At 50.4% G+C, this 57671-nt stretch carries 51 protein-coding genes (2 of these 51 running past the window's edge); 23 read left to right on the plus strand and 28 right to left on the minus strand.

Annotated elements, in window-relative coordinates:
* Positions 1–336: the 5' portion of a pyridoxamine 5'-phosphate oxidase family protein gene (locus ACZ52Z_RS05455; RefSeq protein WP_464269740.1), read on the minus strand. 138 nt of this gene lie to the left of the window's left edge; only the first 336 of its 474 coding nucleotides appear in the window; its start codon is at positions 334–336; the stop codon falls past the left edge of the window.
* Positions 337–547: 211 nt separating this feature from the next.
* On the opposite strand from ACZ52Z_RS05455, the gene ACZ52Z_RS05460 reads away from it, so the two are divergent.
* The 10 genes from ACZ52Z_RS05460 to ACZ52Z_RS05505 all read left to right on the plus strand — a co-directional run bounded on the left by ACZ52Z_RS05460 (position 548) and on the right by ACZ52Z_RS05505 (position 11135).
* Positions 548–1081: a DUF3833 domain-containing protein gene (locus tag ACZ52Z_RS05460; protein WP_464269741.1), complete on the plus strand. Its 534-nt coding sequence runs from the start codon at positions 548–550 to the stop codon at positions 1079–1081.
* A gap of 13 nt (positions 1082–1094) precedes the next feature.
* Entirely contained in the window at positions 1095–1619 is a 525-nt protein-coding gene (locus ACZ52Z_RS05465) for a chalcone isomerase family protein (RefSeq protein WP_464269742.1), read from the plus strand.
* Positions 1620–1632: 13 nt separating this feature from the next.
* Positions 1633–2049 carry a nuclear transport factor 2 family protein gene (locus ACZ52Z_RS05470; protein WP_464269743.1) on the plus strand — a complete coding sequence of 139 codons (417 nt, stop codon included), beginning with the start codon at positions 1633–1635 and terminating at the stop codon, positions 2047–2049.
* Complete coding sequence (locus tag ACZ52Z_RS05475; protein ID WP_464269744.1) at positions 2046–2765, plus strand: SDR family NAD(P)-dependent oxidoreductase; 720 nt, start codon at positions 2046–2048, stop codon at positions 2763–2765. Before ACZ52Z_RS05470 ends, ACZ52Z_RS05475 begins: the two co-directional genes overlap by 4 nt.
* Before the next feature lie 4 nt (positions 2766–2769).
* Complete coding sequence (locus ACZ52Z_RS05480; RefSeq protein WP_464269745.1) at positions 2770–4002, plus strand: NAD(P)/FAD-dependent oxidoreductase; 1233 nt, start codon at positions 2770–2772, stop codon at positions 4000–4002.
* Complete coding sequence (locus ACZ52Z_RS05485; protein WP_464269746.1) at positions 3999–4736, plus strand: DUF1365 domain-containing protein; 738 nt, start codon at positions 3999–4001, stop codon at positions 4734–4736. Before ACZ52Z_RS05480 ends, ACZ52Z_RS05485 begins: the two co-directional genes overlap by 4 nt.
* On the plus strand, positions 4733–6001 hold the full coding sequence (locus tag ACZ52Z_RS05490) for a class I SAM-dependent methyltransferase (RefSeq protein WP_464269747.1): 1269 nt from the start codon (positions 4733–4735) through the stop codon (positions 5999–6001). Before ACZ52Z_RS05485 ends, ACZ52Z_RS05490 begins: the two co-directional genes overlap by 4 nt.
* Before the next feature lie 429 nt (positions 6002–6430).
* On the plus strand, positions 6431–7816 hold the full coding sequence (locus ACZ52Z_RS05495; protein ID WP_464269748.1) for an NfeD family protein: 1386 nt from the start codon (positions 6431–6433) through the stop codon (positions 7814–7816).
* Positions 7809–8627: a slipin family protein gene (locus tag ACZ52Z_RS05500; protein WP_464269749.1), complete on the plus strand. Its 819-nt coding sequence runs from the start codon at positions 7809–7811 to the stop codon at positions 8625–8627. Before ACZ52Z_RS05495 ends, ACZ52Z_RS05500 begins: the two co-directional genes overlap by 8 nt.
* Positions 8628–8696: 69 nt before the next feature.
* Positions 8697–11135 (plus strand): Lon protease family protein, encoded by a 2439-nt coding sequence (locus ACZ52Z_RS05505; protein WP_464269750.1) that lies wholly within the window; start codon positions 8697–8699, stop codon positions 11133–11135.
* A gap of 163 nt (positions 11136–11298) precedes the next feature.
* Here the strand turns inward: ACZ52Z_RS05505 and ACZ52Z_RS05510 are convergent, their stop codons facing one another.
* Both ACZ52Z_RS05510 and ACZ52Z_RS05515 read right to left on the minus strand, forming a co-directional pair.
* The gene (locus ACZ52Z_RS05510) at positions 11299–12138 is read right to left on the minus strand and encodes an HDOD domain-containing protein (protein ID WP_464269751.1); all 840 of its coding nucleotides are present in this window, start codon (positions 12136–12138) and stop codon (positions 11299–11301) included.
* Positions 12139–14010, minus strand: a complete 1872-nt coding sequence (locus ACZ52Z_RS05515) for a GspE/PulE family protein (RefSeq protein WP_464269752.1) — start codon at positions 14008–14010, stop codon at positions 12139–12141.
* A gap of 284 nt (positions 14011–14294) precedes the next feature.
* Here ACZ52Z_RS05515 and ACZ52Z_RS05520 point away from each other — a divergent pair, with 284 nt between their 5' ends.
* Positions 14295–14963, plus strand: a complete 669-nt coding sequence (locus ACZ52Z_RS05520) for a nitroreductase (RefSeq protein WP_464269753.1) — start codon at positions 14295–14297, stop codon at positions 14961–14963.
* Positions 14964–15013: 50 nt separating this feature from the next.
* Here ACZ52Z_RS05520 and ACZ52Z_RS05525 read toward each other — a convergent pair whose 3' ends face one another.
* A complete protein-coding gene (locus tag ACZ52Z_RS05525; protein WP_464269754.1) occupies positions 15014–15187 on the minus strand; it encodes a hypothetical protein in 174 nt (57 codons plus the stop codon).
* Positions 15188–15366: 179 nt separating this feature from the next.
* Here ACZ52Z_RS05525 and ACZ52Z_RS05530 point away from each other — a divergent pair, with 179 nt between their 5' ends.
* Positions 15367–15711 carry a TraR/DksA family transcriptional regulator gene (locus tag ACZ52Z_RS05530; protein WP_464269755.1) on the plus strand — a complete coding sequence of 115 codons (345 nt, stop codon included), beginning with the start codon at positions 15367–15369 and terminating at the stop codon, positions 15709–15711.
* Positions 15712–15784: 73 nt separating this feature from the next.
* Here ACZ52Z_RS05530 and ACZ52Z_RS05535 read toward each other — a convergent pair whose 3' ends face one another.
* The 7 genes from ACZ52Z_RS05535 to ACZ52Z_RS05565 form a co-directional block, all read right to left on the minus strand.
* A complete protein-coding gene (locus ACZ52Z_RS05535) occupies positions 15785–17191 on the minus strand; it encodes a cobyrinate a,c-diamide synthase (RefSeq protein WP_464269756.1) in 1407 nt (468 codons plus the stop codon).
* Positions 17192–17274: 83 nt separating this feature from the next.
* A complete protein-coding gene (locus ACZ52Z_RS05540) occupies positions 17275–17949 on the minus strand; it encodes a lysophospholipid acyltransferase family protein (protein ID WP_464269757.1) in 675 nt (224 codons plus the stop codon).
* On the minus strand, positions 17942–19990 hold the full coding sequence (gene uvrB / locus ACZ52Z_RS05545; protein ID WP_464269758.1) for an excinuclease ABC subunit UvrB: 2049 nt from the start codon (positions 19988–19990) through the stop codon (positions 17942–17944). The genes ACZ52Z_RS05540 and uvrB overlap by 8 nt, the downstream gene beginning before the upstream one ends.
* 111 nt (positions 19991–20101) lie before the next feature.
* Positions 20102–21979 (minus strand): GNAT family N-acetyltransferase, encoded by a 1878-nt coding sequence (locus ACZ52Z_RS05550; protein WP_464269759.1) that lies wholly within the window; start codon positions 21977–21979, stop codon positions 20102–20104.
* A 41-nt stretch (positions 21980–22020) separates the two neighbouring features.
* Positions 22021–24138 (minus strand): acetate--CoA ligase family protein, encoded by a 2118-nt coding sequence (locus ACZ52Z_RS05555; protein ID WP_464269760.1) that lies wholly within the window; start codon positions 24136–24138, stop codon positions 22021–22023.
* An 11-nt stretch (positions 24139–24149) separates the two neighbouring features.
* Positions 24150–24800 carry a CBS domain-containing protein gene (locus ACZ52Z_RS05560; protein ID WP_464269761.1) on the minus strand — a complete coding sequence of 217 codons (651 nt, stop codon included), beginning with the start codon at positions 24798–24800 and terminating at the stop codon, positions 24150–24152.
* Between the two features lie 2 nt (positions 24801–24802).
* Positions 24803–25804 carry a histone deacetylase family protein gene (locus tag ACZ52Z_RS05565; protein ID WP_464269762.1) on the minus strand — a complete coding sequence of 334 codons (1002 nt, stop codon included), beginning with the start codon at positions 25802–25804 and terminating at the stop codon, positions 24803–24805.
* Between the two features lie 124 nt (positions 25805–25928).
* Between ACZ52Z_RS05565 and ACZ52Z_RS05570 the strand changes: the two genes are divergently transcribed.
* Positions 25929–26189, plus strand: coding sequence for a thioredoxin family protein (locus tag ACZ52Z_RS05570; protein ID WP_464269763.1), 261 nt, complete (start codon positions 25929–25931; stop codon positions 26187–26189).
* Between the two features lie 42 nt (positions 26190–26231).
* On the opposite strand, the gene ACZ52Z_RS05575 is transcribed toward ACZ52Z_RS05570, so the two are convergent.
* The 5 genes from ACZ52Z_RS05575 to ACZ52Z_RS05595 all read right to left on the minus strand — a co-directional run bounded on the left by ACZ52Z_RS05575 (position 26232) and on the right by ACZ52Z_RS05595 (position 31363).
* Positions 26232–27029, minus strand: coding sequence for a hypothetical protein (locus ACZ52Z_RS05575; RefSeq protein WP_464269764.1), 798 nt, complete (start codon positions 27027–27029; stop codon positions 26232–26234).
* Positions 27030–27096: 67 nt separating this feature from the next.
* Positions 27097–28782, minus strand: coding sequence for a VC_2705 family sodium/solute symporter (locus tag ACZ52Z_RS05580; RefSeq protein WP_464269765.1), 1686 nt, complete (start codon positions 28780–28782; stop codon positions 27097–27099).
* A gap of 13 nt (positions 28783–28795) precedes the next feature.
* The gene (locus ACZ52Z_RS05585; protein WP_464269766.1) at positions 28796–29503 is read right to left on the minus strand and encodes a hypothetical protein; all 708 of its coding nucleotides are present in this window, start codon (positions 29501–29503) and stop codon (positions 28796–28798) included.
* 625 nt (positions 29504–30128) lie between these two features.
* Positions 30129–30794, minus strand: coding sequence for an FAD-binding oxidoreductase (locus tag ACZ52Z_RS05590; protein WP_464269767.1), 666 nt, complete (start codon positions 30792–30794; stop codon positions 30129–30131).
* On the minus strand, positions 30791–31363 hold the full coding sequence (locus ACZ52Z_RS05595) for a cob(I)yrinic acid a,c-diamide adenosyltransferase (RefSeq protein WP_464269768.1): 573 nt from the start codon (positions 31361–31363) through the stop codon (positions 30791–30793). The genes ACZ52Z_RS05590 and ACZ52Z_RS05595 overlap by 4 nt, the downstream gene beginning before the upstream one ends.
* 1090 nt (positions 31364–32453) lie before the next feature.
* Between ACZ52Z_RS05595 and ACZ52Z_RS05600 the strand changes: the two genes are divergently transcribed.
* The 3 genes from ACZ52Z_RS05600 (at position 32454) to ACZ52Z_RS05610 (ending at position 35095) form a co-directional block, all read left to right on the plus strand.
* Positions 32454–33533: a CoA transferase subunit A gene (locus tag ACZ52Z_RS05600; protein WP_464269769.1), complete on the plus strand. Its 1080-nt coding sequence runs from the start codon at positions 32454–32456 to the stop codon at positions 33531–33533.
* A gap of 63 nt (positions 33534–33596) precedes the next feature.
* A complete protein-coding gene (locus tag ACZ52Z_RS05605; protein ID WP_464269770.1) occupies positions 33597–34382 on the plus strand; it encodes a CoA-transferase subunit beta in 786 nt (261 codons plus the stop codon).
* 185 nt (positions 34383–34567) lie between these two features.
* A complete protein-coding gene (locus ACZ52Z_RS05610) occupies positions 34568–35095 on the plus strand; it encodes an NUDIX hydrolase (RefSeq protein ID WP_464269771.1) in 528 nt (175 codons plus the stop codon).
* Here ACZ52Z_RS05610 and ACZ52Z_RS05615 read toward each other — a convergent pair.
* Genes ACZ52Z_RS05615 through ACZ52Z_RS05625 form a run of 3 tightly spaced genes read right to left on the minus strand, consistent with a single transcriptional unit; the run spans position 35070 to position 39522 of the window.
* Entirely contained in the window at positions 35070–35963 is an 894-nt protein-coding gene (locus tag ACZ52Z_RS05615; protein WP_464269772.1) for a carbon-nitrogen hydrolase family protein, read from the minus strand. The genes ACZ52Z_RS05610 and ACZ52Z_RS05615 overlap by 26 nt on opposite strands.
* Position 35964: 1 nt before the next feature.
* Entirely contained in the window at positions 35965–39285 is a 3321-nt protein-coding gene (locus ACZ52Z_RS05620; RefSeq protein WP_464269773.1) for a hypothetical protein, read from the minus strand.
* A 48-nt stretch (positions 39286–39333) separates the two neighbouring features.
* Positions 39334–39522 (minus strand): hypothetical protein, encoded by a 189-nt coding sequence (locus ACZ52Z_RS05625; protein WP_464269774.1) that lies wholly within the window; start codon positions 39520–39522, stop codon positions 39334–39336.
* An 814-nt stretch (positions 39523–40336) separates the two neighbouring features.
* Here ACZ52Z_RS05625 and ACZ52Z_RS05630 point away from each other — a divergent pair.
* From ACZ52Z_RS05630 to ACZ52Z_RS05660, 7 genes are all read left to right on the plus strand, one after another.
* Positions 40337–41353 carry a CoA transferase subunit A gene (locus ACZ52Z_RS05630; RefSeq protein WP_464269775.1) on the plus strand — a complete coding sequence of 339 codons (1017 nt, stop codon included), beginning with the start codon at positions 40337–40339 and terminating at the stop codon, positions 41351–41353.
* A gap of 52 nt (positions 41354–41405) precedes the next feature.
* Positions 41406–42203: a CoA-transferase subunit beta gene (locus tag ACZ52Z_RS05635; protein ID WP_464269776.1), complete on the plus strand. Its 798-nt coding sequence runs from the start codon at positions 41406–41408 to the stop codon at positions 42201–42203.
* Positions 42204–42499: 296 nt separating this feature from the next.
* The gene (gene mce, locus ACZ52Z_RS05640; RefSeq protein ID WP_464269777.1) at positions 42500–42904 is read left to right on the plus strand and encodes a methylmalonyl-CoA epimerase; all 405 of its coding nucleotides are present in this window, start codon (positions 42500–42502) and stop codon (positions 42902–42904) included.
* Between the two features lie 175 nt (positions 42905–43079).
* On the plus strand, positions 43080–45233 hold the full coding sequence (scpA, locus tag ACZ52Z_RS05645; RefSeq protein ID WP_464269778.1) for a methylmalonyl-CoA mutase: 2154 nt from the start codon (positions 43080–43082) through the stop codon (positions 45231–45233).
* 87 nt (positions 45234–45320) lie between these two features.
* The gene (meaB, locus tag ACZ52Z_RS05650) at positions 45321–46310 is read left to right on the plus strand and encodes a methylmalonyl Co-A mutase-associated GTPase MeaB (RefSeq protein WP_464269779.1); all 990 of its coding nucleotides are present in this window, start codon (positions 45321–45323) and stop codon (positions 46308–46310) included.
* Between the two features lie 290 nt (positions 46311–46600).
* Positions 46601–48919, plus strand: coding sequence for a penicillin-binding protein 1B (mrcB, locus tag ACZ52Z_RS05655; protein WP_464269780.1), 2319 nt, complete (start codon positions 46601–46603; stop codon positions 48917–48919).
* Positions 48920–48941: 22 nt separating this feature from the next.
* Positions 48942–49355, plus strand: a complete 414-nt coding sequence (locus tag ACZ52Z_RS05660) for a tetratricopeptide repeat protein (RefSeq protein ID WP_464269781.1) — start codon at positions 48942–48944, stop codon at positions 49353–49355.
* Between the two features lie 127 nt (positions 49356–49482).
* Here the strand turns inward: ACZ52Z_RS05660 and ACZ52Z_RS05665 are convergent, their stop codons facing one another.
* The 9 genes from ACZ52Z_RS05665 to ACZ52Z_RS05705 form a co-directional block, all read right to left on the minus strand.
* Complete coding sequence (locus tag ACZ52Z_RS05665; RefSeq protein WP_464269782.1) at positions 49483–49929, minus strand: CBS domain-containing protein; 447 nt, start codon at positions 49927–49929, stop codon at positions 49483–49485.
* A gap of 82 nt (positions 49930–50011) precedes the next feature.
* Positions 50012–51430 carry an NADH-quinone oxidoreductase subunit N gene (locus ACZ52Z_RS05670; protein ID WP_464269783.1) on the minus strand — a complete coding sequence of 473 codons (1419 nt, stop codon included), beginning with the start codon at positions 51428–51430 and terminating at the stop codon, positions 50012–50014.
* Positions 51431–51443: 13 nt separating this feature from the next.
* On the minus strand, positions 51444–52976 hold the full coding sequence (locus ACZ52Z_RS05675; protein WP_464269784.1) for a complex I subunit 4 family protein: 1533 nt from the start codon (positions 52974–52976) through the stop codon (positions 51444–51446).
* 12 nt (positions 52977–52988) lie between these two features.
* Positions 52989–54902: an NADH-quinone oxidoreductase subunit L gene (gene nuoL / locus ACZ52Z_RS05680; protein ID WP_464269785.1), complete on the minus strand. Its 1914-nt coding sequence runs from the start codon at positions 54900–54902 to the stop codon at positions 52989–52991.
* A 4-nt stretch (positions 54903–54906) separates the two neighbouring features.
* Positions 54907–55203, minus strand: a complete 297-nt coding sequence (gene nuoK, locus ACZ52Z_RS05685) for an NADH-quinone oxidoreductase subunit NuoK (RefSeq protein ID WP_464269786.1) — start codon at positions 55201–55203, stop codon at positions 54907–54909.
* Positions 55203–55709: an NADH-quinone oxidoreductase subunit J family protein gene (locus tag ACZ52Z_RS05690; RefSeq protein ID WP_464269787.1), complete on the minus strand. Its 507-nt coding sequence runs from the start codon at positions 55707–55709 to the stop codon at positions 55203–55205. Before ACZ52Z_RS05690 ends, nuoK begins: the two co-directional genes overlap by 1 nt.
* Positions 55710–55713: 4 nt before the next feature.
* Positions 55714–56238 (minus strand): NuoI/complex I 23 kDa subunit family protein, encoded by a 525-nt coding sequence (locus tag ACZ52Z_RS05695; protein WP_464269788.1) that lies wholly within the window; start codon positions 56236–56238, stop codon positions 55714–55716.
* An 11-nt stretch (positions 56239–56249) separates the two neighbouring features.
* Positions 56250–57536, minus strand: coding sequence for a complex I subunit 1/NuoH family protein (locus ACZ52Z_RS05700; protein WP_464269789.1), 1287 nt, complete (start codon positions 57534–57536; stop codon positions 56250–56252).
* A gap of 11 nt (positions 57537–57547) precedes the next feature.
* Positions 57548–57671, minus strand: partial view of an NADH-quinone oxidoreductase subunit G gene (locus ACZ52Z_RS05705; RefSeq protein ID WP_464269790.1) — the final stretch only. Its footprint extends 1415 nt past the window's final position; the window shows 124 of its 1539 coding nt (coding positions 1416–1539); the start codon falls outside the window, past its right edge; its stop codon occupies positions 57548–57550.

Consider the following 57671-nt stretch of genomic DNA (forward strand, 5'->3'; position numbering starts at 1 on the left):
ACGCTCCAGATAAAGGTTGCGGAAAAAACCCTGTTGCCCTGCCGGTATCCGGGTAGCAGTACCGACAATGGTCAAGGCTTCAGCGGCGTGAAAGTCTGCCTCGCAATTGCTCCGGGTATCAACCAGCAACGACACGCGCGACTCATGGGAAAGGTTGACAAATTTTCGGGATGCGGTACCGGTAGCGATTACCACTGTTTCCAGATCCGGAGTGTGGGCAAAGGCCATCAAACTCGCATAGGGTTGACCGTCTCTGACCGTCGACAAGACGGCAAGCCTTTGCGATGACAGCACCTTGACGATGGCTGTCTGCACCGAGATGTCATAAGATCCCATAGCGTCCTCTTCGCCCTCCTCCCCTGCAGAAGTACCGTAATTTGTCACTAGATAATGGTAGTAATGACTATCATAAATACCAAATTTTACTCTTGTTGCTTCCTTCGCTTTCCGAATTATTGTTTCACTTATACTGGAGGCATGAAAATGATTTTTCGTCTTTTTTCGAAAATTGCTCCTTACCAGAATAATTAATGCATAAACAGGAATCATGAAATATATTTTTATCGTTTTCATCATGTTAACCCTGCTAGCAGGGTGCGGCTCGGTTGATGTAGGGGAGTACGCCAACAACACCCCTCGCCTGGACCTGTTTAACTACTTTCAGGGCAACACCAAAGGCTGGGGCATTGTTCAGGATAGAAACGGCAAATTGCTGCGGCAGTTTGTGGTTGACATCAACGGCACCATCAATCAGCAGGGCGAGCTGGTACTTGATGAGGCTTTTCACTGGAACGACGGTGAAAAGTCACAGCGCATCTGGACCATCGCCCGCTCAGGCGACGACCGTTTCTCAGGCCGAGCGGCAGATGTCGTCGGCGAGGCCGTCGGCGTAACCGCAGGCAATGCCCTGCACTGGCAATATCACCTTGACCTGGTTGTTGACGGGCGCACCTGGAAGGTGCACTTCAACGATTGGATGTTTCTCCAGCCCAACCAGGTACTGATTAACCGTGCTGCCATGAGCAAATTCGGTTTCGGGCTTGGTGAAGTAACCATCATGTTCCGCAAGGCTGACAGCTGAGGAGGACTGCGTGATGCACAAATTGAGAATCCTTTTCCTTACCTTTCTGGTTGCAGTCCCCACTCCTGCACAGGCCATCATCTCCACTCTTGATCTGCAAAGCCGAGCGACCCTCACCTATCTCGGCTTTATCAAGGTATACGAAGCTTCTCTGTATGCTGAGCATCCGGTTACCGAACGTACTGTGCTCCAGACTGACACCAGTAAATGTTTGCGGCTGGAGTATGCGGTTTCTCTGGACACTGATGATTTTATCGAAGGTGCGGAAACCGTACTCAACAGACAGCATTCTCCCCAACAGCTGGCACAGGTTCGCCACCACATCGATCAACTTCACCGCCAGTACCGCGACGTACAATCCGGGGACAACTACACCCTCTGCTACGATGCGACCTCCGGTAGAACTACCCTTTCCCTCAATGATCAAGAACTGGTAGAGATTGAGTCTCCGCTCTTTGCCGCCATCTATTTCGGTATCTGGCTCGGTCCCGAAGACCCGCTGGATGATTCGGTCAGAGACCGGTTGCTTTCCCCTTAATCGGAGCAAACCCATGCAGAAACTCCTCGAAACCTACAACAAGCTCAACAGCACCAATCTGGACCTGCTGGATGCTGTCTACAGCCCACAGATACAGTTTATCGACCCGGTGCATGAACTGCATGGGCTCGATGACCTGAAGCGTTATTTCCGAGCACTCTACCAAAATGTCCAGGAAGTCAGCTTCACCTATCACCATCAGGTTCGCACAGCCGATGAGGGGTATGTGCAGTGGGAAATGCGGTTTAGCCATCCCCGTATCAAGCATGGAAAGCAGGTATCTCTGCCTGGCGTCAGCTTTCTCTGCTTCAATGAACAGGAAAAAATCTTCCTGCATCGTGATTATTATGACCTTGGCGCCATGCTCTACGAGCACCTTCCTCTGCTCGGAGGAATAATCAGTACCCTGAAAAGGAGGCTCCGCACATGAAGGTTCTTGTCACGGGAGCAACCTCCGGCATAGGCAGGCAGCTTGCCAAGGATTATGCGTCAGCCGGACATACCGTTTGGGCAGTAGGCCGCAACGAGCAGGCGCTGGCAGAACTCCATGCCATGGGGCTACAGACCGGTCAAGTCGATCTGACTGACCGACTGGCAAGCCTTGCCTGGTTCGAGCAGCTTGAAGAGCTGGACCTGGCCATTCTCAATGCAGGAACCTGTGAATACATTGACCTGCCTGACTTTGACAGTGAATTAGTTGCCAGGGTGATGCGGTCCAACGTGGAATCTTTCGCGATTTCGCTTGAGGGGGTGTTACCGCTGCTGCGAAATAGTTCTACCCCCCATCTGGTGGGTATCGGTTCCTCGGCGGCTTATCTACCATTACCGCGTGCTGAGGCCTATGGTGCCTCCAAGGCGGCTGTGGCCTACATGCTGGAGAGCCTGCGGGTGGACCTCTGCCGCGAGAACATTGCGGTCAGCCTGGTTTGTCCGGGGTTTGTGCGCACACCGCTTACCGACCGCAACGATTTTCCCATGCCTTTCAGGATAGAAGTGGAGGAGGCCAGCAAGATTATCCGCCGGGGCATAGCGCGTCGAAAAGCGGAGATTCATTTCCCTCAACGATTCACCCTGCTGCTCAAGGCCCTTTCCCTGCTGCCTCGACCGCTCTGGCATGCACTGGCCCGTCACATGGTAAAAGGATAACAGAATGAAAAAAATTGCCATAATAGGTTCAGGGATAGCGGGACTCACCTGCGCATACCACCTTTCACGCTATTATGAGATCACGGTGTACGAGGCTGCTGACTACATCGGCGGCCATACACACACGGTGCAAGTGGAAAAAAATGGAGAGCAGGCCGCCATAGATACCGGGTTTATTGTGTTCAATGATCGCACCTACCCGCATTTTATGCGACTGCTGGATGAACTGCAGGTAGCCTATCAGCCGACCGAGATGAGTTTTTCGGTGCGCAATGACGATCTGGGCCTTGAGTACAACGGCAACAACCTTAACAGTCTGTTTGCCCAACGCAGGAACCTGGTCAGCCCGCGCTTTCTGCGAATGCTCAGGGAAATCCTACGCTTCAATCGGGAAGTGCGAAAAGTAAAAACCACCTCCGGAGCAACCACCCTGGGAGAATATCTCTCCAAGGAGGGCTATTCCGACCTTTTCCGGAACAACTACATCCTGCCCATGGTTTCGGCGATCTGGTCCATGGGAATGCAGCAGGTCAATGAATTTCCACTGCAGTTTTTCACCGCCTTTTTTGACAATCACGGCCTGCTTGATGTCACCAACCGCCCTCAATGGTACACTATTATCGGCGGATCGAGCAGTTATATCAAACCATTGACCCATAACTTTCACAACCGGATCAGATGCAATGCTCCGGTAACCAGCGTGGAGCGGGAAGATAATGGGGTAACCCTGACGGTAAATGGCTCCCAGGTCCACTTCGATGAAGTTGTATTCGCCTGCCACGGTGACCAGGCCCTGCGGCTGCTCGCTGCTCCCACTGAAGCAGAGCAGAAAATCCTCTCCGCCTTTGTCTGCTCGGAAAACAGGGTGGTGCTTCATACCGATACCAGCCTCCTCCCGCGGAAAAGACTGGCCTGGGCAAGCTGGAACTATTTACTGGCTGACGAAGCGCAGTCGACAACCACCCTGACGTATAATATGAATATTCTGCAAAGGCTGCAGACTCGCCACACCTATCTGGTGACCCTCAATCAACGGATCGCCCCCGAACACACGCTCCGGGAATTCATTTATCACCACCCGGTTTACTCGCTGGAGGTCATTGATGCCCAACAAAAATGGCACACTCTCTCCGGTGTACATCATACCCATTTCTGCGGAGCATACTGGTTCAATGGCTTCCATGAGGACGGAGTCCGCAGTGCGCTGCGTGTCTGCGATACGCTGGAGGCTCTATGAAATCAGCACTCTATATCGGCGCTATAGCTCACCAGCGATTTACTCCGAAAGTACATAGGTTTCGATACCCTTTCTTCATGTGGTTGCTCAACCTGGAAGAAGTAGACCAGCTTCCGTCACTCGGCCGTTGGTTTTCCACCACCCGCTGGGCGATGAGCCGATTCTGCCGCTCAGATTACCTCGGGGATCCGCGACAACCGCTCCACCAGACAATCAAGGCTCGCATGGAGGAGCTGACCGGTCATCCGGTCGCCGGTCAGGTATGCGGCCTGCTGAATCTCCGAACCCTTGGAATCTACTTCAGCCCAGTGAATTTCTACTATGGGTTTACCGAGGAAGGTCACTGCTCTCATTTCCTGGCTGAAGTTTCCAATATTCCATGGAACGAACGACACCAGTATGCCCACTATCTCCTTCACGGCGATCTCGCTCCCAGTCATCCGAAAAGTTTTCATGTTTCCCCGTTCAATCCCATGAATCAGTCTTATCAGTGGCAGATCTCCCCCCCAGGAGAGCACATCGGGGTGCAGTTGGCAGTTAAGGACCATCGGGGGCGTGTGTTCGAAGCTTCCCTGCAGCTGGATCGCCGGCCGCTAACGATTCAATCGGTGAGAAAACAGCTGCTGCGTAATCCGGCAATGACGGCTTATATTGTCAGCGGCATCTACTGGCAGGCGCTTAAGCTCTACCTGAAAGGTGTTCCCTATATTGCCTATGAAAAGGAGGCGTCATGAGGAGGACTATTGTTTCTGATCAGCTTGATTCACTGCAGGTGACTCCCCTGGCGAGTGACCGCTGGGCAAGAAAACTGGTACACATGCTGCTGGCTAAAATCCGGCGTGGCAAGATAGTGATCAAGGATGGGCTTGGTGAACAGAGCTTCGGCAACGACCAGGATCTCTGTGCCCGTGTGCAAATACTGGATCACGGCGTGTACAAACGTGTGCTCTTCGGCGGTTCCATCGGCGCAGGAGAAGCCTACATCGACAACCAGTGGGAGGCAGACGATCTGAGTCAGCTGCTGCGCATCATGGCCCTGAACATTTCCTTGGTCGACCGCATGGAACAGGGATTTGCCTGGCTGCTGCGCCCACTGCACCTGGTGCGCCACCTGCTGCGTAACAACAGTAAAGGCCAGGCCAAGGCAAATATCCTTTCCCATTATGACCTGGGCAACGAGATGTACCAAACCTTTCTCGATCCGACCATGATGTACTCATCTGCCATGTATCCCCATGAAGCGGCCGTGCTGGAAGAGGCCGCCACCCATAAGCTTGAAATCATCTGCCGCAAGCTTGCCCTGCAGCCTACTGATCACGTGGTGGAGATCGGTTCCGGCTGGGGCGGTTTCGCTATTTACGCAGCCCAGCAGTATGGTTGTCAGGTGACCACCACCACCATCTCTGATGCCCAGTACCGTGAAGCAACCCGGCGGGTCAAAGCGGCAGGTCTGGAGGATAAGGTAACTGTACTTCAAAAGGATTATCGGGAGCTCACCGGACAATACGATAAGCTGGTAAGCATCGAAATGATTGAAGCGGTAGGTCACCGATACCTGCCCACTTTTTTTCGACAGTGTGAACGGCTGTTAAAGGAAAGCGGGGTGATGCTTCTCCAGGCAATCACCATTGCCGATCAGAAATACTTCCAGTATGCCCGGTCCGTGGACTTTATCCAGCGGCATATTTTTCCAGGGGGCTGCCTGCCTTCTTTGCAGCGTATGCAGGATATTCTGGCCAGAAAAACGGATATGGTGGTGCGGCACCTGGAGGATTTCGGTTTTGATTATGCACGGACCCTGCAGGATTGGCATAAACGCTTTCTTGCCGCTTCTCCCAAACTCAAGGAATTGGGATACGATGAACGTTTTCGTCGGCTGTGGCAGTTTTACCTTTGCTATTGTGAAGCGGGATTCTGGGAAAGGACCATCAGTGTGGTCCACCTGATGGCGACCCGGCCGCAAAACCGGCTTTCTCTGAAACTGGAATACACCCCCTGATACCTATCGACCCTTGCCGGAAAGGTCGCTTGCCGTTTTTCGGCCAAATAGAGGTGGTCGGTCGTTGCACAGCCGGTTGGCCTCATCCACACTCTAGCCTACCACTGAGGCCGATCGGCGAGAGTTGGGGGCCGCCTGCCTCTTCGGGCTTCATTCGCCACCAGGCTTGAACCAGCCTGCAGCCGCCCCACAGGCGTTCAGGCATGTCTGCGCAGGCTGCTCAACATCCAATTTTCTGCTCATCCTGCCTTACCCGACGGAGGACACTTCCTCCTTTCTCCGGATCCCTTCCCACCCTTTCCCGTGGCTGAGCTCGCCTTGACTTCAGTAGAACAACTTCAAGAGGTTAAGTGGTGTACAGCGAGTGAAAAATGCTTACAGTTTTACTTGGTGAGACCTCTATCCAGGTTCAGACCAGGTAACATACCCATGCGCCGACAGCTACTTTTCATACCCCTATTGATCAGCAGCATACTGGTTATCTGTGCGGACACCGGCAAAAGCCGCACCGCTGCCGACAGCTCTTCCTCTCAACCCGTAGCCCTGGTCCTTGAAGCGAAAGGGGTGGTCGGACCGGCATTTGCCGAGTACGTCATCAAAGGGCTGGTCCAGGCCCGCCAGCAGCAGGCGGAAATTATGATCCTGCAGCTGGATACACCCGGTGGTCTTGACAGTTCCATGCGTGACATCATCAAAGCCATCCTGGCCTCACCGGTGGCAGTAGCCACCTATGTCTCCCCCGAAGGATCCCGGGCAGCCAGCGCCGGAACTTATATTCTCTATGCCAGTCACGTGGCGGCAATGGCCCCCGCTACCAACCTCGGTGCCGCCACCCCGGTAAGCCTGACGCCTCTGCCTAAACCAGACACACCCACTGCCAAAGAAAAAGAAGAGGAGCATCCGGAACGTCCACCGACCGATACCTTGCAGCAAAAAATCATCAACGACGCCGAAGCCTACATTAAGGCCTTGGCTAAAAAACGGGGGCGCAACAGCGAATGGGCTGCCAAGGCTGTCACTCATGCAGAAAGTCTGACTGCTGATGAAGCCCTGCGCCTCAATGTCATTGATATTGTCGCCGTCGATCTGACCGATCTGCTCAGACAGATGGACGGCAGAACCGTGGAAACCGTCAGCGGCAGCCGGCAACTGCGCACAGCTGAGGCCACTCCGCTGTCTTTTGCTCCGGACTGGCGCACCCGGATCCTGATGATACTGACAGATCCGAATATCGCCTACATACTGCTCCTGCTCGGTGTGTATGGTCTGTTCTTTGAAATGACCAATCCAGGCTACATCTTCCCTGGAGTTATGGGCGCCATATCCATTGTGATAGCCCTGTTTACCTTTCAGGTTCTGCCTATTAACTACGCCGGACTGGCACTGCTGGCACTCGGAATGATCTTCATGGTTGCCGAGGCAGTAACCCCAACGTTCGGAGCGTTGGGTTCCGGTGGCCTTATTGCTTTTGTGATCGGCTCCATCATCCTCATGGATGAACCCTATCTGAGAATATCTTTACCCATCATCGGCGCCACCGCCGCAACCTCGGCTCTTCTTCTGATCATGGTCATCGGTAGACTGCTTTCCATACGACGCAGGCAGATACGGACCGGCAGCGAAGAGCTACTCAACAGCGTCGGCGAGACCCTGGAAGATATTTCCCCTGAGACAGAAGGAAGGATATGGATTCACGGCGAATCATGGAAAGGTCGCAGTTCCGAACCGTTACGTAAGGGACAAGCGGTCAGAGTGGTTGGCCAAAACGGGCTGGTTCTTTACCTGGAATCGGCCGAGGAGAAAACCAATGTTTGAAGCTGCCTCTTCCCTCACCTTCATTTTTCCCGCACTGCTCCTGATCGGTTTATTCGCCCTGTCCGTGCGCGTGGTCCGCGAGTATCAACGGCTGGTGGTCTTTTTTCTCGGGCGTTTTCAAACCGTCAAAAAACCAGGCCTGCGCTTGATCATTCCAGGCATACAGCAGGCCGTACGGGTTGATTTACGCGTCATCACCATGGATGTTCCGAGCCAGGATGTCATTTCCCGGGACAACGTAACCGTTCGAGTCAATGCCGTCCTCTACTTCAGAGTCGTTGATCCGGAAAAAGCCATCATCCAGGTAGAGGATTATTACAACGCCACCAGCCAGCTTGCCCAGACGACTCTTCGGTCTGTGCTTGGCCAGCACGAACTTGACGAGATGCTGTCTGAACGGGAAAAAATGAACGCCGATTTACAGGAAATTATCGACAAACAGTCCGATGCCTGGGGCATCAAGGTAACCAACGTCGAAATCAAGCATGTCGACCTCAATGATTCCATGATCCGTGCCATTGCCAAGCAGGCTGAAGCGGAGCGGGAAAGAAGGGCAAAAGTCATCCATGCCGAAGGCGAGCTGCAGGCATCAAAAGCTCTGCTGGAGGCAGCCGATGTGATCTCAAAAAACCCACAGGCCCTGCAGCTGCGCTATCTGCAGACATTAAACGACATTTCCAATGAAAACGCATCGACCATTATCTTTCCTCTGCCGATCGAAACTATCCAGTCCATCTTTTCCAGGGGAAACAATGGCAACGTTGGAGACAAGACCACCCCATCCGGCCCGCATCAGGCCAACACAGCATGACAAATGGAGGTAAAAACCCGGAAGACCCAATAATGGCACACCACTCCAATCCTTGCCCAGGGAGAGCCAATGAACATACGCACCGTTACCAAACAGGAAGCCTACCAACGCTGCAATCTTGACGATTTTGATTTTGAAACCACTGCCGAGGTGGAAGAATTCGCCCGATACATCGGACAAGAAAGGGCACTTGAAGCCGTTGAATTTGCTATCTCCATGGCCCAGGAAGGCTTCAACCTGTTCGTTGTCGGTCCTGAGGGTTCAGGCCGTCATAGCGTGGTGCAGTCCTTTATCGACAAACAGGCAAAAACCAAACCAACACCCAACGATTGGTGCTATGTCCATAATTTCGAAAATCCGCATCAGCCGCTGAGCCTTGAGTTCCCCCCTCAGCAAGGACTCACCTTCAAAAAAGAGATGGATCAGCTGATCGAAGCGGCCAAAACCACCCTGCCTGCAATCTTCGAAGGGGATGACTACCGGGCCAGAAAACGCTCTTTGGGAGAACAGCTCCAGCAGAAAGTCGACAAGCTCTATGAGCAACTGATCGCGGAAGGAAAGGAGCGCTCCATTGCGGTTATCAGAAACGAAAAAGGGATTGTTTTCTCGCCCATGGACGGCAAAGGCAATCCCATGGATATTGAATCGTTTCAGAAGCTCCCTGAGCAAACCCAGAAAAAAATCGAAAAAACCATTGAATCGCTCCACCAATCACTCCATAAAACCGTCCATGAAATCAACCGCCTGAATCGTGAGGCAAAAGAACAGCAAAAACAACTCCAGGAAGAAACCGCCCGCGTCAGCATCGGTCACCTGATCGATACCCTGCTGGTCAAATATGCCGAACATCCACAGGTAACCGCCTACCTGCACAGCATTAACAACGAAATGATTGCCCATGTGGATGATTTTATCGAATCACCGGGCATACAACAGAACCCCTTCTTCCAACTGCAGTCCGGGCAACCCTCTTTTCATCGCTATGAGGTCAACGTTTTCCTGAGCCATACCGAAGAAGGCGCACCGGTTATTTATGAGGACATGCCGACCTACCAGAATCTTCACGGCCGAATTGAGCATCAGGCACAGATGGGCATGCTGACCACTGACTTTTCCCTGATCAGGGCTGGGGCACTTCACCGGGCCAACGGTGGATATATTATCATCGATGCACGAAGGCTGCTTATGCAACCCTTTGCCTACGAGGGGCTGAAGCGAACCCTCCGCTCCCGTCAAATTCGGATGGAACCCGTGGAACGGCTGCTAGGGCTGGTCAGTACGGTTACCCTTGAACCGGAACCGATCCCTTTGGAGATAAAGGTGGTGCTCATCGGCGAACCCATGATCTACTACCTTCTGCAGGCCCATGATCCGGAATTCAAGACCCTGTTTAAAATACAGGCTGATTTTGAATATGACATGGAACGTACACCTTCCAGCCAGCAGCAGTATGCAGCACTCATCGCCGGACTGGCCGGAGATAAAAAACTGCTTCCGCTGCATAAGCGAGCAGTGGCACGGATCACCGAAGAGGCGGCACGTCATGCGGGAGACTCGGGCAAGCTGTCGCTGCATATTCGCAAAATCGCCGACCTGATCAAAGAAGCGGATTACCTGGCACGGAAAGAAGGACACCCCCACATCGACATCAGTAACATCGAGGCTGCCCTGGCGGCCTCCAAACGCCGCGGCGGCAGAATCAGTGACCGCATTTTTACCTCCATACAAGAAAATATCCGCCATATAGATACCAGTGGGGCCAAAATCGGGCAGGTAAACGGGCTTTCAGTGGTGGCCATCGGCGACGATACCTTTGGTTTTCCCACCCGTATTACCGCTGTCACCCGACCGGGGAAGGGGGATATTGTTGATATTGAGCGAGAAGTGGAATTGGCCGGCCCGATCCACTCCAAAGGCGTAATGATACTCGGAGCCTTCCTCAACTCCCGATATGCACGCAACATCCCCCTGGGACTGCAGGCCAGCCTGGTTTTTGAACAATCGTATGGCGGGGTTGAGGGAGACAGCGCCTCGTGTGCCGAACTCTGCGCCCTACTCTCATCCCTCGCCCAGGTCCCGATCAAGCAAAATATTGCGGTCACCGGCTCGGTAAGCCAAATGGGCGAGGTACAACCGGTAGGAGGAGTAAATGAGAAAATAGAAGGTTTTTTTGAAGTATGCAGCACCAGGGGATTGACCGGAGATCAGGGCGTGATCATCCCAGCTGACAACCTGCGCCACCTGATGCTCAACAGCCAGGTGGTAGAGGCTGTTGATAGCGGCCAGTTCACCATTTACCTTGTTTCAAGTGTGGATGAAGCCATTTCCCTGCTCACTGGGATGGAGGCAGGGGAACCGGGTGCAGAGGGTTACCCTGAGGGGACAATCAACAACCGGGTTGAAGCCGCTCTCTATCGTTTTGCCCGAGATCTGCACGACTTTGACCGAGAGGATAAAACCGACGAACGAGACAAGCCGCACAAGGTTTCCAGCCCAGATTGCTCATGAGTATTGGTTTACCGCAATGGTCAGCAAATGACTGGCCCGGACTTCTCATCAAGTGGAACTTATTGATTGAAAACAAAAAACAGACTGGTCATGGTGCGATTACTCTTTATACAATAATATCAGTTAATTGAGTTTAAAATCAAAAGTTCATGAGAAGTTCGGGCTAAGCGGAGAAGGCAGGCACGTCTTCCAGGGCGATCTCCAGCTGTGCCAGTTCGACTTCCGTGAGGTTCAGCAGGGTGACTTCAGGAGCAGCGGAAATGACCACGTCGCTTTCACTAACCAAACCGATCCCCAGCTTATGGCAGACCATATTGGCCATGCGTACCAGCGCCAGCAGGGTATTGGCCTGGTCATATTCTGCTGCATGATGGTCCCGCACAACCTCGGCGAAAAGGGTCGGCATATTCCAGCGGCACATGAGCCTGTACCCCTGCTCGCAGTGCAGTTTTTCCATGGCCTCCTGAATGAGGGGTACACTGACTTGCACCTGCTTGTTTTTGCGCTTCAGATACTCAATGACCAGAAGAATAAACAATTTACCCACGTCGTGCAGCAGACCGGAGAAAAAAGCCTGGCTCTGGGTCACGCCATAGTCATGCCGCTTGGCCAGCCATGCCGCCCCATACGCACAGCCTGCTGAGTGCTGCCATAATCGACGCATAATAAGGTTGATATGCTTGTCGCGGCTGGAGAATCGATTTTTGGTCGTAGCCACCAGGACAAGCTTGCCGATTTCCTCCACCCCGAGACGAACAATGGCTGCCCGTACGGTGGTCACCTCCGACAGCCCCCGATAGAAGGCGGAATTGGCAATTTTAAGCACTTCAGACGCCAGCGACTGATCGGTGGTAATCAATTTTTCAATTCGCCCTATATCCTGCTCTTGGCGGGCAAGTTCTTCCTGGATGCGCACAGCCGTCGCACTGAATACCGGCAACGGCACCTTGCCGGATTCGATGCAATGGGTAACCAAATCGATAAACGATGTTTTCTCTGTCATTTATTCTCCACAAAGTCGGCGAAGCAGGTTTATCGGTCGTGGTTTTGCCAAACGCGGCAGACAGCGGAAAAGTTCATCCAGCGTTGTCTGGCCAGCAGCGGCTTTTACCAGCCCGTCCTCAAACAGGGTGATCAACTCGCTCTGCTCTATACTCAATTGACGGATCTCATGACTGGTCTTCTGTTCCAGGATTGCATTACGTACCGGCTCATCGAGCACCAGCAGCTCAAAGACCCCCACGCGCCCGCGATAGCCCGTGTAACTGCACTCGGCACAGCCTCTTCCCTGCACAAAGTGAACACCTGCCAAGTCGTTTGGCGCACATCCCAGCTGTTGGAGCGCATGGGTACTTGGCTGGGCAGGGACCTTGCACGCCGGGCAGACGCGGCGGACCAGTCTCTGGGCGAGCACGGAGATGACCGTGGAAGAGATGAGAAAAGGTGCAATATCCATGTTGAGCAGCCGTATGAGCCCGCCTATACTGTCTTCTGTATGAAAGGTGGTGAGTACCTTATGCCCGGTGAGCGCAGCCTGAACAGCCACATCAGCAGAATAGACATCACGGATTTCCCCAATGACGATCACGTCAGGATCCTGGCGGACAATATGACGCAGGGTCTCATCAAAGGTCAGATTGATCTCCGGGTTGATCGAGCACTGGGCAATGCCGTCTAAAACGTATTCAACCGGTTCTTCAGCCGTGATAATACTGACCTGGGGGTTTTTTATGTGATTGATGCAGCTGTACACTGTCGATGTTTTTCCGGAACCGGTTGGACCGGTAACCAGCAGGACCCCGCTGGGACGGTTTACAGCTTCATCGAGAAACCGGGAGAGCATCCGTGGGGCCATGCCCAGGGAATGCATATCAAGCACCTGATCCATTCGGTTGAGCAGGCGCATAACCACCTTCTCTCCATGGACCGTGACATAAATAGACACCCGAATATCCAGCTCGCCGCCGCTATATTCAAACAGCATCCGACCGCCCTGGTGACGCCGTCGTTCTGCAATGTCGGCTTTACTCATCACTTTGATCCGGCTGACCAACGACGACGCCGTTTCCAACGGGAAATCCTTGTATACCTGCAGGACGCCGTCTTCGCGGAAACGTACCTGCAACCGATCACTAAACGGTTCAATATGGATATCGCTCGCCCTTTTTTCCACGGCTGCCAGGATGATACTGTTCACCGTTCCTACAACCGAAGAATCGGTGACCGTTCGTTGCGCACCGCTTGAATAGCGTACCAGAGCCATCTCCAGAGCCTTTTTCAGTACCGTCGCACCGGAAAGGGCAAGCTCCAGCTTTGACCCCAGAAACCGCCGTAGATCACGGAGACCGTCAGGATCAAGGGGGTCAGCAGTGGCTATCAAGGGTTTGCCATCCTGCTTTATCGGCAGCAGACAGTGCTTTTCCAGAATCTTTGCAGGAACCTTGGTCATGGCCTCCTGATCGATCATGGTCAGGTTCGGTTCAACCACCGGCAGGCCAAGCTGCAGGCTCAATACCTGGAGCAGGCGCTGTTCATCAATGAAATTATGTTTGACCAGGATCTGGCCCAACTTCTCTTTGCCTGCTTTTTGCTGCAGCAGTGCAAGTGCGGAATCAAGGTCGCCAGAGCTGATATAGCCCAGTTCAGCGAGCAATTCACCGAGGCGAACAGAGGTCCCGTCCTGTTTGAGGACCTTACGCAATGCTTCATCGCTGACCATATCCAGCTCACGGAGAATGGTGTACAGTGCGCGGGGTACTGTCAATTTCTCCTGAATACGAACGGCGTGCTGTATCTGATGGTCCGTGATCACCCCATGCTGTTTCAGCAAGGTGATGAGTTTGCCATGCGGTTGCTCTTTTCTGTCTGTTTTCATGCTCCTCTGAGTTTACTCCTCCTGCTCGCTCTTTGCCGGGACGTGCTGTTGAGAACAGGTCTCGACAGGGCACGAGACGATCTTCAACAAGGAAAACGTCTTGTTAGCGACGACGACAAAGGAAGTGTACCTGTTCTTTTTCAGGATGAAACCGCAAAAAGAGTGTGGCTTTGCGGCCCAACGATGGTTAGGGTTGCGCTATTATTGTTGTGTCTCTTTTCTGGTCTTGAGCAGAAAAGAGGCCTGATTGCCAATTCATTGTACATTATCTATTCCATTTCCTTATGAATGTATACCAAGCACTCCTCGCCCGTAAATCCACCCGTGCCTTTCTTGACAAGCCTGTCAGTAAAGAGCAGATAATCCGTATCCTTGAGGGGGCCAGACACGCGCCGTCCGGAACCAATGCCCAGCCGTGGCAGGTTGCCGTGGTCACGGGTAAAAAAAAAGATACCCTTACTGCGGCCATAACCAAAGCTTTTACAGAAAAGGGCAGCGGTACCATGGATTACCAGTACTATCCGGTTGAATGGCGCGACCCCTACAAAAGACGCCGTGTCGCCTGCGGCGCCCAACTCTACGATGCCCTGAACATCGAACGACATGATAAAGCAGCACGATTGACCCAGTGGGCAGCAAACTACCGTGCTTTTGACGCACCGGCGATCCTTTTTTTCTTTCTTGATCCGATTATGAAAAAAGGTTCATTTCTTGATTACGGCATGTTCCTTCAATCGGTCATGCTCGCCGCCGTAGAAGAGGGGCTCGCGACCTGCGCCCAGGCAGCACTCGGTCAATTCCCGGAGTTAGTCAAGCATCAACTTGGCTACGATCAGGAGACCATCCTCATCTGCGGCATGGCCCTAGGGTATGAGGATACGGAAGCGCCGGTCAACCAGTATCGAACTCCGCGCGAAGAAATAGAGGTTTTTACGCGCTTTATTGATGCGTAGAGGTGCTGATACCCGAGACAGATGCTGCTTCCAACCACCAGGGCGACACGCTACCCGTCTTCGTTTTTCGCTGCCGTTATAACCACCCCGTACGTTCGCTCCTCGCGCTTGCTGATCACTCCGCCGGCTTTCGGAATAAGGGTATCCATGCTTTGCGCCATAAGCGGCACGCACAGAAAGGTGAACTCCTGTCCGGATCGCATGCTGCCCAGACGTGCACGCACGTCTTCAAATCCCCATCAGCAGTCTTTTCTGTAATCGATATCTATGCGTATGCGCTTTCTCATGCAGGCTTCCACAGTAGAGGATCAGACGGAATATAAACCATCGATCTTTCCCATCGTACGGTACAGGTCAATGGTGCAAAGCAGACCAGGTGTTTTCAACTCAATCACCAGATATTATGAACGATATTGATCGACAACGCTACAAACAAATCCTGTGCGCACGACGCGAGGAGCTGCGCGCGGTGCAGCAGGCAGCCCATGACCAGACCAGGCCGGTTGATCTCGATCAATCGAGCGTCGGCAGACTGTCGAGAATGGATGCCATGCAGTCCCAGGCCATGGCCCAAGAAAACAGGCGACGCCGCGATGTGGAGCTGATACGGATTGAGGCGGCTCTGGAACGGCTGGACGCAGGGGAATACGGCTACTGTGCTGCCTGTGATGAGGAGATCGACAAGCGTCGTCTGAACGTTGATCCGGCCAATCCGTTCTGCGTGAGGTGCGCCCGACAAGTGGGGTGACGATTGGCAATCGTCACCTTCATCAGCCTCGAAGTATCCTGAATGCCGGTTCAGAGACCTCAGGGGGGCACAATTATGCTCTGCGAGCCCGGGCAAAGGTCTGGGCGGCTTGGATCAATCCGGTTGCCCAGCAGGGGGTGCCAGGGGCAAGCACATGGGTATACATGGCGAGCACATTGTTCTTGCGTAATCCGTCGCGCCCGTTGACAAATCCGGTTCCCCGCTCCATCTTCAACACCAATTCATCATCCATGCCATCCCATTGTTCGATGGTGGAATATCGAAATTCGTGCCCTTTTACCTGGGTGCCTATCGGATAAAAACTGTTCTTCTTTTCCACGGTAAAAGCGGAGTAGCCATGGGCCTGTGGTTTGTTCGACAGACCGAAATCAACCGGAAAAACGTCGGTCAACGGGTACTGTCGTCCGTCAATTCGAATGGAACGTCCCAGGTAGATTAAACCGCCGCACTCAGCATATACAGGGAGGCCTGCATCAACGGCCTCACGTATGGAACGACGAAATGAGGCATTGGCCGCCAGTTCTCGGGCACTGGTCTCGGGGAACCCGCCACCTATATACAGACCGTCGAGTCCCGGTGGAAGCTGCTGCGCAGAGAGGGCATCGATCATGTGCAGCTCAGCACCCTGCCGACAAAGTATTTCAAGATTTTCTTCATAATAAAACTGGAAAGCAACATCCCGCAACACCCCGATAACCACCCGTTGAGCAGGCTTCCCGTTGACCGGCTGAACCGGATGCACGGTTATCGGCGCCATCGCATCAACGATGGCCGGCAGATCAAACTGGGCACGGACAGTATCAGCCAATCCGGCAACAGCCCCCTCAGCATTTTCGTATTCCTGCAGGGGTGTGACTCCGAGGTGGCGCATGGGAAAAACATCTTTTCTCAGGCGAGGCATGATGCCTCTGACCGATAGCGGAGTGTACCTTTCGATGGTCTGACGGATAATCGTTTCATGACGTGGAGTGGCAATCTGATTGAGGATAACCCCGGCAAAACGGACTTCCGGGTCAAAACTGCAGCATCCGAGAACCAGCGCTCCGATGGTTCGGGTTGCCTTGGAGCAATTGACCACCAACAGCACCGGTTGATCCAGCTGCTTGGCCAGCGTGGCAGTGGAATAGCGTCCTTCGGCATCCACCCCATCGTAGAGTCCTCGATTACCCTCAATCACGGCAACATCGCAATGCTGTATATGACTCTCAAAGCTGAACCGAATCGCCTCCGGCGTCATAAGGTATGGATCCAGGTTGTAACAGGGCGATTGTGCGGCGGCAGAAAGCCAGCCGGCGTCGATGTAGTCCGGCCCTTTTTTAAAGGCAACAACTTTGGAACCACTCTCCATGAGAGCCCTGGTTAAGCCGACACTGACCATTGATTTTCCGGAACCGCCGCTCAGCCCAGCAACGACGAGGCTCTTGACTGTGGATAATTGCTGCTCTGAAGGAGATGTCATAGAGTGCACGAGTGAATACATAAAAGTTGTCCACAGCCTGAGCCGTCAATAACCGGCCGGAGTGGAGAGAAGGACTAAGGAAATCAGGTTGCGTCGTGAGGACTCCGGCCGACCTCTTGCCAGGCCTTGGTATAGAGGTTGTTGAGCTGTTGTTCCAGCTGCTGTCTGTACTCTTCCAGCTTTTGCCCATTGATTTTTTCAGGAATGGTCAAGGGATGGCCGTAATGTACGGCAATGGTGGAAAAAGGAAGAGGAATGGCTGTCCGGTCCCAGCTGCGAAAAGCAATATAGCGGTTGGCGGCCCATACAAGGGGAATAATGGGAGATCCGGTCTTTGCCGCCAACAGGATGCAGCCCCCCTGTGCCTTTCTTGCTGGTCCCTGGGAACCATCGGCAACAATGCCGGCATTATGCCCCTGCCCCACCGCCTTGATCATAGCCCGCAGGGCCTTGGTACCGAACCTGTTGGATGACCCCCGCAACGGAACATGCCCTATGCAGCGGGCGACTTCGGCTATGTACTCGCCATCACGACTGGCACTCACCATGACTGCCGACTTGTACTTGCGCAGATGATACAAGAGGTAGGCAAAGGAGTAATGCCAGAACACGGCAATTGCCGGTCCACCGGCCAGCACTGCCGCTCGATGCTCCTTCCCGGTAACCCGCACGCGGCAGGTACCAAACCATATCCTGGTCAGGCCGACAAACAGACGGGGAACCAGTTTAAGTGACACCCTGTACCAGAAATCAGCCAACTTCCAACTCCAGCATTTTCAGGGCATTGATCTGGTCACGATAGGCAGCGGCTTCCTCAAAGGCGAGGTTCTCTGCTGCGGCAAGCATTTTTTTCTCCAACATTTTGATCTCAGCCTGAAGATCATCCACCGTCTGATAGACGATCTCAGGCTCTGCTGTCAAGAGTCCGTCTGCGGTAACGGTTCCTGACTCGGGTTCCCAGCCCGATGCCTTAAGGTGCTCGATAATCGAATCCTTCACCTCCGAGACGATGGTCTGCGGCTCGATGCCGTGCTCCTGATTGAAGCGATCCTGCACCGCGCGGCGCCTGGTGGTTTCATCAATGGTATATTGCATCGAGCGGGTCACTTGGTCGGCATAGAGAATGACCGCACCGTTGGCATTGCGTGCAGCCCTTCCGCAGGTTTGCACCAACGATCGCTCTGAACGGAGAAACCCCTCCTTATCCGCATCGAGAACCGCCACCAGCGAGACCTCAGGGATATCGAGGCCCTCTCGCAGGAGGTTGATCCCGACAAGCACATCATATTCCCGCTGACGCAGACCTTTTATCAACTCCACCCGCTCCAATGTTTTAATATCCGAGTGAAGATACCGAACCCGGATGCCGAGTTCTTCGTAATACTCAGTCAGGTCTTCAGCCATCTTTTTGGTCAGGGTTGTAACCAGCACCGCCTCGTTACGGCTGCTCCGCAGGCGAATTTCTTCCAACAAATCATCAACCTGGGTCGATGCCGGCCGCACCTCGATAAACGGATCCAGCAGACCAGTGGGTCTGATGAGCTGCTCCACGATTACCCCTCCGCTCTGCTCAAGTTCATAGTCTCCGGGCGTTGCGGAAACATAAACGACCTGGTTTATGCGTTGTTCAAATTCGTCAAAGCGCAGGGGGCGGTTATCGAGCGCCGACGGCAGGCGAAAGCCGAAATTAACCAGGGTTTGTTTCCGTGACCGGTCGCCGTTATACATGCCGCGTATTTGCGGTACCGCAATGTGCGACTCATCAATAATCAGCAGGTAATCATCAGGAAAGTAATCGAGCAGGTTGGGAGGTGGTGCGCCAGGTGTTTTTCCGGTCAGGTGGCGACTGTAGTTTTCAATGCCATTGCAATATCCCAATTCGGCGATCATCTCCAGGTCGAACATGGTTCGTTGTTCGAGCCGCTGTGCTTCCACCAACTGGTTATGCTGATATAGTTCCTCAAGGCGGTCGCTCAGCTCCTCCTTGATAGTGCGCATGGCGGTTTGCAGGTTCTGCTGGCTGGTCACAAAATGGCTTCCTGGGAATACGGTGACTTCCCCAACGTCCTCAATCACCACTCCGCGCAGGGGATCAATAAACGAGATGGTCTCTACGGTATCGCCGAAAAACTCCACCCGCACCGCGAGCTTCTCTTCATGCACCGGAAAAATATCAATAACATCGCCACGTACCCGAAAGGTGCCGCGATGAAAGGAAATATCGTTGCGCTCGTAGAGCATGAAGACCAGCCGCCGCTGCACCTCTTCCATGGGGTAATCCACACCGACCTCAAGAAAAAGATGCATGTTGCGATATTCTTCCGGCGATCCCAGACCATATATACAGGAGACAGAAGCAACTATCAGAACATCCCTCCTGGTAATCAAGGAGCGAGTCGCGGAATGGCGCATCTTATCAATGGCATCATTAATGGACGAGTCTTTTTCTATGTAGGTGTCTGAGGCGGGTATATAGGCTTCCGGTTGATAGTAATCGTAATAGGAAACAAAATATTCCACCGCATTATGGGGAAAGAGTTCACGGAACTCTGCAAACAGCTGGGCCGCAAGGGTCTTATTGGGGGCAATTACCAGGGCTGGCCGCTGAATCTCAGCCACCACCTGGGCCATGGTAAAGGTTTTGCCGGAACCGGTTACCCCCAGGAGGACCTGGTCGCGAACACCAGTATTAATTCCATCAACCAGTTGGGCAATAGCTGCTGGCTGATCACCTGAGGGTGTAAATTCGGTTACAAGCTGAAAGGGCGTATCGGTTTGGTACTGCTGGTTATTGCTCACTGACTCTGTTCCATTGATCTATAACTGCAAGTCCGGGAAGATCCATGGTACATGGTATTGCCATGAAAAACAACAGGCGGCCATCCATTCCTGCTCCGGTATACGCCTGATTCAAAACTCCATGTCAAAACTGTACACACCCTCTTCTATGGTGCTGCTCACCTTCAGGCCGGAGTTATTAAACACGCTCTGCATACGCTTGTTCTCCCGCAGCACCTCGGCGGTGAAACCCGAGATGCCGTTTCGCTTGGCGATCTTGATCAAATGTTGAAAAAGAAAGGTCCCCAGCCCTTTATTCTGCCAGTTATCGCGAACGATAAATGCCACCTCAGCCATATTACTTTTTTCGTTCAGGTAATATCTTCCGACCGCAATAATCTGGTCTCCGCTCGCCTCAGGAACTGTTGCCACAATACACACATCGCGACGGTGATCAATGTAGACAAAGTCTTGAATGTGACGGTGCGTAAAGCGCTGATTGCTCATGAAGCGGTAGTAGATGGTTTCCTGCGAGAGGTTGTATACCAGGTCCCGCATATGTGGCTCATCAGTCGGTCGAATGGAACGTATGGACACATTGGTACCATCCGGCATGAGGTAGGTCGCAATCATGGCCTCTTCTCCCGGCACAAAAAAACGGCTGCCGAAACGGGCCAGATCGGGGCGGAGATACTTGGCCGCAACCGCCTCCTTGAACAGTTGCTCCCTGAAGTCCGGATGGGCGATGGAGATCAATGCCATCACCCTTTCCTGGATCGATTTGCCATGCAGGTAGGCGACCCCGTACTCGGTCACAACGTAGTGTACCGTCCCACGGGTAATGACCACTCCTGAACCGGGCCGCAGGGTGGTGACAATCCGCGACTGCTCTCCGCTTTCATCCAACGACGGTAAACAGACAATAGCCCTGCCGCGCTCGGATTTTGACGCACCTCGATTAAAATCAATCTGCCCGCCGATGCCTGAATAGAAACGGCCGCCTACGGAATCGGAGCAAATCTGACCGGTCAGATCCACCTCCAGGGCCATATTCACCGCCACCATCCGCTTCTGCTTGTTGATTACATTGGGATCATTGATATATTCGGTGGGACGAAAGCTAAACAGGGGATTGTCATCCACAAAATCGTAGAGTTTCTTGGTCCCCATGCAGAAGCTGGCAGTAATTTTTCCTTTGTCAATGGTCTTTCTCGCCCCGGTCACGGCTCCGGACTCAATCAGCGGTATGATGGTATCGGAGATCATTTCAGTATGAAAACCGATATCCCTTCGCTCATGAAGAAACTCCATCACCACCTGGGGTATTCGTCCATACCCGGGAACCCTGCCCAGTCCGAGTTCAATGGTCGACCCATTTGGTATGAGGGCGGCAACTTCCTTGGCAATGGTTCGACTGACATCATTGGGCGGATCTATCTCTCGCTCCAGTATGGGATGATCCACCGGAACCAGGATATCCAAATCATAGACGTCAACCAGGGTGTCGCCGTGTGTCCAGGGCATGTTGGGATTAACCTCGGCAATGACCAGCGAGGCGTTATCTGCGGCACTGCGGACAATATCCACCGATATCCCCAGGCTTACCTTGCCGGTTTTATCAGGAGGCGTCACCTGGATAAGGGCCACGTCAATCGGCATGATCCCGGAATTGAGCAGGTCGGGAATATCTGAAAGCAAAATGGGGGTATAATCACCCAGCCCCTCCTGAACGATTTCACGGACATTGGAACTGATAAAAAACGCATTGATGGCAAAGCACTCGCTCAACTTCTTTTCTGCATACGGGGCTGCCCCCTTGGTGATGAGCTGAATGATCTCCACATTACTCAGCTGCCCTGCCCGCCTGGTCATGGCAGCAATAAGCATCTGTGGAGCTCCGCAACCGGTGCCGATAAAAACCCGTTGCCCTGCCCGTAGATGCGAAAGCGCCTTGGTGGGAGTGGCGATCATATCGCTGTATTTTTCCTGCCAGTCGTTATCGTATTCCATGGTATACCTGAGTTAGAGAAAGAGCGTTAACTAAGTGAAGATTACCGATGAGTAACGGGCCGCAATGGCACAGAGGTCGCAAAGGTCATACGCGCGTCGGCAACAACCGGTTCATTGCCCAATTCCCCTACGATAAGGGGGTTGATGTCGATTTCATTGATCTGGGGAAAATCCGTGGCGAGCTGACTGAGGCGCTGCAGCGCCACAGCTATAGCATTGATGTCCACCTCTTTGGTACCTCGCTTCCCCCGCAGCAACTCGTAGGATCGGGTGGCCATGAGCATCTGCACCGCCTCTTCTTCGGTGATGGGAGCCAGGTGAAAGGCGACATCCTTCATCATTTCCACGAAAATACCGCCCAACCCGAACATCAGCATGGGGCCGAACTGGGGATCACGGGTCATACCGATGATGACCTCCATGCCGCTCTCTGCCATCTTTTCTACATAAATACCTTCAATGTGGGCATCAGGTGCATGCTTTCTGATTCTGAGCATCATCAACTCAAAAGCGTCCGCTACTTCCTGACTGGACCCGATATTCAGACGCACCCCGCCCATATCGCTCTTGTGGACGATGTTGGGCGAGACGATCTTCATGGCAACCGGAAAACCGATAAACCTGGCTATTTCAACCGCCTGCTCCGGACTCACGGTCAATCGTCCTTCCAGGGTATGGAATCCGTAGGCCTTGAGGATATCTTTGGACTTCACCTCACCCAAGCGCAGCCTGCCTGTCCGCTGACGTCTGGTAATAATCCGCTCCACCCGCCGCCGATTGACCGGAAACCGCACCACATGGCGAGCCGGCCTATTTTTCCAGGCACCGTAGCTATACATGGTCCGTAAAGCGGCCACCGCGCGTTCAGGCGTATCGTAAAAGGGCAGCCTGCCAGCTGCCAGTTCTTTCCTGCTCGGCATAATCGTATCCCCGCCAAGGAAACAGGCAAGGACTGGTTTAGTGAAACTCTGCGTAGCAGCGATGATACGGGCGGTATCCTTGGGGTGGTTGAGGTACTGAGGAGCAAGAATAAAAAGTATGGCATCCACATCGCTGTCCTCCTGAATCGCCTCTAACAGCGCGGCATAATTCTCAGGTGCAGCGTTGGCCGACACGTCAAGAGGATTGTTCACCTTGACCGCTGATGGAAGGATATGCTGAATGGAGGTCTTCAGGGCACTGCTGATACTGGCGACCACCAGTCCTTCTTTCTCCACCGCATCAGCGGCTATGGTGCCCGGGCCGCCTGCATTGGTAGCAATAAAGACACGATTTCCGGTCGGGCAAGGCTGCATGGCTAGGGCTGTGGAATAGTCAAACAAGGCTTCAAACGATTCGGCTCGACAGATGCCGCCCCGCTTGAACGCCGCACCGTAGGCGGTATCCTTTCCACTCACCACTCCGGTATGAATGGCGGCAGCCTTTTTACCGGCCGCAGTGATTCCTGCCTTGAGAATTACCACCGGTTTGGCCATGCTGGTCTTCTCTGCCGCTTTGACAAATCCATCACCGTCGCTGATATCCTCGAGATACCCGACGATAACTTTGGTCTGTTTATCCTCAGCAAGGGCCTCCAGGACTTCCACCTCGGTAATATCCGCCTTATTGCCGATGGAAATGGATTTTGACACGCCCAGCTCACGACTTTCCGCCAGGTCCATCATGGCCGTGCACAGGGCGCCGGATTGAGAAAAAAGCGCCATGCTTCCCGGTTTGGGCTCCCGTTTGGAAAAAGAGGCGTTAAGACCGATCTCCGTATTGATCAACCCGAGACAGTTGGGACCGAGCAAACGAACCTTTCCGCGCTGGCAAATCTGCAGCAGCTCCTGTTCCAACTCCCTGCCTTGTGCACCGCTCTCCTTGAATCCTGAAGCCACCACCACAATAGACTTTACCTTCTTATACACTGCCGACCTGGCCGAGTCGGGCACCTGTTCTGCCGGCACGGCGATCACTGCCATATCGATGTCTTCAGGATAGTCGTTGATCTCTTGGTAAACCTGGAGCCCCATCAGTTCGCCGCCAGCCTGATTGATGGGAATCACAGGACCACTAAAGCCACTATTCACCAGATTATTAAGCACCTCATATCCGACTTTACCGGCAGTTTTCGATGCACCAATGACAGCTATTGATTGAGGATAAAATAGTCTTTCCACCGTATACCTCTTTAGAGTCTTGGGATATGAATAGTGAACCCGGCCGCTTCCATTGCCTTGTGTACGGCCCGAATGTTGTAGGTATTAATGCGCAGGTAGATCATGGGCGGCTCCTCCTCTGTTCCCCGGGCCCTGATGAGACGGGTGAATTCCACCTGGGTATCCTCCATCACCTGGGCAATTTTACTCAGGGCCTGTTTGTCGCCATTATCTTCGATGGAAACCAGGGCTGACCCCTTCTCGCCAAGACCAAAGAGAAAGCGATAGGCCTTCATCAGGTCCATGACGGAAAAAACGCCGATAACCTGTTGGGATTCATTGATAACCGGAAGCGCCCCGATATTCTCCGCCTGGAGCAACAGCAACGCCCGGTCAAGGGTTGAAAGCCGGGTAAGGGTCAGACAGTCTTCGCTCATGACCAGGGATACAGGTGTACTGTTGACCTGATTCTCCACATTCTGCCGCTCCTTGCTTCTCGCTACGGTGGAGGGGGTTGCAGAACGCAGGTCTCTGTCAGTCAACATCCCAAGCAACATCCCCTTGTCATCCACCACCGGCAGATGCCTAAATTTATGCGTGTTGAGGATCTCGATAGCCTCGGACACTGTCTGCTCCGGTCCTATGGTAATCGGGGACCGGGTCATGTAATAATGGACAAACATGGTTAGGCTCCTGTTTCCCGTTTTTGCCAGGGTTGATATTGTTTATACATATGAACGATACCCTCAAGATAGGCCGCTGCGCAGCTGCCGAGCCGTTCAAGATTGTAGCCCCCCTCTAAAAGGGAAAGCAACCTGCCCTCGGTGAACGTGTGTGCAATCTCGGCAACAAAAGATCCGAGTTCCCGGTAGATTTCCGTAGAAAAGGCAAGACCGGACATGTCGTCATCCCGGTGTGCATCAAATCCGGCACCGACAACCAGTGCCTGCGGTTGAAAATGTTCAAGAAAAGCGATAATCGAGGCAAAGGTTTCCCGAACCTGTGCATCTCCCGCTCCCGGGAGCAGCGGGAGGTTGAGCAGCGTTCCCTTACCCTGTTTCAGCCCCCTTTCTTCCGGCCAACCGGTACCTGGATAACTGAAGCTCGGATGCTCGTGGATAGAGATATAGGCGGCATCCGGATCTTCTTCAAAAGCGGTCTGAATCCCATTGCCATGGTGGGCATCAAAATCAAAAATACATATTCTTTTTCTGCCGTATTGCTGCTGCCAATAACGGGCTGCTATAACACAGTTGTTGAAAAAACAGAAGCCAAACGGCATATTGGGTTCAGCATGATGCCCTGGAGGACGAGTTGAACCGAAGACCACGGTGTACGGAGCTTCCTCCACCCTGTCCACCCCAACGATGCCAGCACCGGCTGAGAGCATGGCGATATCATAGCTTTCGAAACCAACCTGATTATCCGGATGATCGATGTAGGTCTTGCCGCTGAGTACAGCTTCTTCGAAGCGAAACAGCCAGTCTTCGGTGTGAAAGGCTAACAACTGGGGGCGCTCAGCAGGCCGAGGAGGAAGGTATTGGAGGAGCGGATGAAGCGAGCTGGCCTGGAGGGCCTTTGCTACCACCTGCAGCCGCTCTGGTACTTCCGGGTGCTCCCCACCGCCGGTATCGTGACGCAGGTAAGCCGAATCACTGATAATGGTGACAGAGATATTATTTCCCATAAAGAATATACGTAGGTTAATAGCTCAAAGCAGGGGTTTGCGGAGCAACCCCGTAAACCGTTTTTTCCAGTCACACATTAACCCAACTGCTGCAAAGTACAATGCATTCTTCTCCTGACTCCTAATGAATTCACCAAGCATCCATATTCAGTTCTTTGGTTCCGCCCTCTGTCCACGCTGCAGGCATGCCCGTCGTCTCCTTTCCCGGCTTGGACAGCAACGACCCCATCTTAAGGTCACCATGGTGGATGTATTGCGGCACCCGCGTACGGCCTGGCTAAACAAGGTCCGCATGATTCCGACCCTGATCAGTGATGACGGACGGAGACTTTCCGGCATCGTACTCACCGAAAAATCGATTACAGCCTTTATCGATGCCCCCTGAAATCTTTCAGGGGGTTCCGGTCACCGGTAGCCGACAATCAAGTTATTGGTGGAGCTCTGCGGCCCGCTCAGGGGGAAACAACCGATCAATGATTGATCGTTTCTCCATCGGTCTGTTCATCAGAACATTGAGGTTGTCCCTGGCCGTGTAGTTACGTTCCCAGAGGGCAATAGCCCGCTCATAGCAGATTTTTGCTGTCTCGGGATTGCCTTTGTAGCGCTCAATAACCCCCAGATTGGCATAGCTCACCGAAAGCCTTCGCGGTGTCTCCACCTGAGCAAGAACAAGATCATCAACACGCTTTTGAATAACACGCTCGAGGTTAACATCCTGCAAGAGCGGATCATTCGGAGCAAAGGTGGGAACAACCTGCTGCTCAATTTCCTGGCGGGAGAGCTGTCCCCTCTCCGCTATCCATTGCTCATAGATGGCGATAGCCTCCCGGGTATACTCCTCGGCAGTCTCCAGGGTTTGCAACATTTCCTGCCTGTCGACTTCACCGCCGCCAAGGAGTTCTGTCTCCAACTTTACCAGATAGACCGATGCCTTATTGTTGAGGATTACCCCCAATTCAAAGGATCGTTCGTAGCCGGCAGTGTTTGCATATATGCGTTCCATGGCGCGCAGAATGCTCAAAGCAGAACCATACTGGTCACTTTCCAGCCCCTTTTCGTAGAGCCGAAGCAGTTCCCTGGCCTCCAACACTCTGGGATCTTCAGCCCGGTTGACACGTCCGTAATAGAATGCGGCAGAAAGGCATATCAGAGCAACAACCAGCAGCGTGCCCAACAGGACCTTGACCAGTCCTGACTGCTGTTGAAAACGAGTATAGCGTATCATATGCAAATAAAATCGCCTCTACTGCACCAGGTGCAGCAGAGGCGAAAACAGATATGGTATACGAGGTTCATTTCACGCCGTGAACAGTCTCAGCCAAGTGCTTTTGCACCTCAACAGGAGGTGGTGCTGTCATGAGTGAAACTACAATGTTAGCCGCCACCGCCAGAGGACCGGCAATCCAGGCAAAATACCATGGGTTGAGCCAGTAGTTCATGAAATCCTTTCCAGGGAGACTGACGCCATATTTACCGGCAATGAAGTAGATGATAACAGCCAGAGAAATAAAACTTCCGACTGACAGGCTGGCAATGCCGCCAGCTCTATTCGAACGACTCCACCAGATACCGACCAGAAACAGGGGAAACATAGTACAGCCGGCAAGAGAAAAAGCAACCGCCACCAGCTGGGCGATAAGTCCAAGTTTGAGCAGGGCAACCCCTGCAACGCCGATCGCCATGACAATGGTGGCCATCTTTACCATCCGCATCTGCTGCTCGCCGCTCGCCTGCGGATTAAAAACACCGAAATAGATATCGTGGGAAAAGGCAGACGAGCCTGCCACCAGCAATCCGGAGACCGTTGAGAATGCTGCGGCCACTGCACCTGCGGCAAGAAAACCAACGATCAATGGATGTACGGAACCAAGCTGGGCGGTATAGACGACGATAGCATCCTTGGCAAGAGCACCGACCTCCGGATTGGAAGAAAGGATCTTACCAAATGCTGAATAGAGCGGCGCTGTCCAGTAGAGAATACAGATGAAAAACAGTCCCCAGGTCACGGACCAGCGGGCATCACTCGGCTTGGGCACCACATAAAATTTCTGGATGACATGCGGCAGACCGGCGGTACCGATCATGAGTGCAAAACATGTCGCCATCCATTGAAAAAAATCTTTTCCGGTTGCAGGGTCCCACGGCATGGCAAACTCGGGGGTAGGCACTGTAGCCATCGGGTGGCCAAGTGAACTGATATAGGGTGTTGCGGTGCCGGCGACGATGTCGGAAACTACCTGACCATAGCCGATTGGCGGGATGAGCCAGAAATAATCAAATTTGAAGGTGAGGATAAAGGAGGGTATCAGAAAAGCTATGATAAGAATCACATACTGAATCTGCTGATTCTTTGTAACTCCGAGCATTCCTGAAACCAGGGTGTAAGTGAGTACCACTGATGCACCAATAATAACGGACCAGGTATAATTGATTCCCAGGATCCATTTAAACATTATGCCTATACCGCCAAACTGACCAACACAGTAGCTAAAGGAGATACATATGGCAATAATCGCGGTGGCCAGGCGCATTCCATTGGAATAATACCTGTCGCCGATAAAATCGGTAGCAGTATATTTCCCAAAACGACGCACCTGCGAGGCCATCAACACCAGCAGGAGAACGTAACCGCCTGTCCAGCCGACAACATAGGAGAGCCCATGGTATCCGCTTCCATACATGATGGCGGCCATACCGAGAAACGAAGCAGCGCTCATCCAATTGGAGGCGATAGCCATACCTGACCCGAAACTGGAAATCGACCGCCCAGCAGCATAGTAGTCGCTGGTTCCTTCGGCTTTATTCATAAATCCGATACTGACAAACAACACAATCATCGCAATCAGAATGAGTGCCGGGACGAGCTTGAACCCACCCTCAAGACTTGCCCCACTGGCTGCAAAGGCTGGAATGACAGCGACCATCAATCCTGACAAGAGCGTTATAAAGAACAACGTGGCTTTTTTCGTTTTCATCATTGTTTCGATTCTCCTATTCATTTTCGCCTTCCATACCGTACTTCTTCATTACTCCGTCAATGACATAGCAATAGACCAGGCATATCAGGTTAAACAGGACCAGGAGAAAAACAGCTGAATAAAAGTAGTGAAAAGGAAACCCGAATAATTTGGAATCGGTTAAGAATGATTGAAAATGAATGAGATATTTCTCCATTATCGCAGGAATTTCCGGCGCAGTCATGGAAAGCGTCTCGTCTTTCATGGGGACCAGGGCAAAGGGAACCACCCCTTTGAGCACCACATCCTCTTCTATGCCCAACACTCTGACCACGTTGGACACGTCAATCTTTTCGCCATTTGCCCTTGCTTGCGTGGCCGCCTGGAAAGCGGCCTTTTCCTGCGCGGGCAGTACATCATGGACCACTGCCGTAAAGGCACCCTTCAAGGCGTCGTCTTTCTGGAGTGCAATTGATTTACCGATCAGCCCCAGGTAAACCCTGGCAATGCTGACTTTTTCTTCAGTGGTGGCCGTTCCCTCTGTTAATTTTGGATACACCTGCTCATAGACGAGAAAACCTGGCTCGGGCGTTCTCTGCTCAACAATTTTCATCAAAAAATGAAAACCAAAAACGCATACGGCCCAAATGGATATACCGATAATAATGATGCGGACATTCTCTTTGAGAAAAGCTGTCCTAGGCTTGAAAAAATTAATTGCATAATTCGTCGTTCCGTCCATCAATCTCCTCCTCGGTTGATGCGTTTCACTCCCTGACTCGGTCCACCGGATACAGGTTGTTTTCCGATATGATATGTAACGGTAGTGTGAGAGTAACAATGCCGGAAAAAAGGCATGAGAAAGCCACTGGATCAATCAAACGAAGCAATGAGCTCCCCCATAACCGTCATAAATCGCAATGTTATCCAGTGAAAGGCACATGCAGACTGCATGTGTACAGAAGAAAACATCCTATTGAACCCTCCTTGATGAAGTGTTGTTGATAGGACAGGCTGCTGTAAAGATGGGACGGGAAAAAATCGGTTAACCGGAATAAACTGACAGCAGGTTTCTTTGGTGTAGAATCTTTTGAGACTCCAAAACCTGTTGCTTGCTTATGGCGGCCAGGGCCGAAGTGCTCCCCTCTACAGGAACCTTCGTGTCATTGGTTCATTCCCTATACCAGCGCTACATGACACAGTCAAGCAATGTTTTCTTTTTCTCCGGGCGCGCATTGCCCACCTCACCCGTCTTTTTATTCTCGAGCACTACCTCGCAAGGGTTTGCCCGTCGCCAAAAAGAGACTGTTAAGCTGTGCTGTCTTTAACTTGAGAGCGGAAAAAGCCCAAAAACTGGTAACCCGGCTCTAATCAAACCCCTCGCTGTAGATATTGGCCTCAGGAAATCGGCGATCGATAGCATGGGTCGCCTCTCTGATCATCTCCCATTTGCCGCACAGATAAAAATCATATTGGCCGGCTGGCAGTTCATCGTGGATATACCGGGTCACACGCCCCCTATACACAGACTTGGAGGATTCCAGGTCGGTAACGGCGGAAAGGCAGCGAATATAGCAGGATACGCTGCCGAGGAAGGTCTGCTGATAATAAAGCTCCCTCACTTTTCGAGCTCCATGCAGCAGATAGGCGGCACTGACCCCACTTTTGATCATGGACACAAAAGGGGCAATGCCCGTCCCGGTCGCCACAAAAACCCGCGTACGGGCGGTAGGCCGCCGAACCAGATAGCCCTTAGGCATTCCCATGAGGATGCCATGACCTATGGGAAGGTTTGCCAGAGCCGCACTTACAACCCCTTGGTCAATGCGTTTGATCAAAAAGTGCAACTGGTTAGCCTGTTCAGCAGAAACGATGGTATAGTAGCGTTCCTCCCCCCCTGCCTGCAGAGCGACATGTTGTCCGGCGACGAATTCAAACCCTTGCGGCCTGGTGCACCGGAGTACGAAGGTATCGTCTGTGAGCCATCTCCGTTCCTTCAGCACTACGGTAACAGGAGATGTTGGCTTTTTCATGGTTGCTGCCACACCTCATCCTTGGTACTGGTTACCTTGTTAAGGTAGCGTGCTACCACGAAAAGGTAATCTGAAAGCCTGTTGAGATATACCAAAATGTTGCGGAGTGCAGGGCTTTCACCGTCCTCCTCCATTTCACTTACCAGTTGGGTCACTTTTCGCTCGCAGCGCCGGCAGACGGTTCTGGCGATATGAGCCCACCCAGCGGCCTCGCATCCGCCAGGGAGGATAAATTCTTTGAGTGGCGGCAGCTCTTCAGTAAGTTCATCTATTTTACCTTCCAAATCTTTTACTACCTCTTCCCCGAGTTCTTCCAGGAATTCAATCGCAGCAGAATCAGGCGTAGTGGCCAACCATGCACCAGCTTGAAATAAGCGCGCCTGAATATGCAACAGTTCCTTTTTTACTTTCTCTGTATTTTCAGGGAGGTAGGAGAGAAGAGCTCCGATGACCGAATTCAGCTCATCCAGATCGCCGTAAGAATCAATGCGCAAGCTATACTTTGCAACACGTTCGCCTGAAAACAAACTGGTTTTCCCTTTATCTCCACCACCGGTGTATACTTTCATTGAATTTTTCCTTTAGTCATATTTGAAACGGTTATTGATCATGGAAAAAAGCACATTAAACAAAAAATGTTTTTTTGATAAATAATCACATTTTTTCAAATGTAGAATTTATTTGACCAGCTCTGATATACTTGCATTTATTTATAAATTGCAACCTATTATGATAGAATCTTTGCAGGTTAAAAATAAATTTCATGAAGTACGCCCAACACGAACCTTTCGAACAAACTGAACCCTTTCATAAATAATATAGATAAAAGACATAAAAAACTTATATCTTCGCAGAATATCGTTGGTTGGTCGAAAGAAACATTAAGAGAAAACAATAAGTTCGTTATTTTTAAGTTGACAAAAAGCTGAACTTAAAATAGGAAAATTCTAGCAGGCTGATTAAACCCAAGGGGGGGTAAGGTTTTTGGGGACTCTATCATATGTGCAGAGCGACCGCCTGTCTTTTCCACATTTTTTAAATATAAAAACAGTACGTTACGCGACGGGCGGCTCCTAGAGTATTGTTTAGCAATATCTGACGTTATATCGAAGGATATACTCTCAGTTTCGCCAAAGCCCTTTTACCCAAAGCGGGATGAATTTGGAGGCAATGAAACTATTGTGTACCAGTTCCTCTGGAGTAATGTCGTTCTGCAACATGCAATTCTGACAACGCTCCGTTTCTCTCCGTTAATTTAATACAGGTACTATTTTTATTCTCATTCCAAGCTCATTTGCCGATCTGCTTTTTGTATGATGACAAAAACAACGGGAGGATTGGAGTAGTCGACTGAAGGAGTTATACAACCCGGTACAAAACTATTTAAGGAATGCATCCGCTATAGGATATTCAATACAGAATGCGACAGAAGTCGTGAAGGGTTCGGCTTTTCCTTCATCTGACCAGCTAGTAAAAACGTTTTTCTTAAGATCTTTGTATTTTTTTAGATTTTTTTGCTGCAGCACCAGACTTTTGAGAAGAAATCATAACCCGAACATTGTTACGAAACTGCTGTTTGTTTCGCTAACTAAATAATCGGTTTTGATGTAGGAACAAGGCTAGGGTAAAATCTAATTAATTTAGTAGCGTAAGGAGATCATGATGACGGAGTCCGCAAGTTCCTTGATCAGAAACGTCAGCCAACTCGGAGAAGAAGAGCTCAAGAAACGCGATGTCCCATTTGAATACTGGGGCCCCACACCAAAAGAAGCACGCAAAGCAGCTGTTGGAAAGAAAAAAGGATTACACGACAAAAGAACAACCCTTAAAGAAGCGGTCTCAAAGTATGTTAAGGATGGTATGAACATCGGTATTGGTGGTTTCGTTAACACCAGAACGCCTGTTGCTGCCGTTCATGAAATCATTCGCAAGGGCTGTAAAGACATTACTATTTCCATGCAGTCCAATTCAATCTGTGCAGAATTGTTAGCAGCTGCCATGATCCTGGACCCAAATCACGTCTCAATTAAACGTGTTGAAATGGCTTGGTGGGGATATGAGGTTATTGGTATTGCTCCAATTTTCCGTTATCTCGTTAGTCGTGGAGAAATCCTTGTCGACGATTACACCAACTATGGTATGTCAGCACGTTTTAAAGCTGGAGCCTATGGCCTCCCCTTTATCCCTACCCGTGACCATGGCGGCAGTGACATGGAGTTGGTAAACCGTGGTAAAATGATCACCTGCCCATTCACCAAGGAAAACATTTATTTGGTGCCGGCATGCAACCCTGATGTTGCTCTGATTCATACCCAGGTTGCCGATATGCATGGTAATGCACGAATTTTCGGTGCACTCTGTACCTGTCCTGAAATTGCAATGGCTGCTAACCACACAATCCTGACGGTTGAGCAGATCATTCCCAACGAAAACATTCGTAAATATCCTAACCTCACAGAAATCCCATACATGATTGTAGATGCAGTTGTCGAACAACCATTTGGTGCTTATCCAGGCGCTGTTTATGGGTATAACTGGTTTGACATGCCGGAAATTCTTGAATTCAGAAAGGGATGCGATGAGTTCAGGAAAACAGGCAATAAAGACGGCATGCAAGCCTACTTCGACAAGTATATCTTTGGTTGTGAAACCTTTGACGACTTTATCGCCACACGTCCGTACAGCAAGATCAAGGAGATGAAACAAAATGACGGTGTTCAGCCGATTCTGATCGACTAACGCGCAGCATTCGAAAAAAAACAAGATTTATTTAACTGCTTGTAACCTTAAGGAGGATATATAATGCCTGATTATGGTCCATTTGAAATGATTGCGTTTGCCGGCTCGAAGGTCTTAGAGGATGAAACCGTTGTTTTTGTTGGCACAGGTCTACCAATCATCGCTGCTCTGCACGCACAGCTGACCCATGCTCCGCAACTGCAGATGATCTTTGAGGCGGGTTCTCTTGGTGCTCAGCTTGAGCAAGGCCTGCCGCTCTCTGTTGGTGATACAAGAGCATTTCGTAAAGCCTTGTTTGCCAAAGGCCTTTGCGGTGCCTTTGAACTGACCCAGCGTGGATATTCCGATTACGCCTTTATCGGTGGTGCGGAAATCGATATGTACGGTAACCTCAACTCCACCTTCCAGGGTGGTACCTACAGTGAATCCCAGGTTCGTTTCCCAGGTAGTGGTGGTGCTGGTGCGATGTCTGCAAACTGTGAAAAAACCATTGCTATCATGGCACTGGAAAAGCGTAGATTTGTAGAAAAACTGCAATTTGTTACCAGTATCGGATACGGTGACGGCTCTCCTGATTACAGGGATAAAGCCGGTGTATATGGTTCCGGTCCTTACCGCGTTATCACCAATGAAGCGCTCTTTGGTTATGACAAAGAAACCCGTAGAATGATGCTTCTTGAAGTTCTGCCTGGAAAAACACCTGCAGATATTCAAGAAAAGGTCGGTTTTGAACTGCTGGTTTCACCAGATCTGAAAGAGATGGCCGAACCAACAGAAGAAGATCTGCATCTGCTTCGTGAGGAGTGCGACCCAGATGGTTATTTTCTGAAGCGTGTTGTTGCAAAATAACATCACTCAGCGTAACACTGTAATTCTGGTGTAAAGAAAACGGCTGAAAGGCACTATGTCTTTCAGCCGTTTTTTATTGTAGTATATTCTCAATCTGCGCCCTACATTGAAAATCCATCTAAATGAATACAGACTCTTCGTTTGAAAAAATTGTTAACCGACAATCACTTTTTTCTGGAAAATACATGCAGCTTGAACTGCTGGACGTCCTCCTTCCGGATGGAAAAAAAACCACCCGTGAAATAGTTCGAGTACGTGATGCTGTGGCGGTTTTACTGTTGGATGATGAGCAAAATATTCACCTGGTTAAACAAACGCGCCCTGCAATAGAGCAGACACTTATCTCCATTCCAGCCGGATTGATTGATGAGGGTGAAAGTGAGGAAGAGGCTGCCAGGCGGGAATGCGAAGAAGAAACAGGGTATATGCCCCAACATTTGCATAGAATCGTTAAATACGCCCATGCCGAAGGCTATTCCACAGGGTTTATCACGCTCTTTCTCGGGCTAGATCCGGTGCATTCTGGAAACACCAAACAAGATGCTTCAGAATATATTGAGCAGGTCAAAATGCCGTTTCAGGAACTGTATGAGAAGGTATGTGATAATGAAATTATTGATTCAAAAACCCTATTAAGCGTTTTGTTCGTGCATCAGCAGTATCAGCAGTTTCTTTCGCCCTGCCCCCCTAATATCCTGGGGGCAAATTCTTGAACTGACGATGCGGATTACCCTCTGCATCCAAATAATATTCTGTATTGCCCTGCTGGGCAGCATTAAGATCAGCCACCGGAAGCCGGACAACCTGAACAGCAAAGAGGTCTTTGCCTTCATGGCGGTACAAAGTTCTGCGGAAAGGCTCATAATACGGAGTTACCACTAGGGAACCGCCATAAAAACCTGTATTGCAAATCACCACATTGCAGAAAATAGTCTTTGAAAGCGACTCGGCCAAGTGGCTGAATGATTCAATGTCGCGATTATAGGCAAGAACGAAAAGATGGTGAATCTTTCCCCGATACACCATGTATCTTTCCACATCCATAAAGTCATAACAGATACAAACACCAATGCGCCCAAACCGGCCTGCGTCAAACAGCCAGATAGTCTGATCAGCTTTAAAATCAAACCCTGACCTGCCGATGCCGACCTGTTCTGCAGGGGCCATATAGGTTTTCCCGAAATAAAACGTGCTGGAGCGCCTACTGGGACGGTTCTCAGGCCACAGCTGAGGAACGACAACCAAGGCCTGATTTCCTACAATCTTGTTTCCATGCTCAAGGGTATAATCCATGCCTGCAATCACGATGGAACCAAGCTGCCTGCACATGTCCAGTAATCGGCTGCGAAAGCAAAGCGGCACAGCCAGTTCGGGAAGAATGGTAAATTGGGGAGGTTCATCCAGCTCACCGAGGATATTAAACCCATGTCGAATTTCCTTCCAGGCATGGTCAGACTCTGCAGGAGTCATTTTGGGATACTTCTGCCACGCAACCTGGGCATTGGTAGTTGTCTGAATCAGCCCTATCGTGAGAAAATCAGACAGCGCACTCGTCATGTTTTCCGTCTGAATTAACGACATATCACCCTCCGAAATCAGTCCGCCAGTCTGGCCTGGTAAAATGTTCCAGCTTCACCGGGACCAGCTGTCGAGGGACCCTGTGCTGCAATGTCAGCTGGTACTCTTCCAACACCTGCCTGGCTTTTTGCACACAAGATTGGAAACAATCCAGATCACGTATCTGCGGTGGATCCATTATCGTATCGTCGTCATATTTTTCCTGCTGACAACCATCCACCAGCGCCGTCTCCAACTGGCGTGGTAAGAGACAACCTTCCAGGATCGCATCGGTCCAGGACGAAAAAGGAACATTGCGCATTCTGGTACTCACCAGGGGAAGGTAGAGCCACTCATGCCCCCTTACATTCCACATTGCAGGCCAGTCAAAGGAATGGGTCACCAGTCCAAGAAGCAACAGGCCAAGCCCACGGATCATGGGAAGTTCAGAGTTCACCTGTTCTGCGGTTTGCAGATCAAACATATAGCGATAATCAGTAATATGTTCCTTCTCTCTCAGCTCCACGGTAAGCGGCTTGTAACGAATCTGATCCCGCCAATGGTCCCATGTCAGCACGGTCTCCTTCTCCTCAATCCACTGAGCAGGTACCAGAAAGTTCAAGGGATGCAAAGGGTAGCAGGTACTGATTCCCTCTTGAAGAAACGATTTTACCTTTTCTGCTATCTGGTCAGCAATCTCAAGAGCGGTCCACTCTGTAACCCTGGGGTCAAAAGCATTTTCCCGATACTTTTGACGACTCCAACGCCCCCATCGAGCAAGCGTCATCCATGCATCGTCACTGTTTTTATGGATGATCGAAAGCACCTTTTTCTCGCCAGGGCTCACTGCTGTACCACGTTGCTGCTCATATCGAACAGGGTCAGCTCCTTGCAGCAACTCGTAGAACCATCCAGCACAATTTTCCTCTTCAAAGACACCTTCCTTCAAACAGGCATCCATTATTGCTTTTGTACCCACTGCTCGTGCAGCTTCACGGGGGTAGCGAAATAACAGCCGCCTGCTCCAGGGGGAGGCGAGGTCATCTATCTCAAGCTTACCTACAGCAGCTTTCCATATCGGCCCGGGAGCTGTCCTTTGAGGGCTGTTGAGCCTGGTTTCTGCCCACCACGCCCACACAGAAAGTGGCACAGTTGTCTTTGCAGCCCATTTTCCTGGAGAGGTGGCCCAGTCAATAGCGCCGCATCCGGTTGCATGTTGCTCCATCTCCTTGAAATCTTCTGCTGTGACCAGTTCGTTGTCTGCCTCCTTGAGAAAGACAAGGGCACTACCTAAACCGCATTGCAGCAAATGCAGAGAATGCTGTTCATAAAATGTTGGTTCTTCATCCAGTGGTAGAGTGATCGGCTGCTGGAAAAGGGTTTTTAGATAGGAATATGCTGCCTGACGCCGGTAAATAAGGTGATCTCTTTGCGACATGTTCACAGCACATTGAACAGCCTGATTTGCCATTAACCGATAAACCATTGCCCACACATACCCTCCACCCAGGCGATCACGTCTGTAGAGCGCCTCTAACTCTTTATGAATCAGGTTCAGGTCGGTCTGCCCGGAAAAACGACAGTACTCCAGCAGGTAAACCCATAAATTCAATTTCATCGGGTTATTGCGGAGTGCTCTTAACAGCATGAAGAATATACGCATTTTCTTCTTGAGCTGTCTTCTCATGTTCTTGGCAACGATACGCTGGTGCTCTTGACTCAGTTCAGCAATCCTCTGCTGCACCCGCTCAATATCAAGGCGTAAGCTTGCTGCTTGCTCTGCTTCAGGCTGCATGATTTGCAAACGCTTGTGAAGTGATGTTTCACGTAACCGAGCTTCAAAAAGCCGGCGCTCAAACAAACAAAGATTCGCCTGATTGCCTATAATTTCCTGGGGAACAGACCAGGCCAGCTTACGTCCGATTCTGTCAATCTGATAATCGTCATTGATGAGTGAAACGCTGTTCTGACCAAGCAGCAGGTTCTCCATTTCATCAATATAAAATGCTTTTTCTCGCTGTTGGAGCAGATCAAAATTCAGGGCTGTCAGATTAGTCAGTAATCTCAGGGTTCGTGTTATTGCGGGAAGTGGATTGGTATTATCTAAAAGGGTCTCTTTTGCTGCTTGATGTCTATATTCCTCCAGCAATTCTCTTTCCGGTTCTCCTGAAGTTGGAGTTGCTTGGCTATGAACCAGATATCTGGAAAATGATCTGGGCTCAACAGTTTGCCAATCTGGCTTAATGGTGCAGCCATGCTTTGCACATAGCGCCTGGTACTCCTCCACCCAGTTCACAAGGCCTGCGAAATCACGGGAAAGAAAGCAGTGGTTGTGACCAAAACGGAAGTGCGCGATGTTTTTTTTCTGTATGTCAGACTGTAACGTAGCGTCGGAGGATATCTGGTGGTCTGCTAAGGAATATTCCACAGCCATCAAAGCTACATTTTTAAGGAAATCAGCCACCATCAATCCCTCTGGTATGGAATCTATGCCATCCTCAGCCCTTAAAAACCCAAATGCTGCGTGCTTTGTTGGGTTCCAATCATCCAGGTCAAGCCTGAAGTCCAGGAGGCTGGAAGCCAGTTGATGAATCTGGGGTTTGAATTCGGTGGAAAAGCTGGCAAGATTATCCAAAAGCGTTGAAAGGTTACCTCCCAACGAGTCGATATTAAACGACAGTTGGGCCAGGTATACCGCGTGGTCATTTTCCGGCGACCAGTACTGCTCCTGCAGATAGGGTAGTTGATGCCTGGGGGAGAGATGATGCTCCTGTTCAAGTACTTTGCGCTCAGCCTCTTCAAGGTCTTCAGGCTCCAGCGAACCGGCCATTGCTCGTGCTGTGAGGAAAATATGACGCTGATATAGTGACCAGGATATACTGGCATTGCGATAAAGGTATCCTTCCGAATGCCTGTAGCAACCATTCTTGCTGACAACAATACCGTTTTTTTCCTCCTCCCACGATGACCTGTAGAGACGTCCCCCATAGCTCCAAGGCGGCATCTGCCAGTCCAAGCCAGGGCCTATAATATTGACAAACGCAATCCAGGCTACCTGGTCGCGAATGGAGATATCATATACGTGCTCATTGGATCCTCTCTTTTTATCATACGACGGTAGAGGTAATGGACGAATTGGACTTGTTCTATATGATAGTGCTTTAAACTGTGTACCAATGGCATCCAATTCTGCCTGCAGGTTCGCTTCAAAACAAGCCAGTCGACTTTCATCTATCCAGCAATGAGTAGCCTCCAGATACCGCTGGTACTTTAACCATGCCCAGTACAAATTTTCAGGAGCTGCCAGTAATGTCTCCAATGGAAGGCGTGCGTTGGATGTTGCCATGAGGTTGCCTCTGCCAATACTCACGTTGGACCGTAAATGGGGTTAACGTTACTCTGCCCCGTCTTGTTTTTTTTTCTCCTTTTTAATCCAACAAATCTCACAGATCGGATTTCTGTCATCATCACTTCTTTCTACCATGATGTGAGGATGCAATAAGGGGAGTTCTGTTCCACAGTCATGACAGGTGACGACCAACCCGTCTAGTTTGCCTTTTAACGAATGTTTCTTTTTTTTCATACAAACCTCCTATTCTCATTTTCAACAGCTTTCCATCAAAAGATAAAAAGCTACTTTCCAAATTCACGGAGAGGTGGCCCCAAAACATTTCATTGCTTATGTCGCCCATTAAATTTGTAATAATTACTGTTACAAATCAAGAAGTTCACTGTCAAGAAATTCACCAATTCGCCCTCCTCATAATTTGTATATTTTTGCATCAAATTTATGACAATCAACCCATTTCAAGCTCTGCACCGGATGAGTTTTTCAGTCAAACTGAACGATCCCATAAATAATACAGATAGGAAAACAAAAAAACTTCTATCTTCGTGCAATACCGATGACTCTTCAAAAGAAACATTGAGGGAAAACAGTGAGTTCTTTATTTTTAAGTTGACAAAAAGCTCAACTTAAAATAGGAAATTTCCAGTGTGGAAGATTTTTTACAGGGGGTGTAAGGGTTTTCCATTTTTCTGATTACATCGCTTTCTGATCACATCACTGTAGGGTCATACATATCTTTGACCGCGGTTGTACTATAACGTTGCACGGGAAATACCTTCTATTCAACTGATAACATTACAGATTCCGGTCTTGCTTTTAAGATCATTAACATGCAGGACAAAGGAGCATCTGAAAGAAGTGTCTGAATGTTTGATCAAAAATTTGTTTACCGGCACGGTAAATCAGCAGCATACTTTATGTAAAAGCCAATACAATAACCGCCGTAAGGCGTAGTTATTGTATTGGCTTTTTTTTGACAAAGGGGGCAAAACAACACAGTACTTTTTACATGCTCACAACAAGCTATGGAGACCACGAGGGCACACGATTGAAAGATAAGGCTGAAATATACTGGACAGGTCTATCTCCCGATGAAGCACGGGAAGCGCTAGTCAACAAAGATAAATCCATGAAGGACAAACGGATGACGCTTAAAGAAGCGGTAAGCCGGTTCATCAAGGATGGAGACAATGTTGGTGTCGGCGGCTTTGTAAACATTCGTACCCCTATTGCCATTACGCATGAAATGGTGCGGCATGGCTTTAAGGACCTGACCCTCTCATGGCAGTCCATGGGCATTGCCGGTGACTATCTGGCAGGTGCCATGATGGTTACCCCAGATCATTTTTCCATCAAGCGTGTTGAGCTTGCGTATTGGGCGCATGAATCTTTTGGCCTTTCTCCGATGTTTCGATTCCTTGCAGAGCGAGGGCTGCTGGAAATTGAAGATTGGAGTAACTACAACATGTCTGCCAGGTTTAAAGCCGGTGCCATGGGGCTTCCATTTATCCCAACCCGCGGTCCCCTTGGTTGCGATATCCCTTCAAGCTGCAGAACACAAATTATAGACTGCCCGTTTACCGGTCGCCCCATTGCCCTGCTCCCTGCCAGCAACCCCAATGTAGCGATAATCCATGTCCAGGCAGCAGACAAGTACGGCAACTGCATTATCCGTGGTACCGACTGTACGTGTGCAGAAATAGCAATGGCATCAGCACATACTATTGTTACCTGTGAACAACTGGTACATCATGAGCTGATAACAAAAAAGCCGAAAGATGTCGGCATCCCATTTGCTGCAGTAGATGCAGTGATTGAAGTCCCTTTTGGTGCGTACCCTGGTAACTGCAGGCGACATTATTATTTTAACGGCGACCATATCCGTGGGTTCCATGCCGCTGCAATTGAAATGTGCAAAGGTGGTCCCTCAGAAGCGTTACAGGCCTATTACGATGAAAATATCTATGGCGTAGAGACATTTGATGAATTCATCGCGAAGTTCCCCTATCAACAGTTAATGGCAGACCAGAAAGCAGAAGCATTCAATTGTGAAAGGCTGGCTTGATCTCTATGTGTAGATACGTGAACTTTTATACATTATGTGCCAAGGAGTTATCATGACAGCTTCTACAGACTACACTGCTCAGGAAATCATTGTTGCTGCTGGTGCAAAAGTATTGGAAGACAACAAAATAGTGTTTGTTGGAACCGGCCTCCCCATGGTAGCATCTCTCTTAGCCAAGCTCACCCATGCCCCAGGCCTTCTCCCTGTATTTGAGGCTGGTGCGGTAGCGCCTCCGTTAAGAGTTGGCTTGCCAATTTCTGTTGGAGATTCAAAAACCTTTACCGGAGCTTCTTTTGTCGGCGGGTTAAATGCAGCCTTTGAGTTTACCCAGCGCGGTTTTGCTGACTTTGGCTTTATAGGTGGTGCTGAGGTAGATATGTACGGCAACCTGAACTCCACCATGATTGGTGACTACCCTGCAAACTATCAAAGCCCTAAAGTTCGCCTGCCTGGTAGCGGCGGTGCAAGTGATATGGCGGCGTCATGTGAACGGACTATTCTGATCATTCCGCATGACAAGCGCAAGTTTAGTAACAAACTACACTATATAACCAGCCCTGGACACCTTGATGGAAGTCCCGGAGCACGTTATAATGCAGGTCTGCAAGGCAAAGGGCCGTACAGACTGATAAGTACGAAAGGTATTTTTGATTTTGAGGAAGAAACCAAGAGAATGCGACTGATTCATACCTTCCCTGGTGAAACAGTAAAATCCATTCAGGCAGCAACCGGTTTTGAGCTTCTGGTCTCTCCTGATGTAAGCGAGTTTGAGCCACCAAGTGTTGAAGTTGTACGGTTGATTCGCGAAGAAATTGATCCAAACGGAGCATTTGTAAAAAGGGCTCATTGAACGCTTAAAGACAGTAGATGACGTCCCCCGAAAGGTAAAGGGACGATGCTTGTTTCCGGTTAAACTGCCCCGCGAAGTAATTGTTGTTGCTACATTCGCTTTAGCCTGACAGTCCTATCCCCGGAAAACGTATAAGCATTTTGTTCTTCTGGTTAAAAGTAATTGCGCATGCACACACCATGTATGCGTCAATTAACATTTGCAGCAAGAGAGAAAGAAGATTGTGTTGTCAACAGACAGCGTGATCATTTGTTAATCGTTGGGTTTCCACCCAACAGAAAGGAGGAGAACATACCATGAAAATAGAAAAAATTGATCATCTCGGCATTGCTGTTCCTGATCTGGAAGGTGGAAAAGCTTTCTGGGGCGACGTACTTGGTCTTGAGCTTGAAGGGACTGAAACTGTAGAAGAGCAAAAAGTTACCACCGCTTTTATGCCTGTTGGTGAAAGTGAAGTCGAGTTACTCGTTTCTACCTCACCTGATGGACCGGTTGCAAAATTCATTGAAAAAAAAGGAGCCGGATTCCAGCATGTGGCCTTCCGTGTGCCTAACATTGATGAAGCCCTTGCAGAACTCAAGGAAAAAGGCGTCAAGCTCATCGATGAAACGCCTCGAATCGGCGCTGGTGGAGCGAAAATCGCCTTCCTGCATCCTAAGGCCACAGGCGGCGTTCTGGTCGAACTCTGCGAAAGAAATTAAGTATTCACCAACGTGAGCTGCATGTTCCTTTGCGGCAACAGAGGAGAGTAGCTCACGTTCACTACCCTAACACTTCGCTCCTCCCCATCAAGCTGGATACTGCCATGGCAGGGAGCGGAATATGAAGCATTACGAAAAACCAAAGGGAAATCCCCAACAAACAAGGAGTAAGGACATGGCAAACAACCCTAATTATGATGCATGGGTGGAAATGGCAACCAAGCAGATGAAAGGCAAATCGCCTGACACCCTGACTTGGAAATCACCTGAAGGCATCGATGTAAAATGCCTCTACACTGCTGATGACATCGAAGGTCTTGATACCTTAAGCCAGTTCCCAGGAATGGCACCATACACCCGCGGCCCCATGGCTACCATGTATGCCGGTCGTCCGTGGACTATTCGCCAGTATGCAGGCTTTTCTACCGCAAAAGAATCAAATGCGTTCTACCGCCGCAATCTGGCCGCCGGACAGAAAGGCCTCTCCGTCGCCTTTGACCTTGCCACCCATCGCGGGTATGATTCAGACAACCCACGAGTTGCGGGTGACATCGGAAAAGCCGGTGTAGCGATCGACTCCATCGAGGACATGAAAATTCTCTTTGATGGTATTCCACTGGACAAAATGTCTGTCTCCATGACCATGAACGGAGCGGTTATTCCCATTCTCGGTATGTGGATCGCTGCCGCTGAAGAGTCCGGCGTAAAGCAGGAGCAACTCAACGGTACCATTCAAAATGATATTCTCAAAGAGTACCTGACCCGTAATACCTATATCTATCCGCCGGAGCCATCCATGCGGATTGTTTCCGACATTATGGCATTCTGTTCTCAGAATATGCCGCGCTACAACACCATCAGTATTAGTGGTTACCACATCATGGAAGCCGGTGCTGACTCTGTCCTGCAGACCGCCTTCACCCTGGCCGATGGTGTCGAGTACGTTCGTGCGGCTATCGCTTCCGGCATGGATATTGACACCTTTGCCCCGCGCCTCTCTTTCTTCTTCGGTATCGGCATGAACTTCTTCATGGATATCGCCATGCTGCGCGCGGCCCGCTTTCTGTGGCATCGGCTGATGCAGCAGTTCAATCCGAAGAATCCGAAGTCTGCCATGCTCCGTACCCATTGCCAGACCTCTGGTTGGAGTCTGACCGAGCAGGATCCGTACAACAACATTATCCGGACCACGCTGGAAGCAATGTCTGCCACCCTCGGCGGAACCCAGTCACTGCATACCAACTCCTATGATGAGGCTGTATGTCTGCCGACTGACTTCTCGGCCCGCATCGCCAGGAACACCCAGATTATTATTCAGGAAGAGACCCATACCTGCAAGGTTGCCGATCCGCTCGGAGGTTCCTACTACATCGAATATCTCACCAACCAGATTGTGGAGAAAGCTCAGGAAATCATTGATGAGATCGAAGACATCGGCGGTATGGCCAAAGCAATTGAATCCGGAATGCCGAAAATGCGCATCGAAGAATCTGCTGCCCGTCGTCAGGCGCGCATCGATCAGGGTTCCGATGTTATCGTTGGTGTGAACAAGTATCGTCTCGAAGATGAAAAACTTGACTTCGATATCCTCGAAGTACCTGACTCTGTCCGTCTGGAGCAGATAGATCGTCTCAAGGAAATCAAATCAACCCGTAATGAAGCCGAAACCCAGGCCTGCCTTGATGCAATCACCAAGGCTGCTGAAGGTAAAGGCAACTTGCTTGAAGCTGCAGTCGCTGCAGCCAAGGCCAGGGCAACTGTTGGAGAAATTTCTGACGCCATGGAAAAAGTATTTGGACGTTATGTCGCAACAACCCAGTGTGTTTCCGGGGCTTATTCTTCAGAGTACAGTGAAGCCGACACAACCAGTGCACAGGTCATTGAAGATTTCCGCAAACGCACCGAAAACTTCCTGGAAAAAACCGGCCGTCGTCCCCGTATCTTGGTTACCAAGATGGGTCAGGATGGTCATGACCGCGGGATCAAGGTTGTGGCCAGCTCGTTTGCTGACCTTGGTTTTGACGTGGACATCAGCCCGATGTTCCAGACTCCGGATGAGGCAGCAAAGATGGCTATCGAGAATGATGTCCACATTGTTGGTGCATCCAGTCTCGCAGCCGGTCACAAGACCCTTGTTCCAGAATTGATTGAAAAGCTGAAAGAACAGGGTGCAGGCGAGATCGGTGTGGTTGCCGGTGGTGTTATTCCGCCAAGCGACTATGATTACCTCTATGAGCACGGTTGTAAAGCCATCTTCGGTCCAGGTACCCCCATTACCACCTCTGCTGGTAAGGTCATGGATCTGCTCGAAGCGCAATACATCAGCTAATCAGTAATCCACGACTGATGCAATAGACGGGAGGAGATTCTCCTCCCGTCTATCCTCCCTCCAACAAATTCCCCTGAGAGTACCAATATGTACAAAGACCCAAGCTACTTTACGCAAGGTGTTCTCGACAATAACCGATTGATGCTTGCCAGGACTATCACCTTGATCGAGAGTACCTTGCAAACACACCAGGATATTGCCCGAACCGTCATTGGCGACCTGCTGCCCCATACAGGCAAGGCTGTCAGGCTGGGGATAACCGGGGTGCCAGGTGCCGGAAAAAGCACCTTTATTGAAAGTTTTGGCACCATGCTGACCCAGATGGGACATCGCGTTGCCGTTCTAGCCATTGATCCGAGCAGTACCCGCAGTGGTGGTTCCATCCTCGGTGATAAAACCCGAATGGAAAAATTGGCGGTAAACGATATGGCCTTTATCCGCCCCTCTCCCTCTGGCGGAAGCCTTGGAGGCGTAGCCCGTAAAACCAGAGAGACCATGCTCCTCTGTGAGGCCGCCGGTTTTGACGTAATTATTGTCGAAACCGTGGGCGTCGGTCAGTCGGAAACCACTGTTGCCTCCATGGTCGATTTCTTTTTGGTCTTACAGATTTCAGGAGCCGGAGACGAGCTGCAGGGCATTAAAAAAGGTGTACTCGAAGTTGCGGACGCTATTGTGGTCAACAAGGCTGATGGCGACAATATCACCCGGGCCAAGCTCGCCAAAAAGCAATATGAAACCGCCCTCCACCTGGTCACGCCTTCTTCGCCTAACTGGTCCCCACCGGTCATGACCTGCAGCGCCCTGGAGGAAACTGGTCTCGACAATGTCTGGGATACCATCAAAGAACACAAACGGGTCATGACAGCCTCGGGTGAATTAGCTGAAAAGCGAAAGAATCAGGCTATGTCCTGGATGTGGTTTCTCGTCAAAGAAGGGTTGGAGAGCTGGTTTTACAACAATGATGAGATCAAAAAAGTCCTGCCATCAGTAACCAGGGCGGTTGAGGCTGGACAGATGGCCCCAACGCGCGCAGCCGATGAGCTGGTGTCCATTCTCGGCTCTGACCTTTTATTTTAATGGGATAGCGCCTCGGTTTTTCCTCACAGTACCAACTGCTGGTGCGCCAGAGACCTTTTCGTTCCTGTTTGGTGCACCCCGGTTGGTCTCCCTCCTTTTATCGTTTTTCCATAGCTCTCGCTTTGTTCCTGTAGCTTCTCGGTCCTTTCTCCCTCGACAAAGTGGTCCGAAGCAGGTATGAGTCTGCAGGAAAACCAGTCAGTATCGGTAGGTGCACCTCACCTTCATGATCCCACCGGCTCATGATGCTGCCTCTACATTTCTTTCCCTAATCCATGCCCAACCCAGCCATGTTTTTTCATCGCCGTCCCTTTCTCTTTGCCTTTCTCTGCCTGCTGCTGGTCTCCATCCTTAGCAGCGGCTGGGTGCTCTATCAGCATATCTTGCAACTCCGCCATACCATCACGACCCGCTTTGACACCAACCGCTGGGCCATTCCTGCACGGGTATTTGCCCGTCCTTTGGACTTATATGCAGGAAAAGAAATTTCGCTGCAACAGGTGGTGGAAGAACTGCGTCTTGGAAGGTATCAGGAGCAGACGGAAAAGAAGCTGCGCCAAGGAGAATTCCAGCGGGTAGACAACAGGCTCTATCTGAAAACACGAGGATTTCATTTCATGGACGGGTGGGAGCCGAGTACGGACTGCACCCTCGATTTTAGCGGTGAGCGGCTCGAAGCGCTTTTTGATTCCACAGACGCCCGCCCGCTTGAATCCTGCAGGGTAGATCCAGTCACCATTGGCAGCTTTCTTCCGGAAACCGACGAAGACCGCATACTGCTCTCAAGAGAGGAAATACCTGACTTATTCATTGATGTACTTCTCACTGTCGAAGACCGCTCCTTTTACACTCACCATGGTCTTGACCCAAAAGGGATTTTCCGTGCACTGTATCGCAACCTACGGGCCGGGAAAACAGTAGCAGGCGGTTCAACCCTCACCCAGCAGCTAGTGAAGAATTTTTTCCTCTCTAATCAGCGAACCTTTCGAAGGAAATTCGATGAAGCCATCATGGCCCTTCTCCTTGAGGCCAACTATACCAAAGAGGAAATACTCACCGCCTATTGCAATGAAATTTTCCTCGGTCAGGAGGGGAACCGTGCAATACATGGGTTTGCCCTGGCTGCCAGGCACTACTATGGAAAAGAACTTACCCAGCTTTCTCTGGCCGAAACAGCCATGCTGGTCGGCATCATCAAAGGTCCATCCTACTACAACCCCTACAAATATCCTGAACGTGCCGAGCAGAGAAGAAATACCGTCCTGCATGCACTCCGCCAACAGGGAATTATCGAGGAACCACAGCTGCGCAGTGCTTCAGCTGAGCCGCTTAGAGTACATATGTCAACAGGGAACGCGGACCATTACTCCTATGCATCATGTATTGACCTGATCAAACGTCGCCTGCATGCTACCTATTCTCAAGAAGACCTCACCAGCCAGGGGCTGCTCATCTTTTCAACCCTTGATCCACGTATGCAAGCAACGGCTCACACCCAACTGCGCAACACGCTTGACCGCCTTGAAAGGGATGGTACCCGGTTGGAAGGGGCTACGGCCATCAGTCATCGGCATACCGGCGAAATCCTGGCACTCATCGGTGGGCGGAAGGACTCTTTAGGCGGATTCAACAGGGCACTTGACGCGAACCGTCCCATAGGGTCCTTGGTTAAACCGGCGGTATATCTCGCTGCACTCAACCAAGGATATGCTCTGGACTCAACCATTCTCGACGCAGCTATCGCAGTGACCGATCAAAGGGGGGCCGTCTGGCAACCAAAAAATTATGACCAACGGGAGCATGGCAAGGTCATGTTTTATCAGGCCCTAGCCCATTCACTGAATCTGGCTACAGTGCGGCTTGGTTTGCAGGTTGGTTTGCCAGTGGTAGCATCAACCCTTAATCGATTGGGAGTAGAGCGAGAAATTGAACCTTTTCCCAGTTTGCTCCTGGGTGCAATAGAGTTGAGCCCATATGAGGTACTACAAGTGTATCAGACAATTGCAGCTTCCGGCTTCTACACCCCTCTCCGTTCAATTCGTGGAGTACTCAATGCCCAAAAATCCATGATACAGCGAAATCCTCTCTCGGTTGAACAGCGTTTTTCTCCTCAGCACACATATTTACTTCAATTTGCACTCCAAGAGGCGGTTCGAACAGGAACTGCACGGAAATTGGGGTCCATGCTGCCGGACATATCAACTGCAGCTGGGAAAACAGGGACAACTAATGCAAATCGGGACTCCTGGTTTGCGGGTTTTACAGGCGAAATCACCGCTGTAACCTGGGTAGGCGCAGATGACAACACGCCCATGGGCTTGACCGGCGCAACCGGCGCCATGGTGGTCTGGGCAAACACTCTTCGCCATCTTTCCTTTGATCGGAGTCCAGCCACCATTCCACACACTATACGATGGCGTCGGGTCACTCCCCCTTCTTTGGACCAAGCTGGAGTAAATCAGAAACGTTCTACCTCCTTACCCTACATAGGGACTACATCGGTTGGAGGGGTGAACTCCAAGGATAAAGAATCCCCACGAGAAACGGAGAATCCTTTGCAAAAAGGGGTAGAATCTGTCCTGGATACGCTGTTTCGTTTATTTGATTAACATCTGCATTACAGGAGGTCTCTTGGCTGCATATCATCAGTCACCAGTCACAAAACATCTTGGCCTTGCTGCTCTATTCTGCTTGGCTCTCACCAGTTGCACCACCCCATATCCTTCTCTCAGGCAAAAAATACCGCCAGAGGCGCCCTCGACGGAAAAACACCCTAGTTATGGTACCCAATTAGTGGAGGCGGCTCAGGCAGCACAGCGCCAGGGTGAATATGGAAAAGCCACCACTTTGCTGGAAAGAGCCATCAAAAAAGACCCGTACAATGGATGGCTCTGGTATGAACTTGCAGGTCTGCAGTATGCAATGGGCAACTATGCACAGGCCCGGGAGTTATGCAAAAAATCCTTAAGTCTTGGGGGAAACGACTCATCCCTTCGCCAGGCTACAACCGTGCTCATGCAGCGTGCCGACGGCCACGCGCAGTAACCCTTCTGGGGAAGAAGCGTGAACAAAAAAAAAGGAAAGCCGCTGGAGCAGCTTTCCTTTTTTCCTTCGGTTGGTGCGAAGTTCTTTCAGAGAATACCGCCGAGTCGCTGCGGTCACCTCCGTTGTATCAGCCAGGATATTTGCCGGTGATATAATCCTTAAGGTACCTGTTCTCGACTTCTTTGTCTTTGATCAGGGCTTTAACAACGTCACCAATAGAAACAATACCCTTGAGATCGCATTTTTCCATAATGGGTATGTGCCTGACCCTATTCTCCGTCATGATGGCCTGGATATAGTCGACGCTGTCATCTTCTGAGGCAGCAATAATATCTTTGGTCATAACGCGGCTGACCTTTTGCAGGGCGCAGTTCTCATCTGTACACCCTTCCTGAATAGCCTTTAGAATATCATTAGGCGCTACGATACCCTGAATGACATCGTTATCATCTACTACGAGCAAGGACCCGATTTTTTCGGTGAAAAACTTGTCGCTCACAGCCATCAGGGTAGTGTCCTGATGAATGGTATGGACCTTGCTGCCCTTGGCTTTCAATATATCCTTTACTTTCATGGGAAGTATCTCCTTTTTGCTACTGTTCAGGCGCTGAAGAGCAATGCTTGATTGCCTTCCACGGGTTCCTAGTGGCGGTCTCCTAGATAATTACCGGATACAATCCTATAGCCAGTACACAACCGGCAAGGACAAATGTACCGACAGGGGCAAGCGTATTGGTTGCCGTATCTTCGAAGGTGTCTGTTGCTTCATGGAAGTACATGGTAATTATTAACCGCAGATAATACCACATAGAAAGTATACTACTGATAATTCCAAACACGGCTAGAGCAATCTGTCCAGCATCAATGGCGCTGGTAATGATGAACAGTTTGCCCATAAATCCGGCGGTCGGCGGTATACCTGCCATGGAAAGCAGAAAAAGGGATATAGCAGCGGCTGAAAAGGGGCGCACTTTTGCTAGTCCTTTAAAGTCGTCAAAGCTTTGCCGCTTCTCTCCTTCACCACCAAGGTAGGAGAGTGCAGCAAAAATTCCGAGGGTACCAACGGCATAGGCAGCGAGATAATAGGCAATAACATTACCTGAAAAATTATCAGCGCTGATCGCCACCAGGGCAATGAGTAAATATCCGGTATGGACAATACCCGAAGCAGCCAGCATTCGTTTAAGCGAATTTTGTCCAATGGCTATCAGGTTACCGACAAACATGGTCAACACTGAAAACCAGAAAAGATAATTAACCCAGCCAGCCCGAAGGAGCTCATCGGCTACGAGAAAGTTAGCAAACATTGCAAAAACAGCCGTTTTCAGTCCGGTGGCCATATATCCGGTGATCGGAACAGATGCGCCGTCATATACATCCGTGACCCAGGCATGAAAAGGAAAGGCAGCTACCTTAAATAATAAGGCAACCAAGACAAAGAAGGATCCGGCAACCAGCAGAGGGTTGGTAAAGAATCCGGTCTGGGACACGGTTTCACCAATAGCGGTAAAGTGAGTGGATTGGGCAGCTCCATAAATAAGGGCTGCTCCCATGGTAAAAAAAGCTCCGGCAAAGGCCCCGAGCATCAGGTATTTCATCACCGCTTCGGCTGCTGTCTGATTATTCCTGTCGTAGCCTACCAGCACATAAATGGCAAGAGACATTGTCTCCAGAGCAATAAAGACGGAGATAAGTTCCTGTACCATGGTTAACAGCAACATTCCGCAGGCCGAGAAAGCAATGAGACTGTAGAATTCAGCATTACAGAAGGTGTTTTGCTTAAAGTAGTTTAAGGCGCTGAGGGCGGTGAAAAAACCACACCCTAAAATAATGAGGCCAGCGACCTTGGTAAAATTACTAATAACAATGATGTTATTAAAGACTCCTTCATAAGGAGTGACCTGCCCTACTATGCAGTTGGAAAGCTGCACAAGAAAGGCAACACCAAAGATGCCCATACATCCGTATGCGACCTGCTCAAGCGTAAACTTTTGGTACGCAGCAACGAGCATGAGCGCGATGGCCCCACCCGTTACAAGAATGAGCGGTAGTAGTAACATAAAGTCGTTTGTCATGATTCGCCTAGCCTTATTTCTTCTGTTCTGCTGTATACCCAACCGGTTGGTGGGCGCCAGTACTGAGAGCTACCTGGGTAGAGTCTGCTGATGCCAGAGCAGCGAGATGCTGCTGGGCAGCAGGCTCAATTTTTTCCAGAAACGGCTGCGGATAGAGTCCCATTACCACGATGAGCACAATGACCGGCAGAAAGGTGAGCCCTTCGACCAACGTCAGGTCAGTAAAGCCCTCGGTTCGTTCGTTGGTTTTTTCAAAAAATACCCGTTGGAACATCCACAACATGTAACACACGCCGATTATGAGGGTGGAACCGGCCAAGACGCCGATAAATACGTTGAATTTTATTGCACCTAGAATGATGAGAAACTCACCGATAAATCCGGAAGTACCTGGCAAACCAACAGAGGCGAGCATAGCGATGGCAAAAAAGAAGGCGAAAATAGGCGCTTTATACGCGATGCCCCCAAGATCTGCTATCTGTCGAGTCTTCATTCGGTCTTCGATGATTCCGGCGAAGAGGAACAGGACACCGGTACTGGTGGCATGGGCAACGATTTGAAAAATGCTGCCGGTTAAAGCCTGTATGTTGAGACAGAAAACGCCAAGGGCAATGATACCCATATGGGAAGCAGAGGAAAACGCGAACATCCGCTTGAAATCCTTCTGGGCAATTGCGGTTATACCGCAGTACATCATGCCAATCACACCGGCATAGGCAAGGAGGAGTGCATAGCGGGCGAATTCACCGTCAAATACCGGCACAACAAAGCGGATAACAGCATATACCCCGATTTTGGCCATGATGGCGGAGAGCACAAAGGTGGTAGCTGTAGGTGCTTCGGTATATGCGTCCGGCAACCAAGTGTGGAATGGAAAAAGGGGAATTTTGATGGCGAAAGCAATCATAAAACCGAAGAAAGCCAGCACTGCTACCGGACCTGCCAGCTGCAGCTGCGCCATTTTCTCTATGGCGAAGTTCCACTCACCGAATTGGGTATGATACTGCACTCCTAAATAGAGGATGGAAGCCAGCATGAGCAGAGAACCAGCTATGGTATAGATGGTGATTTTCAAAGTTGCTGGAATTCGAGACTCACCGCCATACAGCCCCAGCATAAAGAAAATCGGCAACAGCATAATCTCCCAGAAGATATAGAACAGGACCATATCTGCGGCACACACAGCTCCGGCCATGGCGCCTTGAACAATGAGGAGATTGGCATAGTACCCTTTTTCTTTGGTGGTAAAGAGTAGGTAAACCATGGGCAACAGTACGGCCCCGGCAAGGAGTACAAACAGGCTGATGCCATCCAATCCGAGGTGATAGTTAACACCCCATGCGGGGATCCATGGTATACTCTCTACGAACTGCAGGGGCGCCTGGGCTTGAAAGGCAAAAAAGAGCTCAATTCCAAGGATAAGGCTTGCAAAGGAAATCACCAGTCCCGTGAGCCGCGCTACCCCTTTTCCTGCAGGCGAAACCAGCAGGATCAACCCTGCAATTATCGGCAGGAATATCATTACTGATAGAACGTGTTCAAACATTGTTGCACCTACCTAGTTCAGCGATTGTAACAGTAACAGACTCACCAGGCTCAGCCCGATGATCATGTAGATTGCGTACACTCTGACATACCCAGCCTGAAATATTTTGAAGGCTGTTCCTACAACCATGTACAGTTTAGAAACAAGCTTAACCGGACCATCTGTAACCGATGGTTCAAAGGTGGTACGGATAGCATCACCGATTTTCTTATAAGGCTGTACAAAGACAGCATTATAAAGTTCATCGACATAAAACTTGTTATAGGCAAATTTGGTAAATCCAGAGAACTGCGGTTCTTCGGCTCCAGCAGCAAATCGCTTGTAGGCGATGCGTATACCGATGACAAAGGCAACCACACTGGCGCCAATAGCGAGAATCTCGACAAAAATATTCACATGAGGATGATGCTCCACCAGGCTGGGAGCGAGCCAGTGCGATACCTGCTGGTGACCGCCGAAAATGGCAGGCAGGTTAAGAAAGCCAGCAAACAGCGCACCTACTGCTAAAAGAATCAGCGGAACAGTCATGACCTTGGGCGCCTCGTGGCAGTGATCGTAGGCTTCCTGGTTACGCGGCTGCCCATGGAACACAACAAAAATCATCCGAAAGGTGTAGTACGCAGTCATTCCTGCCACCAGCACGCCGACAGCCCAAATACCCACATGTCCTTTGGCAAGTGCAGAAAAAAGGATTTCATCCTTACTGAAAAAACCGGAAAACGGAGGACAGCCAGCCAATGCGAGCGCGCCAATCATCATAGTTATATAGGTGATAGGCATTTTCTTTTTCAGTCCGCCCATGCGCCAGATATTCTGCTCGTGATGCATGGCATAAATAACTGCACCAGCTCCGAGAAAAAGCAGGGCTTTGAAGAAGGCATGGGTAAATACATGGAATATCCCAGCAGAGTACGCGGCAATGCCGACACCAGCGAACATGTAGCCCAGCTGGCTGACGGTTGAGTAGGCAAGCACCTTTTTGATATCATCCTGAAACATACCGAAAATGGCGGCAAGGAGGGCGGTCAGGATACCGACCCAGGCAACAATGGCCCCCGCTACCTCCACGTGTGCGTAGAGAAAGCTGAAGCGTGCTACCATATAGACACCTGCGGTTACCATGGTGGCAGCATGGATCAGGGCAGACACAGGCGTAGGCCCGGCCATGGCATCAGGAAGCCAGACATACAGCGGAATCTGTGCGGATTTACCGGTGGCACCGACAAACAGCAGCAGACAAACCGCCAGAGCGATACCAGGTGTCAGGCTGTGAGCATTAGCTTTGAGTGAAAGATAATCAAATCCACCTGCACCGATTCCCCAGAAGAGAAATGCCATCCCAAGGACAAATCCAAGGTCACCGATTCGGTTGACGATGAAGGCCTTGTTTCCGGCGAGGACGTTGTCCGTATCCTCTGAGTAATAGCTAATCAACAGATAGGAACAGAGACCAACACCTTCCCAGCCGACGAACATAACAACCGGACCGTCACCAAGAACGAGTACCAGCATACTGCCGAGGAAAAGGTTAAGGTAGGCAAAAAACTTGGCATAGCTCTTGTCCCCTTCCATGTACCCAATGGAGTAGATATGGATCAATGAGCCAATGAGTGTGACAAAGACCAACATCAGCGAACTGAGAGGATCCGCGAGGAATCCCATTCCTATATCCAGATCGCCAACCTGAAACCAGGTAAACGCCTTGTGGGCTAGATATCTGCTTTCCTCTGGCATGGCTTTGAGCGTAAAGAAGACGCGCATGGCAAGCACGAAGGCAAGCAAAGGTCCCACGCAGGCAAGCAGGCCATAAAATTTTTCGTGAAGTGGTTTACGGTTACAGGTCCCGAGGTGGAGCAGACATATGACTGCTGCCCCTATCAGCGGGAGAAGTGGAATATATCCGAGAAATGAAGCGTTATGTTCCATGAAATCACCCTTTCAACAGGCTGAATACATTGGTATCCAACTGGCCTTTGTGCTTATGCAGAAGAATGACGACAGCGAGTGCAAGTGCTGCTTCAGCGGCCGCCACAGCCATTACCATCAGGGCAAGGACATGACCGTCCATACTCTCATGCAGGCGGGCAAAGGCAACGAATGCAAGATTAGCGGCATTCAGCATAAGTTCGATTGACATGAAGACGGTAAATACATTCCTACGGGATATGACACCGACTATTCCAATACAAAACAAGATGATACTAACGGTGAGATAACTTTGAATCATCAGTTGCTCCTCCTTTTTCCTGCAAGAACGACCGCACCGACCAGAGAAATAAGGAGCAGGATGGAAACAATTTCAAAGGGGAGTAACCATTCTCTGAAAAGAACAAGCCCTACCTCTTTCACCCCACCAAATCCCTCAACTGTAATCACAGCTTCGGCTCCGGGAATACCCTTGATTACCCTAGTCAGGAATATACCAATCGGAGCTACAATGATTATTCCGCCAACCAGGTATTTGAAGCGACCTTCTTCTACAGGCAGGTCTTCTACCTGAATATTCAGGAACATGATGATAAATATGATCAATGACATGATCGCCCCAGCATATACAATGAGCTGCAGAGCAAAAATTAGCTTTGCAGATAGCAAGGCATAGAGCCCAGCAAGTGAAATGAGCGTAACAACAAAACTCATTGCACTATTCATTGGATGCTTAAACAAAACCAGCCCTGCTGCTCCAGTTACAGCAAAAACTGTAAAAAGGATGAAAAGCCCATCGGCAAACATGATATCAAGCGCCCCCTTTCTTATACTCTTCTTCGCTGAATGCACCTTTAGTAGTGCGAAGCTGTTCTATATTCATCAACAAATCTTCACGACTACTAGCTGTAACCGAAAAAATACCTGTATCCATTCGAATGGCATCCATTGGGCACGCTTCAACGCAGTATCCGCAATAAATACATTCTATTAGATCTATATCAAACCTGACCGGCACCTTTTCGGTACGGTCGTCACTCCGTTCACCGGCCTCGATCATGATGCAATTTGCAGGACAGTTGGTCTGACACATAAAACAGGCAACACACTTTAACGTGCCATCCTCGTGGGTGGTCAGTCGATGACGTCCTCTCCAGCGAGGGGTGATCTCAGGTTTTACTTCGGGATAATGTCGTACAGCGAGCTTTGAATTATCAAGGAAGTTGGATATGAAGTGCCTGAATGTAGTGGCCATACCCTTAAAGACCTCTATGAGATAGATACGCTCCTGCCAACTCCCGCCTTTACGCACTATGGTTTTAACTTTAATGCTCATGGCTTCTCCCTTTAGCTCAACGCAACAACGATGGCGCTGGTTACAAAAATATTCAGAAGAGAGAGCGGCAAGAGTACATTCCATCCCAACTTCTGTAACTGGTCATAACGAAAACGTGGTAACGTCCAGCGCACCCACACATAGACAAACAACATAAAGGTGGTTTTAGCGAGAAAAGTACTGATCTGAAGCAGAGCGACAAGGATGTTGTCAGCTGTTCCGCCCGAGGCGAAAACGAGATACAGAAACAGGCAGGCCTCCAAGAGGATAACAGCGCCCCACAATATCTTGATATAGACATTGGCCTCTCTGACCCTGGGATCATTCTCGCGTTCATAATGGCTTACATTGTTTTTGCGAATCCAGGCTGCTATAAATTTGGCTGCAACAGGAGCGACGATCATCAACAGCAGCGTCACCGGCACGGCATATTTCAGAAGGGTTGCGGTATTAAACCAGGGGATCTGGTAGCCACCAAAATAGAGGGTGACAATGATCGCGCTGGAGGTAAACATGGCCACATATTCACCCATAAAAAAGATGGTGAATTTCAATCCGCTGTATTCAGTATGAAATCCGGCAACAATTTCACTCTCTCCCTCAGCCAGGTCGAAAGGTGTACGGTTGGCTTCAGCAAAGGCGGCTACAATAAAAATCACCACACCCAACGGTTGTAAAATCACCCCCCACATGGGAATGAATCCAAAAAGCAGCTGCCCCTGGAACCGGGCCATCTCGTTGAGACTGACCGTCCCGTAAACGACCAGCAGACTGATGATCGCTAGCGCCATGGGAATTTCATAGCTGATAACCTGGGCAGCAGAACGTAAACCACCTAACATCCCGTATTTGTTGTGCGAAGACCATCCGGCTATAATTATTCCGTACACAGCGAACCCGGCAATGGCAAGGAACCACAGAATCCCGATGTCCATGGGAATAGCCTGCATCAGGTACTCTTTATCCCCCAGCACAAGGGTGTCGGCAAAAGGTACGACAGCAAAAGAGATAATTGCGGCAACACAGACGATTACAGGCGCAAGTACAAAATAGAACTTGTGCTTGATATGCCCGGGTATGACATCTTCCTTGAAAAACAATTTGACAGCGTCCGCAAGGTTCTGAACAAGCCCACCAGCACGGAAACCAAGAATGTTAGCGCGGTTTGGTCCAGATCGATCCTGGATAAATGAAGCACCTCGCCGTTCCATCCACACAGAGACAGCTACAAAGCAGAGCGGTATGAATGCTCCGAAAGCTACTCGTATGATAATTAGAATAAAATCCTGCAGCGTCATTAGAGCCCTCGTTAACTGTTTAGTGCCAATCCCTGCTCAGGGATTTGTTCAGGTTCAACATCCTTGAGTGCGGTAACACTCGCCTGTAGTTCAGCCCAGGCATTGGAGTTATCAGTGATCTCTCCGCCTATCTTG

The sequence above is a fragment of the Desulfogranum aggregans genome (genome assembly GCF_055398265.1).

Excerpts from the sequence above, each read along its gene's own strand:
- ACZ52Z_RS05460 (WP_464269741.1), top strand. The coding sequence starts at position 548 with ATGAAATATATTTTTATCGTTTTCATCATGTTAACCCTGCTAGCAGGG.
- ACZ52Z_RS05465 (WP_464269742.1), top strand. The coding sequence starts at position 1,095 with ATGCACAAATTGAGAATCCTTTTCCTTACCTTTCTGGTTGCAGTCCCC.
- ACZ52Z_RS05470 (WP_464269743.1), top strand. The coding sequence starts at position 1,633 with ATGCAGAAACTCCTCGAAACCTACAACAAGCTCAACAGCACCAATCTG.
- ACZ52Z_RS05475 (WP_464269744.1), top strand. The coding sequence starts at position 2,046 with ATGAAGGTTCTTGTCACGGGAGCAACCTCCGGCATAGGCAGGCAGCTT.
- ACZ52Z_RS05480 (WP_464269745.1), top strand. The coding sequence starts at position 2,770 with ATGAAAAAAATTGCCATAATAGGTTCAGGGATAGCGGGACTCACCTGC.
- ACZ52Z_RS05485 (WP_464269746.1), top strand. The coding sequence starts at position 3,999 with ATGAAATCAGCACTCTATATCGGCGCTATAGCTCACCAGCGATTTACT.
- ACZ52Z_RS05490 (WP_464269747.1), top strand. The coding sequence starts at position 4,733 with ATGAGGAGGACTATTGTTTCTGATCAGCTTGATTCACTGCAGGTGACT.
- ACZ52Z_RS05495 (WP_464269748.1), top strand. The coding sequence starts at position 6,431 with ATGCGCCGACAGCTACTTTTCATACCCCTATTGATCAGCAGCATACTG.
- ACZ52Z_RS05500 (WP_464269749.1), top strand. The coding sequence starts at position 7,809 with ATGTTTGAAGCTGCCTCTTCCCTCACCTTCATTTTTCCCGCACTGCTC.
- ACZ52Z_RS05505 (WP_464269750.1), top strand. The coding sequence starts at position 8,697 with ATGAACATACGCACCGTTACCAAACAGGAAGCCTACCAACGCTGCAAT.
- ACZ52Z_RS05510 (WP_464269751.1), bottom strand. The coding sequence starts at position 12,138 with ATGACAGAGAAAACATCGTTTATCGATTTGGTTACCCATTGCATCGAA.
- ACZ52Z_RS05515 (WP_464269752.1), bottom strand. The coding sequence starts at position 14,010 with ATGAAAACAGACAGAAAAGAGCAACCGCATGGCAAACTCATCACCTTG.
- ACZ52Z_RS05520 (WP_464269753.1), top strand. The coding sequence starts at position 14,295 with ATGAATGTATACCAAGCACTCCTCGCCCGTAAATCCACCCGTGCCTTT.
- ACZ52Z_RS05530 (WP_464269755.1), top strand. The coding sequence starts at position 15,367 with ATGAACGATATTGATCGACAACGCTACAAACAAATCCTGTGCGCACGA.
- ACZ52Z_RS05535 (WP_464269756.1), bottom strand. The coding sequence starts at position 17,191 with ATGACATCTCCTTCAGAGCAGCAATTATCCACAGTCAAGAGCCTCGTC.
- ACZ52Z_RS05550 (WP_464269759.1), bottom strand. The coding sequence starts at position 21,979 with ATGGAATACGATAACGACTGGCAGGAAAAATACAGCGATATGATCGCC.
- ACZ52Z_RS05560 (WP_464269761.1), bottom strand. The coding sequence starts at position 24,800 with ATGTTTGTCCATTATTACATGACCCGGTCCCCGATTACCATAGGACCG.
- ACZ52Z_RS05565 (WP_464269762.1), bottom strand. The coding sequence starts at position 25,804 with ATGGGAAATAATATCTCTGTCACCATTATCAGTGATTCGGCTTACCTG.
- ACZ52Z_RS05570 (WP_464269763.1), top strand. The coding sequence starts at position 25,929 with ATGAATTCACCAAGCATCCATATTCAGTTCTTTGGTTCCGCCCTCTGT.
- ACZ52Z_RS05575 (WP_464269764.1), bottom strand. The coding sequence starts at position 27,029 with ATGATACGCTATACTCGTTTTCAACAGCAGTCAGGACTGGTCAAGGTC.
- ACZ52Z_RS05580 (WP_464269765.1), bottom strand. The coding sequence starts at position 28,782 with ATGATGAAAACGAAAAAAGCCACGTTGTTCTTTATAACGCTCTTGTCA.
- ACZ52Z_RS05585 (WP_464269766.1), bottom strand. The coding sequence starts at position 29,503 with ATGGACGGAACGACGAATTATGCAATTAATTTTTTCAAGCCTAGGACA.
- ACZ52Z_RS05590 (WP_464269767.1), bottom strand. The coding sequence starts at position 30,794 with ATGAAAAAGCCAACATCTCCTGTTACCGTAGTGCTGAAGGAACGGAGA.
- ACZ52Z_RS05595 (WP_464269768.1), bottom strand. The coding sequence starts at position 31,363 with ATGAAAGTATACACCGGTGGTGGAGATAAAGGGAAAACCAGTTTGTTT.
- ACZ52Z_RS05600 (WP_464269769.1), top strand. The coding sequence starts at position 32,454 with ATGATGACGGAGTCCGCAAGTTCCTTGATCAGAAACGTCAGCCAACTC.
- ACZ52Z_RS05605 (WP_464269770.1), top strand. The coding sequence starts at position 33,597 with ATGCCTGATTATGGTCCATTTGAAATGATTGCGTTTGCCGGCTCGAAG.
- ACZ52Z_RS05610 (WP_464269771.1), top strand. The coding sequence starts at position 34,568 with ATGCAGCTTGAACTGCTGGACGTCCTCCTTCCGGATGGAAAAAAAACC.
- ACZ52Z_RS05615 (WP_464269772.1), bottom strand. The coding sequence starts at position 35,963 with ATGTCGTTAATTCAGACGGAAAACATGACGAGTGCGCTGTCTGATTTT.
- ACZ52Z_RS05620 (WP_464269773.1), bottom strand. The coding sequence starts at position 39,285 with ATGGCAACATCCAACGCACGCCTTCCATTGGAGACATTACTGGCAGCT.
- ACZ52Z_RS05625 (WP_464269774.1), bottom strand. The coding sequence starts at position 39,522 with ATGAAAAAAAAGAAACATTCGTTAAAAGGCAAACTAGACGGGTTGGTC.
- ACZ52Z_RS05635 (WP_464269776.1), top strand. The coding sequence starts at position 41,406 with ATGACAGCTTCTACAGACTACACTGCTCAGGAAATCATTGTTGCTGCT.
- mce (WP_464269777.1), top strand. The coding sequence starts at position 42,500 with ATGAAAATAGAAAAAATTGATCATCTCGGCATTGCTGTTCCTGATCTG.
- scpA (WP_464269778.1), top strand. The coding sequence starts at position 43,080 with ATGGCAAACAACCCTAATTATGATGCATGGGTGGAAATGGCAACCAAG.
- meaB (WP_464269779.1), top strand. The coding sequence starts at position 45,321 with ATGTACAAAGACCCAAGCTACTTTACGCAAGGTGTTCTCGACAATAAC.
- mrcB (WP_464269780.1), top strand. The coding sequence starts at position 46,601 with ATGTTTTTTCATCGCCGTCCCTTTCTCTTTGCCTTTCTCTGCCTGCTG.
- ACZ52Z_RS05665 (WP_464269782.1), bottom strand. The coding sequence starts at position 49,929 with ATGAAAGTAAAGGATATATTGAAAGCCAAGGGCAGCAAGGTCCATACC.
- ACZ52Z_RS05670 (WP_464269783.1), bottom strand. The coding sequence starts at position 51,430 with ATGACAAACGACTTTATGTTACTACTACCGCTCATTCTTGTAACGGGT.
- ACZ52Z_RS05675 (WP_464269784.1), bottom strand. The coding sequence starts at position 52,976 with ATGTTTGAACACGTTCTATCAGTAATGATATTCCTGCCGATAATTGCA.
- nuoL (WP_464269785.1), bottom strand. The coding sequence starts at position 54,902 with ATGGAACATAACGCTTCATTTCTCGGATATATTCCACTTCTCCCGCTG.
- nuoK (WP_464269786.1), bottom strand. The coding sequence starts at position 55,203 with ATGATTCAAAGTTATCTCACCGTTAGTATCATCTTGTTTTGTATTGGA.
- ACZ52Z_RS05690 (WP_464269787.1), bottom strand. The coding sequence starts at position 55,709 with ATGTTTGCCGATGGGCTTTTCATCCTTTTTACAGTTTTTGCTGTAACT.
- ACZ52Z_RS05695 (WP_464269788.1), bottom strand. The coding sequence starts at position 56,238 with ATGAGCATTAAAGTTAAAACCATAGTGCGTAAAGGCGGGAGTTGGCAG.
- ACZ52Z_RS05700 (WP_464269789.1), bottom strand. The coding sequence starts at position 57,536 with ATGACGCTGCAGGATTTTATTCTAATTATCATACGAGTAGCTTTCGGA.